This window comes from Streptomyces sp. NPDC028314 (assembly GCF_055565795.1).
In genome coordinates, this window is the sequence record NZ_JBVHTP010000003.1 from 1 (window position 1) to 54,449 (window position 54,449).

At 68.8% G+C, this 54,449-nt stretch carries 59 protein-coding genes and 3 pseudogenes (1 of these 62 running past the window's edge); 34 read left to right on the forward strand and 28 right to left on the reverse strand.

What is annotated here, in order from left to right; translation table 11 throughout:
- Positions 1-416: 416 nt before the first annotated feature.
- From ACZ4TG_RS07600 to ACZ4TG_RS07615, 4 genes are all read right to left on the reverse strand, one after another.
- Complete coding sequence (locus ACZ4TG_RS07600; protein WP_468160476.1) at positions 417-836, reverse strand: hypothetical protein; 420 nt, start codon at positions 834-836, stop codon at positions 417-419.
- A 269-nt stretch (positions 837-1,105) separates the two neighbouring features.
- Complete coding sequence (locus ACZ4TG_RS07605) at positions 1,106-2,293, reverse strand: hypothetical protein (protein WP_468160478.1); 1,188 nt, start codon at positions 2,291-2,293, stop codon at positions 1,106-1,108.
- 40 nt (positions 2,294-2,333) lie between these two features.
- The gene (locus tag ACZ4TG_RS07610; RefSeq protein ID WP_468160480.1) at positions 2,334-3,062 is read right to left on the reverse strand and encodes an AAA family ATPase; all 729 of its coding nucleotides are present in this window, start codon (positions 3,060-3,062) and stop codon (positions 2,334-2,336) included.
- A 57-nt stretch (positions 3,063-3,119) separates the two neighbouring features.
- The gene (locus tag ACZ4TG_RS07615) at positions 3,120-3,923 is read right to left on the reverse strand and encodes a glycosyltransferase family 2 protein (RefSeq protein WP_468161410.1); all 804 of its coding nucleotides are present in this window, start codon (positions 3,921-3,923) and stop codon (positions 3,120-3,122) included.
- A gap of 124 nt (positions 3,924-4,047) precedes the next feature.
- Between ACZ4TG_RS07615 and ACZ4TG_RS07620 the strand changes: the two genes are divergently transcribed.
- From ACZ4TG_RS07620 to ACZ4TG_RS07635, 4 genes are all read left to right on the forward strand, one after another.
- The gene (locus ACZ4TG_RS07620) at positions 4,048-4,746 is read left to right on the forward strand and encodes an LbetaH domain-containing protein (protein WP_468160482.1); all 699 of its coding nucleotides are present in this window, start codon (positions 4,048-4,050) and stop codon (positions 4,744-4,746) included.
- Between the two features lie 285 nt (positions 4,747-5,031).
- Positions 5,032-5,760, forward strand: a complete 729-nt coding sequence (locus tag ACZ4TG_RS07625; protein WP_468160484.1) for a dienelactone hydrolase family protein — start codon at positions 5,032-5,034, stop codon at positions 5,758-5,760.
- A 73-nt stretch (positions 5,761-5,833) separates the two neighbouring features.
- Positions 5,834-6,967, forward strand: coding sequence for an IS630 family transposase (locus tag ACZ4TG_RS07630; protein ID WP_468160486.1), 1,134 nt, complete (start codon positions 5,834-5,836; stop codon positions 6,965-6,967).
- A gap of 298 nt (positions 6,968-7,265) precedes the next feature.
- A complete protein-coding gene (locus ACZ4TG_RS07635; RefSeq protein WP_468160488.1) occupies positions 7,266-8,456 on the forward strand; it encodes a DUF4241 domain-containing protein in 1,191 nt (396 codons plus the stop codon).
- A gap of 882 nt (positions 8,457-9,338) precedes the next feature.
- Here the strand turns inward: ACZ4TG_RS07635 and ACZ4TG_RS07640 are convergent.
- Entirely contained in the window at positions 9,339-9,695 is a 357-nt protein-coding gene (locus ACZ4TG_RS07640) for a hypothetical protein (RefSeq protein ID WP_468160490.1), read from the reverse strand.
- Between the two features lie 161 nt (positions 9,696-9,856).
- Here ACZ4TG_RS07640 and ACZ4TG_RS07645 point away from each other — a divergent pair.
- Together ACZ4TG_RS07645 and istB are read left to right on the forward strand one after the other, a co-directional pair.
- Positions 9,857-10,015, forward strand: a pseudogene (locus tag ACZ4TG_RS07645) (CsbD family protein); the annotation flags it as partial.
- The gene (gene istB, locus ACZ4TG_RS07650) at positions 10,002-10,763 is read left to right on the forward strand and encodes an IS21-like element helper ATPase IstB (protein ID WP_468160492.1); all 762 of its coding nucleotides are present in this window, start codon (positions 10,002-10,004) and stop codon (positions 10,761-10,763) included. The pseudogene ACZ4TG_RS07645 and the gene istB, both read left to right, overlap by 14 nt.
- Before the next feature lie 3 nt (positions 10,764-10,766).
- Here istB and ACZ4TG_RS07655 read toward each other — a convergent pair whose 3' ends face one another.
- Positions 10,767-11,105, reverse strand: coding sequence for a hypothetical protein (locus ACZ4TG_RS07655; RefSeq protein ID WP_468160494.1), 339 nt, complete (start codon positions 11,103-11,105; stop codon positions 10,767-10,769).
- Between the two features lie 322 nt (positions 11,106-11,427).
- On the opposite strand from ACZ4TG_RS07655, the pseudogene ACZ4TG_RS07660 reads away from it, so the two are divergent.
- Positions 11,428-11,634 (forward strand): annotated as a pseudogene (locus ACZ4TG_RS07660) (ISL3 family transposase); the annotation flags it as partial.
- Positions 11,635-11,887: 253 nt separating this feature from the next.
- On the opposite strand, the gene ACZ4TG_RS07665 reads toward ACZ4TG_RS07660, so the two are convergent.
- The 3 genes from ACZ4TG_RS07665 to ACZ4TG_RS07675 all read right to left on the reverse strand — a co-directional run bounded on the left by ACZ4TG_RS07665 (position 11,888) and on the right by ACZ4TG_RS07675 (position 13,080).
- Positions 11,888-12,280, reverse strand: coding sequence for a hypothetical protein (locus ACZ4TG_RS07665; RefSeq protein WP_468160496.1), 393 nt, complete (start codon positions 12,278-12,280; stop codon positions 11,888-11,890).
- A gap of 48 nt (positions 12,281-12,328) precedes the next feature.
- Complete coding sequence (locus tag ACZ4TG_RS07670) at positions 12,329-12,604, reverse strand: hypothetical protein (RefSeq protein ID WP_468161412.1); 276 nt, start codon at positions 12,602-12,604, stop codon at positions 12,329-12,331.
- 131 nt (positions 12,605-12,735) lie between these two features.
- Positions 12,736-13,080, reverse strand: a complete 345-nt coding sequence (locus tag ACZ4TG_RS07675) for a hypothetical protein (protein WP_468160499.1) — start codon at positions 13,078-13,080, stop codon at positions 12,736-12,738.
- Positions 13,081-13,269: 189 nt separating this feature from the next.
- Between ACZ4TG_RS07675 and ACZ4TG_RS07680 the strand changes: the two genes are divergently transcribed.
- The 5 genes from ACZ4TG_RS07680 (at position 13,270) to ACZ4TG_RS07700 (ending at position 15,835) form a co-directional block, all read left to right on the forward strand.
- A complete protein-coding gene (locus ACZ4TG_RS07680; RefSeq protein WP_468160501.1) occupies positions 13,270-13,497 on the forward strand; it encodes a hypothetical protein in 228 nt (75 codons plus the stop codon).
- Positions 13,498-13,725: a hypothetical protein gene (locus tag ACZ4TG_RS07685; RefSeq protein WP_468160503.1), complete on the forward strand. Its 228-nt coding sequence runs from the start codon at positions 13,498-13,500 to the stop codon at positions 13,723-13,725.
- Between the two features lie 444 nt (positions 13,726-14,169).
- Positions 14,170-14,313 (forward strand): hypothetical protein, encoded by a 144-nt coding sequence (locus ACZ4TG_RS07690; protein WP_468160505.1) that lies wholly within the window; start codon positions 14,170-14,172, stop codon positions 14,311-14,313.
- Positions 14,314-14,809: 496 nt separating this feature from the next.
- Positions 14,810-15,169: a hypothetical protein gene (locus ACZ4TG_RS07695; protein WP_468160507.1), complete on the forward strand. Its 360-nt coding sequence runs from the start codon at positions 14,810-14,812 to the stop codon at positions 15,167-15,169.
- 489 nt (positions 15,170-15,658) lie between these two features.
- Positions 15,659-15,835 (forward strand): hypothetical protein, encoded by a 177-nt coding sequence (locus ACZ4TG_RS07700; RefSeq protein ID WP_468160509.1) that lies wholly within the window; start codon positions 15,659-15,661, stop codon positions 15,833-15,835.
- A 226-nt stretch (positions 15,836-16,061) separates the two neighbouring features.
- Here ACZ4TG_RS07700 and ACZ4TG_RS07705 read toward each other — a convergent pair whose 3' ends face one another.
- From ACZ4TG_RS07705 to ACZ4TG_RS07730, 6 genes and pseudogenes are all read right to left on the reverse strand, one after another.
- Positions 16,062-16,400, reverse strand: a complete 339-nt coding sequence (locus ACZ4TG_RS07705) for an STAS domain-containing protein (RefSeq protein WP_468160511.1) — start codon at positions 16,398-16,400, stop codon at positions 16,062-16,064.
- Entirely contained in the window at positions 16,397-17,671 is a 1,275-nt protein-coding gene (locus ACZ4TG_RS07710; protein ID WP_468160513.1) for a PP2C family protein-serine/threonine phosphatase, read from the reverse strand. Before ACZ4TG_RS07710 ends, ACZ4TG_RS07705 begins: the two co-directional genes overlap by 4 nt.
- Positions 17,671-18,474, reverse strand: a complete 804-nt coding sequence (locus ACZ4TG_RS07715; protein ID WP_468160515.1) for an alpha/beta fold hydrolase — start codon at positions 18,472-18,474, stop codon at positions 17,671-17,673. The genes ACZ4TG_RS07710 and ACZ4TG_RS07715 overlap by 1 nt, the downstream gene beginning before the upstream one ends.
- Positions 18,475-18,889: 415 nt before the next feature.
- The gene (locus ACZ4TG_RS07720) at positions 18,890-19,216 is read right to left on the reverse strand and encodes a PRC-barrel domain containing protein (protein ID WP_468161414.1); all 327 of its coding nucleotides are present in this window, start codon (positions 19,214-19,216) and stop codon (positions 18,890-18,892) included.
- Between the two features lie 475 nt (positions 19,217-19,691).
- Positions 19,692-19,814: pseudogene (locus ACZ4TG_RS07725) on the reverse strand (cold shock domain-containing protein); the annotation flags it as partial.
- A 133-nt stretch (positions 19,815-19,947) separates the two neighbouring features.
- Positions 19,948-20,283: a MerR family transcriptional regulator gene (locus ACZ4TG_RS07730; protein WP_468160517.1), complete on the reverse strand. Its 336-nt coding sequence runs from the start codon at positions 20,281-20,283 to the stop codon at positions 19,948-19,950.
- Positions 20,284-21,155: 872 nt separating this feature from the next.
- Here ACZ4TG_RS07730 and ACZ4TG_RS07735 point away from each other — a divergent pair.
- From ACZ4TG_RS07735 to ACZ4TG_RS07745, 3 genes are all read left to right on the forward strand, one after another.
- Positions 21,156-21,560, forward strand: a complete 405-nt coding sequence (locus ACZ4TG_RS07735; protein ID WP_468160519.1) for an ATP-binding protein — start codon at positions 21,156-21,158, stop codon at positions 21,558-21,560.
- Between the two features lie 208 nt (positions 21,561-21,768).
- A complete protein-coding gene (locus ACZ4TG_RS07740) occupies positions 21,769-22,164 on the forward strand; it encodes a hypothetical protein (protein WP_468160521.1) in 396 nt (131 codons plus the stop codon).
- Positions 22,165-22,667: 503 nt separating this feature from the next.
- The gene (locus ACZ4TG_RS07745; protein WP_468160523.1) at positions 22,668-22,823 is read left to right on the forward strand and encodes a hypothetical protein; all 156 of its coding nucleotides are present in this window, start codon (positions 22,668-22,670) and stop codon (positions 22,821-22,823) included.
- A 100-nt stretch (positions 22,824-22,923) separates the two neighbouring features.
- Here ACZ4TG_RS07745 and ACZ4TG_RS07750 read toward each other — a convergent pair whose 3' ends face one another.
- A complete protein-coding gene (locus ACZ4TG_RS07750; RefSeq protein WP_468160525.1) occupies positions 22,924-23,829 on the reverse strand; it encodes a phosphotriesterase family protein in 906 nt (301 codons plus the stop codon).
- A complete protein-coding gene (locus ACZ4TG_RS07755) occupies positions 23,826-24,254 on the reverse strand; it encodes a carboxymuconolactone decarboxylase family protein (RefSeq protein WP_468160527.1) in 429 nt (142 codons plus the stop codon). Before ACZ4TG_RS07755 ends, ACZ4TG_RS07750 begins: the two co-directional genes overlap by 4 nt.
- An 87-nt stretch (positions 24,255-24,341) precedes the next feature.
- On the opposite strand from ACZ4TG_RS07755, the gene ACZ4TG_RS07760 reads away from it, so the two are divergent.
- Together ACZ4TG_RS07760 and ACZ4TG_RS07765 are read left to right on the forward strand one after the other, a co-directional pair.
- The gene (locus ACZ4TG_RS07760; protein WP_468160529.1) at positions 24,342-24,944 is read left to right on the forward strand and encodes a CGNR zinc finger domain-containing protein; all 603 of its coding nucleotides are present in this window, start codon (positions 24,342-24,344) and stop codon (positions 24,942-24,944) included.
- Positions 24,945-25,150: 206 nt separating this feature from the next.
- Positions 25,151-26,632: a hypothetical protein gene (locus ACZ4TG_RS07765; protein WP_468160531.1), complete on the forward strand. Its 1,482-nt coding sequence runs from the start codon at positions 25,151-25,153 to the stop codon at positions 26,630-26,632.
- A gap of 319 nt (positions 26,633-26,951) precedes the next feature.
- On the opposite strand, the gene ACZ4TG_RS07770 is transcribed toward ACZ4TG_RS07765, so the two are convergent.
- Positions 26,952-27,449 carry a hypothetical protein gene (locus ACZ4TG_RS07770; protein WP_468160533.1) on the reverse strand — a complete coding sequence of 166 codons (498 nt, stop codon included), beginning with the start codon at positions 27,447-27,449 and terminating at the stop codon, positions 26,952-26,954.
- A 764-nt stretch (positions 27,450-28,213) separates the two neighbouring features.
- On the opposite strand from ACZ4TG_RS07770, the gene ACZ4TG_RS07775 reads away from it, so the two are divergent.
- Positions 28,214-28,741, forward strand: a complete 528-nt coding sequence (locus ACZ4TG_RS07775) for a protease inhibitor I42 family protein (protein ID WP_468160535.1) — start codon at positions 28,214-28,216, stop codon at positions 28,739-28,741.
- 312 nt (positions 28,742-29,053) lie between these two features.
- Here ACZ4TG_RS07775 and ACZ4TG_RS07780 read toward each other — a convergent pair whose 3' ends face one another.
- The 6 genes from ACZ4TG_RS07780 to ACZ4TG_RS07805 form a co-directional block, all read right to left on the reverse strand.
- Positions 29,054-30,256 carry an MFS transporter gene (locus ACZ4TG_RS07780; RefSeq protein ID WP_468160537.1) on the reverse strand — a complete coding sequence of 401 codons (1,203 nt, stop codon included), beginning with the start codon at positions 30,254-30,256 and terminating at the stop codon, positions 29,054-29,056.
- Between the two features lie 107 nt (positions 30,257-30,363).
- Positions 30,364-32,364, reverse strand: a complete 2,001-nt coding sequence (locus ACZ4TG_RS07785; RefSeq protein WP_468160539.1) for a PEP/pyruvate-binding domain-containing protein — start codon at positions 32,362-32,364, stop codon at positions 30,364-30,366.
- Positions 32,361-33,785 (reverse strand): ATP-grasp domain-containing protein, encoded by a 1,425-nt coding sequence (locus ACZ4TG_RS07790; protein WP_468160541.1) that lies wholly within the window; start codon positions 33,783-33,785, stop codon positions 32,361-32,363. Before ACZ4TG_RS07790 ends, ACZ4TG_RS07785 begins: the two co-directional genes overlap by 4 nt.
- Positions 33,786-34,269: 484 nt before the next feature.
- Complete coding sequence (locus tag ACZ4TG_RS07795; protein ID WP_468160543.1) at positions 34,270-34,911, reverse strand: hypothetical protein; 642 nt, start codon at positions 34,909-34,911, stop codon at positions 34,270-34,272.
- A 366-nt stretch (positions 34,912-35,277) separates the two neighbouring features.
- Positions 35,278-37,002: a carbohydrate binding domain-containing protein gene (locus tag ACZ4TG_RS07800; protein WP_468160545.1), complete on the reverse strand. Its 1,725-nt coding sequence runs from the start codon at positions 37,000-37,002 to the stop codon at positions 35,278-35,280.
- Positions 37,003-37,350: 348 nt separating this feature from the next.
- Entirely contained in the window at positions 37,351-39,420 is a 2,070-nt protein-coding gene (locus tag ACZ4TG_RS07805; protein WP_468160547.1) for a phosphocholine-specific phospholipase C, read from the reverse strand.
- 299 nt (positions 39,421-39,719) lie between these two features.
- Between ACZ4TG_RS07805 and ACZ4TG_RS07810 the strand changes: the two genes are divergently transcribed.
- Complete coding sequence (locus ACZ4TG_RS07810) at positions 39,720-40,982, forward strand: MFS transporter (protein WP_468160549.1); 1,263 nt, start codon at positions 39,720-39,722, stop codon at positions 40,980-40,982.
- A gap of 78 nt (positions 40,983-41,060) precedes the next feature.
- Here ACZ4TG_RS07810 and ACZ4TG_RS07815 read toward each other — a convergent pair whose 3' ends face one another.
- Entirely contained in the window at positions 41,061-41,711 is a 651-nt protein-coding gene (locus tag ACZ4TG_RS07815; RefSeq protein WP_468160551.1) for a TauD/TfdA family dioxygenase, read from the reverse strand.
- A gap of 217 nt (positions 41,712-41,928) precedes the next feature.
- Here ACZ4TG_RS07815 and ACZ4TG_RS07820 point away from each other — a divergent pair, with 217 nt between their 5' ends.
- The 11 genes from ACZ4TG_RS07820 (at position 41,929) to ACZ4TG_RS07870 (ending at position 50,562) form a co-directional block, all read left to right on the forward strand.
- Positions 41,929-42,447, forward strand: coding sequence for a hypothetical protein (locus ACZ4TG_RS07820; RefSeq protein ID WP_468160553.1), 519 nt, complete (start codon positions 41,929-41,931; stop codon positions 42,445-42,447).
- Positions 42,448-42,964: 517 nt separating this feature from the next.
- Complete coding sequence (locus ACZ4TG_RS07825; protein WP_468160554.1) at positions 42,965-44,107, forward strand: S41 family peptidase; 1,143 nt, start codon at positions 42,965-42,967, stop codon at positions 44,105-44,107.
- 120 nt (positions 44,108-44,227) lie between these two features.
- Complete coding sequence (gene rpmB, locus ACZ4TG_RS07830) at positions 44,228-44,464, forward strand: 50S ribosomal protein L28 (RefSeq protein ID WP_468160555.1); 237 nt, start codon at positions 44,228-44,230, stop codon at positions 44,462-44,464.
- Positions 44,464-44,769, forward strand: a complete 306-nt coding sequence (gene rpsN / locus ACZ4TG_RS07835) for a 30S ribosomal protein S14 (protein ID WP_468160556.1) — start codon at positions 44,464-44,466, stop codon at positions 44,767-44,769. Before rpmB ends, rpsN begins: the two co-directional genes overlap by 1 nt.
- Before the next feature lie 10 nt (positions 44,770-44,779).
- Entirely contained in the window at positions 44,780-45,724 is a 945-nt protein-coding gene (locus ACZ4TG_RS07840; RefSeq protein ID WP_468160557.1) for a GTP-binding protein, read from the forward strand.
- Positions 45,725-45,820: 96 nt separating this feature from the next.
- On the forward strand, positions 45,821-45,985 hold the full coding sequence (rpmG, locus tag ACZ4TG_RS07845; RefSeq protein ID WP_468160558.1) for a 50S ribosomal protein L33: 165 nt from the start codon (positions 45,821-45,823) through the stop codon (positions 45,983-45,985).
- Positions 45,986-46,013: 28 nt separating this feature from the next.
- Positions 46,014-46,262, forward strand: coding sequence for a type B 50S ribosomal protein L31 (locus ACZ4TG_RS07850; RefSeq protein WP_467734918.1), 249 nt, complete (start codon positions 46,014-46,016; stop codon positions 46,260-46,262).
- Positions 46,263-46,288: 26 nt separating this feature from the next.
- Positions 46,289-47,401: a CobW family GTP-binding protein gene (locus ACZ4TG_RS07855; protein ID WP_468161416.1), complete on the forward strand. Its 1,113-nt coding sequence runs from the start codon at positions 46,289-46,291 to the stop codon at positions 47,399-47,401.
- A 72-nt stretch (positions 47,402-47,473) separates the two neighbouring features.
- Complete coding sequence (gene rpsR / locus ACZ4TG_RS07860) at positions 47,474-47,710, forward strand: 30S ribosomal protein S18 (protein WP_468160559.1); 237 nt, start codon at positions 47,474-47,476, stop codon at positions 47,708-47,710.
- Between the two features lie 131 nt (positions 47,711-47,841).
- Positions 47,842-48,384 (forward strand): DUF6368 family protein, encoded by a 543-nt coding sequence (locus ACZ4TG_RS07865; RefSeq protein ID WP_468160560.1) that lies wholly within the window; start codon positions 47,842-47,844, stop codon positions 48,382-48,384.
- A gap of 1,578 nt (positions 48,385-49,962) precedes the next feature.
- A complete protein-coding gene (locus ACZ4TG_RS07870; protein WP_468160561.1) occupies positions 49,963-50,562 on the forward strand; it encodes an SMI1/KNR4 family protein in 600 nt (199 codons plus the stop codon).
- A 13-nt stretch (positions 50,563-50,575) separates the two neighbouring features.
- Here ACZ4TG_RS07870 and ACZ4TG_RS07875 read toward each other — a convergent pair whose 3' ends face one another.
- The gene (locus ACZ4TG_RS07875) at positions 50,576-51,553 is read right to left on the reverse strand and encodes a hypothetical protein (protein WP_468160562.1); all 978 of its coding nucleotides are present in this window, start codon (positions 51,551-51,553) and stop codon (positions 50,576-50,578) included.
- 207 nt (positions 51,554-51,760) lie between these two features.
- Here ACZ4TG_RS07875 and ACZ4TG_RS07880 point away from each other — a divergent pair, with 207 nt between their 5' ends.
- From ACZ4TG_RS07880 to ACZ4TG_RS07890, 3 genes are all read left to right on the forward strand, one after another.
- Entirely contained in the window at positions 51,761-51,916 is a 156-nt protein-coding gene (locus tag ACZ4TG_RS07880) for a hypothetical protein (protein ID WP_468160563.1), read from the forward strand.
- A gap of 10 nt (positions 51,917-51,926) precedes the next feature.
- On the forward strand, positions 51,927-52,049 hold the full coding sequence (locus ACZ4TG_RS07885; RefSeq protein ID WP_468160564.1) for a hypothetical protein: 123 nt from the start codon (positions 51,927-51,929) through the stop codon (positions 52,047-52,049).
- 98 nt (positions 52,050-52,147) lie between these two features.
- Entirely contained in the window at positions 52,148-52,516 is a 369-nt protein-coding gene (locus tag ACZ4TG_RS07890) for a hypothetical protein (RefSeq protein ID WP_468160565.1), read from the forward strand.
- Between the two features lie 48 nt (positions 52,517-52,564).
- Here the strand turns inward: ACZ4TG_RS07890 and ACZ4TG_RS07895 are convergent, their stop codons facing one another.
- On the reverse strand, positions 52,565-53,419 hold the full coding sequence (locus tag ACZ4TG_RS07895) for an alpha/beta fold hydrolase (RefSeq protein ID WP_468160566.1): 855 nt from the start codon (positions 53,417-53,419) through the stop codon (positions 52,565-52,567).
- 366 nt (positions 53,420-53,785) lie between these two features.
- Here ACZ4TG_RS07895 and ACZ4TG_RS07900 point away from each other — a divergent pair, with 366 nt between their 5' ends.
- Positions 53,786-53,959, forward strand: a complete 174-nt coding sequence (locus tag ACZ4TG_RS07900; RefSeq protein ID WP_468160567.1) for a CsbD family protein — start codon at positions 53,786-53,788, stop codon at positions 53,957-53,959.
- Positions 53,960-54,067: 108 nt separating this feature from the next.
- Here ACZ4TG_RS07900 and ACZ4TG_RS07905 read toward each other — a convergent pair whose 3' ends face one another.
- Positions 54,068-54,449, reverse strand: partial view of a hypothetical protein gene (locus ACZ4TG_RS07905; RefSeq protein WP_468160568.1) — the 3' portion only. 176 nt of this gene lie beyond the right edge of the window; the window shows 382 of its 558 coding nt (coding positions 177-558); its start codon lies beyond the right edge, outside the window — the gene reads right to left on this strand; its stop codon occupies positions 54,068-54,070.

The following is a 54,449-nucleotide window of genomic DNA, read 5'->3' on the forward strand; positions in this document are numbered from 1 at the left end:
CCCCGCGGAGCGGGTTCCTGAGCGCTGCGCGCTCAGGACTGAACGGGCTCGCTGCGCTCGCCCGAGGGAGCCACCTCGCTGCGCTCGGTGGGGGCTGCTTCGCAGCCCGGGGCCGGCCTTCGGCCGGTAGCTCTCCGCTTCGCTTCGAGCTGGAGTCCTGCGCTTCGCTCCGGACTACTCCGGTTCCGCTGCGCTTCACCGAAGAGGCCCGCTGCGCGGGCCGGAACTCCCTCGCTCTGCTCGGGAAGTGACCCCGTTTCACGGGGTGCGGGCCTGCGGCCCTTTGGGGTGTCCGCTTCGCTCCCACCCCGGCCCTTCCGGCTCCGCCTCCCGGGCCAAGGGCCCGCTCCGCGGGCCCAGCGCCAGCAGCAGAGGGGGCCTGCGTCGTGGATGGCCTCGACTGGGAACTGTCTGACTCAGGGAGCGAAGTACCAGCAGTACAGGGGCTGGCCCAGTGCTCCTGCTGTACGAGCCAGATCGGCTACCTCTGTGAGGATCTCAACCGCCATCTCTGCCGGGGCCCCGTCCTTCGCCTCAGTAAGCTCAACCCACTGGGCTGCAACCTCAACAAGCCGGCCTCTGCTTGCCGCCGCCAGCGCCGAACACAATCGCCCAGGGACCTCGAACACCATGAAGCCGTCATTCTTCATCGGCACCACAGCGCGCAGGTCCGATGCCATACCCCCGACGAGGAGAACCTCCCAGTCCTCCACCGCATCATCGGGAAAGAAATCCGCACACCCGAACGCCGGAAACCCATGACCACGACGCCTCGGCCCCACGACAGCGGCCGCCCCGTCGTCCGGAACCACAAAGAACTCAACAACACGCAGCATGACCCGATCATGCCAGCCTCCAGAGTCTGATTCATTCTGACGTCCGGATCGACTCTGGAGAACAAACCCTCACCCGGACCTCAGGCATACCGTCGCTGTCGCGGATAGGTGAAACTGTCCGGCTGGAACGTCATAGCTTGTCACCGTCAAAGCCGCAACGGCCTGTCACCAGCCCCGCCACGTCGAGCCCGTCACCAGCGCGAACAACACTCCATGGCCACGGGCAACAGGCGACTCCCCCAGTGACAACGAACTGCAGATTCGTGGCCTCAGCGCAGGTGGCGAAGCTCGCGCAAGCCGTAGTCCGGCGGCAGCCACCCCCTCTTCCGCCTCTCGATGGTCTTACGCGTGTACGGAGGCGGGTGCGGACAGCCCTGCATCAGATCGGGTTCGTCCCTGACCCATGCGAGCCCGTAATGAGCAGTACATACGGGCCAGATGATCTTCACCGGCTCCTTCGGGCTCGGTACTGCCGCTCGCCGGCTCCGGCGCAGCTTGGGGCGCGGCGGTTGGGGTGGGCGGAGCTTGCAGTCCTCGGCGAAGGTCGTCAGGGACGGCAGCTCCTCGCTTCCCAGCGGGTCGCTGAAGAGTGGGCCGCTGGTATTGGACCCGATCTTCCAGAGGAAAGCGGCCGCCCTCAGCAGCGGGCAGGCCCAGTCGGGAACGCGGTGCGTCATGCAGCCCCGGCGCAGCCCGTTGTCATGCAGGGTGACGGTCGTACCGTCCGGGGCCAGGTCTCGAACCTGCACGGTGGCGAGCTGGGTGGTGGAGGCCGCGGTGAACGCGGCCGTGGCGAGCTGAGCCGCCAGGTACGGGTGCGCCGTGGCGTGGTGAAGGCGCCACGCCACCTCCGCCTCGGTGACCGGCGGCATCACGGGTGGGAAGAAGTCCCGGTCCGCCGCCATGGGCGCGGCGCAGCGGCACGGGCCGGTTGAGTCGTCGAGGGCCCTGAGGGTGGTCAGGGCGGGCAGGCTGATCCAGCGGTTCGCCAACGGCCGCGCTGCTTGGGAGGCCTGGCGCTCAAGGGTGGCCGGTTCGGCCTCGGGCAGCAGGGCGGAGGCCTCGGCAACGCTGTGGTCCACCTGCCGCAGTTCACGTTCCAGGAATGCCCGCATGGACCGGTGGTGGCAGACCAGAACCAGGCGGACACCGGTACGCCGGCGCAGGGTGAGGAGAGCTCTGAACCGGTGCGGAGTAAGCAGGTGGGCGCGTAGCAGGGTCAGGTGCGTGATGGGGGTGGCCAGGATCCAGGCGGCCGCGATCGACCAGGCCGGGGCCGGGTCTAGGTGGCGGTAGCCAGCCACGGGGACCGGCTTGCCCAGGGCGGCGAGGACGTCGTAGGCCAGCGCGATCGCGGCATCGGTGCCCGGGGTCGGATGAACGGTGAGTCGACCGTGCTGCGGAGCGTGGGAGGCCAGCGCCGCTCGGGTGTGGACTACATCGTCGTACGGGTCCACAACCACTGTGACCGGCGGTGGACTCGGGCAGTCCAACACCTCAGGGCTCCAGTGGGCGCTGGCGCAGTTTGCTGTAGGACCAGCGCAGCAGGTCCTCATCCAGGATCCGTCCGGACTCCTTCATCCCGGCGGTCAGGTGATGGGTGATCTTCGCCCAGGCCCGGAAGTTGCCGTGCGCGGCCTCGTCATCGCACATCGCGATCAAGTCCGGATCCGCGTCCGCCCACACGGGATGGAACGCCGGGATGACGGTGAGGACCTCCTCCAGCGGCATCGGCTCGATCTCCTGCCACGCATACACCCGGGACTCCAGCATCGGCTCACTCTGCAGCATCTCGAAACAGCCGTCGCCGCCCGTGAACACGATCGTCAGGTCCGAGCCGATGTCATCCCACAAATAGCGCAGGTACTCGAAACACATCTTCGACAGCCACTGCGCCTCGTCACAGACCAGGACATGCGTCGCCTCCAGAGCGCCGCGCAGCATCCGGTCGAACTCGATCGGCTGCCCCGGCGGACGCCCCTGCAACCCGAGAGCGTGGAACAGCTCGTGGCGCAGGTCTCGGGTCGAGGGCCGCGAGCGGAACTGGATCCGGCGCGTCAGCCTCGGCGCCAGCTCACGCAGCGAGGTGTTCACCGCCAACGACTTCCCCCGGCCCGCCTGCCCGTAAATACAGATCATGGCCCTGGCCTCGATCGCGGCACGGATGTTCTCCCGCACCATCAGTAGCGCGCGCGTGGAGACCACCTGGGCGCCCGGCAGGCGCATGAAGTGGTCCTCCCGCTCACGCGGCAGCCGACCCTGCCGCTCAGCAGTCACCATCACTCAACGCTCCCCGCTGTCGCTGTCCTTGCGTACGTCAGCCGCTCCAGGCGGCCCGCCATCGGCTGCCTCCGCCTGCCCGGCATCTGTTTGCGAGTCGGCCCCGCGGCGGGGACGGACAACCGGCCGGGCCCAGGAAGCTGGAGGTTCGCGGGGCGGGATCAAGTCCGGGAGCGCCCGGGCCGCCAGATCCACGCTCCGAGCCCGGGCGATCTCCGCCTCGGCCTGCGAGGAAGTGACCGTGCGCCGCGGACGCGGCACAGCAGCCGTCGTCGTCGCCGTGTAGCGGGTCTTGCGCAGCTTCTCCGCCGCCTTCAGATCCGCTTTCAACTGACGAGCCTTCTTCTCCCTGACGGAACTCAGCGCACGGCGCTGCTCCACCGTCGCCGCCTCCGCGAGATAGGCGCTGCCCAGGTGCCGGCCCCACTCCTCGGTGGAGAACACCTCGATCCGCCCGTCGTAGTGCGGCAGATACCGCAGCCGCACCCGCCGGAACGACACGATGCCCAGCCGGGCATCTGCCTCGTACAGGTCGGCGATCCGGCGGATCACATCGGCCTCGGTCAACAGGCCGTCGTCGTCCAGGTCCACCAGGACATCGACGTCCCCGAAGTCCCGCAGGCGGCGCCAGGCGACATTCCGGCCGCCGGACACCCCCAGGTTCTCCTCCAGCTCCACCACGGTCACGCCTTCGGGCAGACCCGGCAGGGCCGTGCCGTTCCCGACGACCACGACCCGGACCGCGGGTTCGTCCTGCTTGGCCACCGAGGCCAGCAGGGCCAGCAGTTCGGGCATCCGGTCGCCCATGGTCAGCACGGCGACACCCACACGCGGCCGGATCACGACCACCACCACTTCCTTCCGGGGCCAGGTGAACGGCGAGCGTACCCCCGCCGAACCCGAGCCCCGGACCGTACGAGAGGCCATCGCAATGGATCGGATCAACCTCGGCGACTACGTCACTGCCCCCACCGAGGGAGCCATCGCCACGACCGTCTACGGCGGCCTGGAGAAGTTCGAGCTGGCCGAGTTCCTGGCCCAGTGGAAGGGCCTCCAGCGCGAAGCCCTGGTCACCCTGGGGGAGGACCAGCGCATCCACCCCTCCGCGTTCATCCACCCCACGGCGATCATCGGGGACGACGTGATCATCGGCCCGGACGTCAAGGTCCACGAATTCACCACCGTGAGAAAGGGCAGCGTCCTGTGTGCCGGCGCACAGGTCGGCTTCAACTGCGAAGTCACCGGCACATTCGTCGGGGAAGGTGCCGTCCTCGGACACCGGATCGGCGTCAACCGGACGATCCTCGGGGCCCGAGCCCACCTGTCCGCCAGCGTCACCGTCGCCGCGATCAACATGACCGCCGACATGCGCAAGCCCGACCGAGAAGTGATCATCCGCACCATAACCGGCCTCTACCGGTGCGGCACGACCCAGTTCGGGGCCGTCATAGGCGACGACACCCAGACCGGCAACAACATCAGCATCGGGCCCGGCGTCACCATCGGCCGCCGATGCCAGATCACCAGCGGTGTCACCATCGCCATCCGGACCGTGCCGAAGGACTGCACCGTCACCGCCCCACACACCTCGGAAACGAACGTTCGCCGACGTCGCGCCTTCCGCATGTGATCCCTCTGTTCGGTGTGTGGCAGCGGGTCGACCGCTGCCACGCGTAGCTTCATGGGAAGGCTCCGAACCGCCTGACGGCCCCGGATATTCATGCTAGTGCCGTATCAGGCAACGTTCGCCCCGGCGAGGCGCGAGTGATGATCTTTGTGATAGTTTCGGCGTCGCCGTGCACCACTGCACATTCGAGGAGGTGAGACCGATCAACACTGTGACAGGTCGGGGCTCCCTCCTTTGCATGGTCTAGGGAGCGCCCGCACAAGGCATCCCGAAAGGCTTGAAACGCTAATGCGCTTCACCTCCCAGACGTCGTCGGACGGCGTCACCGAACAGTTCTTCACCCTTGACGAGATCCCCGGCGTGCTGTGGACGCCGGAAGGCGCCTGCGGTACTCGTCCCCTGATTCTGCTGGGCCACGGCGGCGGGCTGCACAAGACGGCCCCCGGCGCCGTGTCCCGCGCGCGCCGCTACGCCGCCGAGGGTTTCGCGGTCGTCGCGATCGACGCGCCCAACCACGGTGGTCGGCCCAAGGACGAGGAGTTCGGTCGGATCGCGGCCGAGATGCGGGCCGGCATGGCCGCCGGTGAGAATCCGGGCGCGCTGGTCGCCAGCATGCACAGCTATCTGGCCCCTCAGGCTGTCGCGGACTGGCAGGCGGTCCTGACTGCGGTCCAGCGCCTCGACCGGGTCGGCGTCGGCCCGGTGGGTTATTGCGGGATGTCGATGGGGTGCGGGCTCGGCATTGCGCTCATCGCCGCAGAGCCCCGGATACGCGCTGCGGTGCTGGGCCTGCTCGGTGTGCACGGGCTGGCCGAGGACGCCGCGCGGATCACCGTGCCGGTGCAGTTCTTGGTCCAGTGGGACGACCAGATGGTTTCGCGGGTCCAGAGCCTGGCGTTGTTCGACGCCTTGGCCTCGGCTGAGAAGACGATGCATGCCAACCCCGGCAAGCACGGGGATGTGCCGTCGTTCGAAGTGGACAGCTCGCTGCGGTTCTTCGCCCGGCATCTGAACTGACACGAGATCGCAGTGCTCGGCGAGCTGGCCGGAACTCATTTCCGGCCAGCTCGTTCGGTCCAGACTGTTCGGCATGGCCGAGCGGGTGCAGGTGCGCGAGATCGATGACGAGGAAAGTGCCCGGCTGTTGCGGATCGTGCGGCGCGGCACCGGGTCGGTGGTGGCCTGGAGGCGTGCGCAGATGATACTGCTGTCCGCGCAGGGCATGCCCGTGGCGAAGATCGCCGAGGTGACGTTCACCAGGGCGGACCGGGTCCGGGACGTGATCCACAACTTCAACGCCGATGGCTTCGACTTGCTCTACCCGAAGTACAAGGGTGGCAGGCCGAAGACCTTCACCCTCCTGGAACGTCGGGAGATCAAGAAGATCGCCAAGTCGAAGCCAGCCGAACACGGCCTGCCGTTCTCGACCTGGAGCCTGACCAAGCTGGCCGACTTCCTGGTCGCCGAGGGGGTGGTCGACGACATCAGCCACGAGGGCCTGCGCATCCTCCTCCGCGAGGAAGGCGTCTCGTTTCAACGCATAAAGACCTGGAAGACCCCTCGCGACCCCGACTACGCGGCCAAGAAAGCCCGAGTCGAGCACCTCTACGCGATCGCCGACGGCGAGGTCATACCCGAGGATGGCGAGCCCGAAGTCGTCTTATGTCTCGACGAGTTCGGGCCGCTCAATCTCCAGCCCCACCCCGGCCGGCAGTGGGCCGAGCGCGGCGGACGGCACAAGGATCCGGACAGGGAACCCAGACCCCGCCGACGGGCGACCTACACCCGCACGCACGGGGTCCGGCACCTGTTTGCCGCCTACGACCTCGCCAAGGACCGGCTCTACGGGCACATCAAGAAGACCAAAAACCGCTCCAAGTTCCTTGAATTCTGCCGCTACTTGCGCTCGCTGCAGCCGATGGACGTGCGCATCGCGATCGTCTGCGACAACTACTCACCGCACCTGACGACGAAACGCTGCCAGCGGCTCGCAACCTGGGCGGCGGTGAACAACGTGGAGATCGCCTACACCCCGACCAACAGCTCCTGGCTCAACCGGATCGAGGCCCAGTTCACCGCCCTGCGGTACTTCGCTCTCGACGGCACCGACCACGCCAGCCACAAAGAGCAGGGAAGCATGATCCGCCGCTACATCATCTGGCGGAACAAGCACGCCCAGGACGAGCGCCTCCGTGCTGTCGTCGACAGGGCGAACGTTGGCTGACACGGCACTAGAGACTCAAACCCCTCGAAAACGGGGATATGGATCAGGCACTCACCGAACACGCCACCACCATCCACATCCGCCTACCCAACTGACACCCCTCACCGACCCGAGCATGCCGGTGAGGGGTGTTGTCACAGGTGGGGGCTATGTTGCAGCTCGTTACACACGCGAGTGGGGAGCAGCGATGGTGGTCGAGGTGGGGTACGCGCGGGCGTGGGATCCGGAGGCTCGCGTCCCCTGGAGGCCGATAACTGTGGACGAGGCCCGTGAGCGGGATGCCGCTGGGCTTCCGTACGTGGTCGTGTATTGGCCGGCGGGCCGGGGGGTTCCGCTGGAGGTTCGGCTCGTCTCCTGGCGGGATCACTACGTCGGCCTGTGGGCGTACGACGCTCAGGGCCGCGGTACCTGCGAGCTCGACATGCGGCTGCTGGACGACCCGACGCGGCTGTGGCCCCGGCGCACCGTCCGCTGGCAATACACCGGCCCAGAAATGACGGAATTCGACGAGGCGTGCCCGCGCATCACCGTGGAGCTCTTCCCGGGCGGGAAGGGCCGGCGAACAGAGCAGCCCCAGGGCGAGCGCGGGCGCATATACGTCGCCGTGCCCAGGAGCCGCGATGACGAGCGCTGGGTGGACCGGCCGGTCTTCGGGGAGTGGCCACTGCTCTCGGCCCAGGTTCACGGACTCACGGAGCCGCCGGTCTTCGAGATCACCGAGCCAGCCGCGGCGGCCGGCGAAGGCGGTGAGCTCGCGCCCACCACGTGCTGGCGCCCACCCCGCCCCGTCCAGCCCGGACCAATCGGTGAGCTGTTCCGGCCCGGGGTACGCGTGACCGACGGATACCACCCCGAGATGACGATCGTGGAGCCACGCCGCATCGGCACCCTGCGCGTACCCAGCGGGCTGCTCGCAATCTCCGGCCCGGACATCGACCACGAAGACGGCCCGCACATCACAGTCCCCGTCCCGCCCGGGGAGTACGCACTGGAGGAGGCTCAGGCCCGACACAGCTACCACTGCATGTGGGAAGGGAGCGAAGTCACCCGCACGGACACCATGGCTGTCCGCGTACTCGTCAGCGAAGCCCCCGCCACGAGCTGGGAGATGGCGCTCAGGCCCGACGACGACCTCCGGCTCTTCGTCGAGGATCAGATCTCCGGTTTCGACACCGACGGAGCCACCGGCTGCTTCGCCGATGCCGGAGCCTGGGGACCCCTCCTCGCGCTCTTCGAGAGAGGACTGATCCAGGGAGACCCGGACCTGGGCCCGGACGTCTACGAGGACATCAGCGACTCCATGTACCTCCTGCGTACCCGGGACCAGGCCACCGGCGGCGAGCTGGCGGCCTTCGCGACCACAGGCGACGGCACCTATCCCGTCTGGGTCGGCCGTTCCCAGGCCGGCGAAGTCGTCGCGGTCGTCGTGCTCGTGGAGGGGGTGCCCGAGCTGCTCCCAGAAGAAGACGGAACCACCACCGGGGCCTGACATGTCCGAGATAACCGCAGCTGGGCAGCCCGCCCACGAAAGTCGCTGGCCCTCAGTGCCTGGACTCGGCTGTGACGGTGAGAGCTGACAGGTCTCTACGGCACGCGCGGGAACGTTGACTGACGACACCGGCCCGCGCCAACCCGATCTGCACCAAAACGACCAGCACATACACCAGACATGACAGCACCACATCGGCACCCCACGTCAGTACTTAACACCCCGCCTACCAGCGGAAACGACACCCAGACCACTGACAAAAACCTGCCGAAACCCACTGCCAAAACCATGCAGATCATCACCATGTGACCTGCAAGTTCACCACTGACAGGCCATGACGCAGTGCGGTGACAACACATGACGAACCGCCAACCCGAACGTCAACACCACTGACACACCGCAGCCCTGTTTGTCATCAGCCGCGCACTGACCTCCCCCACAGCCAGAACCCTGCTGCCGAGGCAGGAAACTGGGGTGATGATCGAACGTCGCACACTGGGTACCGGCCCCCACCCCGCAACTCCCCTTGCACCGCCCACGGCTGCCCGCCGGGCCCGCCTCGCCGCCGAGCCGGCCGAGGACTCCGGCACAGCGCCCGAGGAGCCCGTAGTAGTACCTCGCTCCTCCGGCCGGCGTTCCCTGGGGCCCGGGGCGGGCGCGGCCGGTCTCTGACCGGGACCTGCTGCTTGGGCGGCCCGGTAGTACTGCCCCCGGGGGAAACCGGGCACCGGGCCTCACCCACGCACGCCATACCGGCACAGGCCCCACCCGACCCCAGCTCTCCCTGGCCTTGCCGAGGACGCGTCAAGGGCACAGCAACGGGTCTCACTGCCCCCGGCTGCGCCCGCACAGGCCCATCGGCATGCCCCGCGGCGTCCGGGCTCAGCTCGACAGCACGGCGACGGCGATGACTACCGCGAGCATCAGCACCACCCAGCCGCAGGTGGCCAGAGTGTCACGCCGGGCACCCCTTATCCCCTCCTTGGTGTCGACCCGCCAGGACGGGTCCAGGACCACCTCACCGGATTCGAGCTCCGCCACCACCCGCTGAACCTCGGCGTAGGAGTACACGGTGACGGTGCTCTCACCCAAGGTTCCGTAACTCTTCTGCTCCTTGGTCCCCACCCCGTGGGTGGAGGCCACCTCGGGCACGAACCTACGTCTGACCATCCAGAGAGCGGCCGCCCTGTCGGCCGTCACCCAGTTGAGGCCCGGGGGCAACGCTTCTGGTGTGGTCATGCCCGCCATGGTGCCGCTGAGGGCGACATGGGACATCCGCAGATTTACGTAAACGACTACGCACCTACCGCATAAAAGCCGCATGGCGCATGACGTTTGAGGGCGGTGATCGCGAGCACAGGAGTGTCACGACCAATCCGGTACTACACGAGGAGGTCCCCATGTCGGGCACCGAGAAGACCAAGGCCCACGCCGAGCAGGCCAAGGGCAAGGCCAAGGAAGCCATGGGCCGCATGACCGGCAACCAGCGGATGACCGCCGACGGCCACGCCGACCAGGTCAAGGGTGGCCTTCCCCAAGGACGGCATGCCGTCCATGATCGCCTACCTGGCCCGGCTGCTGAAGATGCCCACCGTCGGCGCGTTCTGGGAAGAGCTCGCCGACCAGGCGCGCGACCAGAACTGGTCCCACGAGGAGTACCTGGCCGCCCTGCTGCAGCGCCAGGTCGCCGATCGTGAGTCCAAGGGAACCACGATGCGGATCCGCACCGCGCACTTCCCGCAGGTCAAAACCCTGGAGGACTTCAACCTGGACCACCTGCCCTCGCTGCGGCGCGACGTCCTGGCACACTTGGCGACCGGCACCTTCGTCGCCAAGGCCGAGAACCTGATCCTCCTTGGGCCACCCGGGCTCGGCAAGACCCACCTGGCCATCGGCCTGGGCGTCAAGGCTACCCAGGCCGGCCACTCGGTCCTGTTCGACACCGCCAGCAACTGGATCTCCCGCCTGGCCGATGCCCATCACTCCGGGCGCCTGGAAGGCGAGCTGAAGAAGATCCGCCGCTACAAGTTGATCATTATCGACGAGGTGGGCTACATCCCGTTCGACCAGGACGCGGCGAACCTGTTCTTCCAGCTCATCGCCTCACGCTACGAACAGGGCTCGGTCATGGTGACCTCGAACCTGCCCTTCGGTCGGTGGGGAGAGACCTTCTCCGACGACGTCGTCGCCGCCGCGATGATCGACCGACTCGTTCACCACGCCGAAGTCCTCACCCTGACCGGCGACTCCTACCGCACCCGCCAGCGACGCGAGCTCCTGGCGAAGGACCGCGCCGGACGGGACTGAACGCTAGTCATCGCTGAACTCCTCAGCGAGGATCTCCACTTCGCTGGGACCGATGATGGTCAACCACTGCAGCGCACAGCGGTTGTTGTGGTGCTGCAGAAGATGGCGGGCCTCGCCTGGCCACGGGCCGGACTGAGGCAGTTCCCGCACGACGACCTCGTCCACGAAGTCCACATCAGGGCCGGATAGGTCGGCCCTCGCATGCACGATGCCCACCAGGCGAAGCCGCGCACTCGCGCTCTCCGAGCTCAGCTCGATGACAGCCTCGCTTGGTTCCAGATCGGTCCGAATGACGATCGACGTCAGCCAGTAGAAGTGGCCGCGCAGCTGTTCAAGACTCACGGCCGAACACTATCCCGAGCGGTTCCCATAGAGCCGTGCTTCAGGAGCGGGGTCAACTTTCCCGGACTCTGCGGGGGTCAGTTTTCACGGAGCGTTGACAGGAGATCAAGGAGCAGGGCCACTCGCTTGGTTACGCCAGCGTCCGCGACTGCATCCGCTCCGTGCTGCGGGGCAGGCCGCAGCCCATCGGTCCCCGGCCGCCGACGGTCCGCACCGTCACCCGATGGATTCTCACCCGCCCAACGCTCTGCAGGAACCAGATCGAATCCAGCTCAAGACTGTCCTGGCCGCGTGCCCCGAACTCGATGTCCTGGCCGCACACGTGCGCTCGTTCGCCCGCATACTCATCCAGCTGGACGGTCACCAGCTGTCAGCATGGATCGAAGCCGCCAGTTCCACCGGCCTCTCACTGCCTTGGAACTCCGGAGTCGTCGAAGGTCATGTCAACCGGATCAAGATGCTGAAACGTCAGATGTTCGGCCGTGCAGGATTCGAACTGCTACGAAAGCGCGTCCTGCTCTTCTCCTGAAAGCTCGCTCAGTGTCTGCGTGAGATGGATGGAAGTCCATGTCAGCCCAGGCTTGTGACGCATGGGACGGGTGCAGCCCGTTCGTGCAGGCAGGCGGCCTATCGAGACCAGCAGCGGCGCCGCCGCCGCGTTCCGGGCCAGGAGCGCCCTGTTCCAGATCGGAGGGTTGACACGCACGCAAGGTAAGGGAGCCTCCCCGGTGCTTCTCGCACCGGGGAGGCCCCCTCGTATGCGGCCCGATCAGACGGCCCGTTCAGGCGGTCCTGATCGCATGGTCGATCTCCGCGCCGGTGCGGGCGACGAGCACCGGGCAGTCGTCCACCATGGCCTCCGGCAGTTGGTGCCGGGCCTCGTCGCGCGTCAGCACGACCGGCCCGCCTGGAACGACGAGGACGGCGTCGAGGCGTCGCAGCAGGTCGGCGAGGAGGTCCATGATCGCGCCGCTGCCGAAGCGGTTGAAGGTGATGCCATCTGGGGGCTGGAGGTAGACGTCCGCCTCCTCGCCTTCTGCCGTCCTCACCCACAGGACGTCCGCCTCGGGGTCCCGCGCCACCGCGAAGGGGTCGAGGACCTCGTGGGCGGCGGCCATGTCCAGCGGAGCCGTCTCGCCCTTGTCGAACCGCATCACGAAGATGTCAAAACTCACGTCTCAACTCCGCTCTGACGTGAGCTTCTACCCATCTCAAACAGACACTCAAGACGCGTCCTCGACGAGCCCAAATCCTCCAGGGAACCCTTCCAGGAAGTCCCGTCGGGTCGGGTCGGGCTCGGCTTCGGCCATCGCCCTGACCAGATCGATCAGCTCCTGCCGCTGATCAGCCGACAGTTGGCTGAACAGGTGGGCGACGCCCTCCAGCACCTTCACGGCGTTGTCCGGATCCATCTCCTCGTCGTCACTGCCCTCGATGAACCACAGGACACCGACCAAAGCCTCGGCCAATGCGCGGGTCAGAGACGGATATACGGGCATCACGGTGGCCTCTCAACAGGTCAACAACAGAGCCAGGCCATACCACCACACCCCACTGACATCACTTTCCGTGAGCCTCCACAGGAAGTGGAGCAGAGCCCGTTTCCACCTACGCAGCCAGGCGGTCGGGGTCAGCGGGGGTACATCACGTACAGCTTGCCGTCGTGGGAGACCGCGGACGCCTCGTCCAGTGTCGTGATGGCTTTCTCTCCGCCGAACTGGTGGGTGTCACTCCAGGGGTAGTCCAGGCTGTGGCGGGTGGCGGCGCCCAGGCTGCCGTCCATGGCGCGCAGGAAGATCCACAGCTGGTCGTCGTGAACGGTGAGGGCCGGGGCGTGTGTGACGGGCCAGCGTGTGAGGGTGCCGCAGTCCTGCCGGCCGTTTCCGTCCCCGGTGCTGGTGTACACGTGGTTGTCCCGGCTGCGGGCGACCCGCCGCAGGTGGTCGCCGTGCCGCGGCGGCGCCATTATCCGCATCCCGGTGTTGTGTTGTGGCGCTAGCCCTGGGGATGCCGAAACTTTCTGTAAACGATCTGTCGCACAAGGTGCACAGTTGGACAGGGTTGGGGGCGCACTTCAGCCCTTTGTGTGGGTTGGGGGCGTGATCACACCGAAAGGGTGTTCTGTAGCTTCTGACTTCCTTCCCAGAGTGAGCGCATCGAGCGGTTGCGTGCGCAGTTGCAGGGCCGGCCCGCGACGGGACCGGCGCGGCGGCTGGCTGCGGCGCCGCGGGATACGAGCCTGCTGTTCGGGGTGCTGCTTCGCGGCGCGGCCCGCCTGGATGCGGGCACGGAGCTGACGGCCCTGGAGGCGGGGCTGCTGGCGCCGCTGGGGCACCTGTTCAGCGAGGAGGAGCTGCGCGAGATGGGGCGGGTCTTCACGGAGGAGAGGTAGGTGCCCCATGCGCCCGACCTGTTCCCCCGGACGGTGGCGGTGCGTCCGCTGGCCGAGGGGTACTCGACCGCAGACTTGCTCAAGGACCTCTCGCAGATGGAGTACGTCTCCGCGCAGCCGAACTTCAACGTGGTCGATCTCGGCACCGGCGAAAGTGCAGAGAGCCTGGCCGGTGAGGAGTTCGGCCGGGCGGGGTGGCAGAAGCCGGCTACGGGCTCACCCTGGTGACGTCCTCCGCGCCGACCGAGCAGCCCTCCGGGGCCCTGCACGCCCGGATCCTGCTGGAGAAGTTCCACTGCGTGGACGCCACCAACGGCGAGCCCGGCGATGACGAGATCTATTGGGCGATGAGCTCCGGTGCCAACGGCGGGGACAAGCGTGCCCACCGCACCGGGGAATACGGATCCCTCAACACCGGCGAGTGGCGCACCTTCCACGCCGGGGACCAGACCCTCTTCGGCGGAGCCGTCAGCAAGGCCGTGGCCCGTCACATCGCCTGCTGGGAAGCCGACGACAGCACCAGCGACTTCTACGACGAGATGCAGCGCAAGCTGCGCATGACCTCGGAGCAGCTGGCGAAGTTCGCCGACGTGATCGGGGATTTCCCGGCGGGCCAGTGGGAGAACATGGCCGACTGGACATGCTCGGCTCATCGAAGAACTCATCGCCTGGGTGCGCAACGACGACGACTTCCTCCAGGAGCACGCCCTCGTCTTCGACCGTGCGGCGCTCGCGTTCCTGGCCGCCCAGCCGAACCAGAGCCGTTCCCTGGACTTCGTCGGAGACGGCGGTGTCATGCGCCTGTACATGAAGTGAGCCGGCCCCACCGTCAAGCACGCCATCCCCGTCTTCTCGGGCGGCAAGAGCGCCTGGACGCCGCCGGTCCAGCCCTGGCCGACAAGCGTGACCCCGTCCGCGCCCGCCCTGGCCGTCCATGACGGCAAGCTGTACTGCGCGGTGCGCGGCCTGGGCAACCAGATCTGCGTCAGCCGCCGTGACGGCGAGAAGTGGACCTCGTTCGGCCAGGTCCCCCAGTTGGTCACCCACTACGCCCCGGCCCTGGCCTCCTTCAACGGCAGGCTGTACGTGGCAACACCGGGTCAGGAGCGACCTGCAGCTGCTGTCCTCCACCAACGGGGCCGACTGGTCCGCTCAGCGCCAACTCCCCGGCACCGCCACCACCGCCCCCGCGCTCGGGGTGCGCGACAACATCCTGCATTGCGCCTACGGCAACGTGTTCGCGATCAAGTATGCCTTTTCCTCCGACGCCGCTTCGTGGTCGAGCGGCCACGAGGTGCCTGCCTTGCCGGGCATGCCAGGCATGCACAGCCTGCACGCGCCGGCCCTGGCCGGCTACCAGGGCAAGCTCTACCTGGCCTACCGCGACCCGTTCTCGGGCCACGTCATCGTCAACACCGACACGGCCAACGGCTGGGGCACGCCGACCCCACTGGAGGGAACCACCCCGGACGCGCCCGCCGTGGCCGTCCGCGGCGCCAACCTGTACTGCGCCGTCCGCGGCCAGGACAGCAACATCTGGTACGCCGGATTCGACGGCACCCAGTGGGGCTCCTTCAAGCCGACCCCCGCCGTGTTGACCCTCACGACACCCGGCATCACGGCGCCCAACACCGACGACCTCTACTTCGCCTATCGAGCCGCCGACTTCTAAGCATCGCCGTCGCGTCGTCGTCGCCAACTGGCGACGACTACGCCGGTTCACCTCGGCCAGCCGGTCTCAGAGTGTCCCGGAAGGATGCGGCACGGTGCTGCAAGGCGCCCACGCAACAACGCGTCGCCAATGTGGTGCCCGGTCAGTACATGTACCCCTCGAGCCGCCGCGGCCCCCAGATGCGAAGGAGACCTCTTCCTCGGCTATCGCGAGGAAAGAGGTGTCCTCCTCGCCAGGGGGCTCGCCACCGGGTCTGGCCTGCAGAAACAAAGCATGTCCGATTTGACAGGTTCCCATCTCCGGTCACACCCTCGGTCCCCCCGCTGAAGGCAACCCTCCAGGCAACGGTCCAGCCTCCTCCCGGTGCAACCCCGGTCCCGGCCTCTACCCGTGCCTCAGCGCGCCGCACACCGGCCCTACCCCGTACCGGGCCAGGATGGGGCCGTAGGTCCGGAGCCTTCGGGTGACGGGAGGAGAACATTGATCAACGTGGACGTCCGGCATTGCGGCAGCTCGATTCTGATCAGCGCCACCGGGGACCTCGACGACGGTTCGGGAGAAGTGCTCCAGCGCGCACCGGACCACGTGACCCGGGACGAGCGCGATCTCCTGGTGGACCTGCACGCTGTTGCGGCCGTGGACGTCGACGGCCTGCTCCCTCGGTGAGGCCGACGTCCTCGGCGTTCTCCAGCCCGGCGTCGGCGGAAGACGCGGATGTCGGACGGGCGGTGCGCGACCCCGATGGCGACGCCGTCGTAGCGCACCCGGCGCCATCCCTGCTCGTCGGGCGGGTAGACGATCAGCTTGGCGGACATGCGCCCAGCCTCTTCCCGTCACTCCCCGGCGGCACCTGGCCGCGAGAGGCTGCGAGGCGAGAGCGCCTGCCTTACGGTCAGGACCCGATTACGGACTCGGTGTCGGAATGGAGCGGGAAGACCTGGTCCAGTCCGACGACGCGCAGGACGCGCAGCGTGTTGGCCGGGACCGCGGCGAGTGCGATGTCGGCTCCGGCCGACTGGGCGCGGTTGCGGGCGGCAATCAGGGCGCTGATGCCACTGGAGTCGCAGAACTCCATGCGGGCCAGCTCCAGGACGAGGCTCTGGCCCTGCTTCAGGGGGAGGGTTTGGAGGAGGTCGCGCAGGGCTGCGGAGGTGTCGTAGTCGAGTTCCCCGATGACTTCTACGACCGGGCCTTTCGGTGTGTCTCGGACGGTGAGATCCAGTGGGCTCATACCGGATCCCCGGGGGCGGGGACGCCGAGCGCGAGGAGGGCGGTGTCGTCGTCGAGGCCGTCGCCGAAGCCGTCCAGCAGGCCGGTCAGTGCCTCCATGACCGCATGCGGGGACCGGCTGGCGTGAGTGGTGGCGAAGGCGCGCAGGGCTTCGTCTCCGTACAGGTCGGTCCGGTTTTCGCCGGTACGTGCTTCGGTGAGGCCGTCGGTGTACAGCAGGAGGGTGTCACCGGGTCCCAGCGTGGTGGTGGCGGGGGCGAAGGGCGCGTTGGGCAGGATGCCCACGAGGAGGCCGCCGGGGGTGGGCAGGAAGTCGGCCGTGCTGTCGGCCCGCAGGACCAGGGCCGACGGGTGGCCGCCCGAGGCGAGGCGGACGGTGACCTGCCCGGTTCCCGGATCGGGTTCGAGGGTGCCGAAGATGGCGGTGCAGTAGCGGGGGTCGCCGCCGCTGTAGCGCTCGTGAAGAACTCTGTTCAAGGTGGCGAGGGCGGAGACGGGGTCGGGGTCGTGCAAGGCGGCGGCCCGCAGGGTGTAGCGGGTGAGCGAGGTTACCGCTGCGGCCTGGGGGCCTTTGCCGCACACGTCGCCCAGGAAGAAGCCGAAGCGCTTTTCGTCGACGGGGAATACGTCGTAGAAGTCGCCGCCGAGCCGGTCGGGCGAGGCAGTGCGGTAGTGCGCGGCGCTCTCCATGCCGGGTATGGCCGGCAGGGTGTCGGGCAGCAGCGATGCCTGGAGTGCGGCGAGGGCGTCTTGGAGGCGGGCCCGGTCGGCTTCGGCCTGCCGGTGTGCTTCCTCGGCGGCTTTGCGGGCCCGTAGGAGTTCTTCTTCGTAGGCGCGGCGGTCGCGGGCGTCGAAGAGGGTGGTGCGGATCAGCAGCGGCTCGCCCATGGCCCCGTGCTTGACCGTGGAGGAAACCAGCACGGGCATCCGGACGCCATCTGCCTTTTTGATCTCCAGAGCGACGCCGCCGATCTCGCCCTGCATCCGCAGCAGCGGCGCGAAGTGCGTCTCGTGGTACAGCTTGCCGCCCACGGTCAGCAGGTCGGTGAACCGCAGCCGGCCCACCACCGTCTCACGTTCCAGGCCAAGCCAGTCCAGCAGCGTCGCGTTGATCTTCGCGATGGTGCCGTCCATCAACGTGGACAGATACCCGCACGGCGCCCACTCGTACAGCTCCTCCGCGCTGTCCTCCAGCAGCGCGGCGAAGGCCGCATCCGAGGTCTTCTCGTCGCCGGCGTCGTGCGGGTCGGACTGCTGACCGGTACGGCACATCACCGCAGGCCAGCCAGGAAACCAGTGATCGCTTCGTTGGTGGCTTCGGGGGCGGACATGTGCGGGCAGTGCCCGGTCGCATCCAGAGTGACCAGTGTCGAGCCGGGGATCGCCTGATGCACGAAGGCGCCGACCTCCCGGGGGGCGATCGCGTCCTGGGTGCAGTCCAGCACCAGCGTCGGCACGCTCACCCTCTTGAGGTCGTCCCTCGAGTCGGACAGGAAGGTGGTGCGGGCGAAGACGCGCGCCATCGCCGGGTCGGTGGCACAGAAGCTGTTCGTCAGCTCCTCACCGAGCTCGGGCCGATCGGCATTCCCCATGATCACCGGCGCCATCGCCGCCGACCACCCCAGATAGTTCGACTCCAGCGAATCGAGCAGCTCGTCGATGTCTTGCGCGCTGAACCCGCCCCGGTAGCCCTCGTCGTCGATGTACCGAGGAGAGGGCGCCACCATCACCAGCGCCCCGATCCGCTCCGGAGCCATCTGGCTTGCCAGCACACCGATCATCGCGGAGACCGAATGCCCCACGAACACCGCACCTCGAAGGTCGAGCACATCGCACACGTCCACCACGTCCTGGGCGTAACCGGCGAGGGATGCGTAGCGGACCTCGGAGAACGCGGAAAGATCCGAGCGGCCCGCGCCCACGTAGTCGAACAGCACCACCCGGTAGTCCTTGAGCAGAGCGGGGACGGTGAGGCGCCACATGTTCTGGTCACAGCCGAACCCGTGCGCAAGGACCACCGTCGGGCCATGGGGATTGCCGGTCACGGTGACATTGTTCCTGCGCTGGATATCCATACCGAGCAGTCTCTCAGGCCCCGCCCCCCACTTCCGCAAGCCCCTGGATCACCCCACACACCCCACACACCCCACCCCGCGCCTTCACACGTCCCTGAGGCCTCCTTGAGAGCGCGGCCCGACCGTTGTCGGCGCCGTCGGCCGCTGGAGTGGGCTCGATCCGCCCGCAGCGGCCGCGCGGAGGTTACGCGGATACCGGCCGGCCCCTGGAGGGGGCGGAGCTCAGACGCCAGGGCCGTGGAGTATCGCCGGCGGGGGCGCTCGGGGTACCCCCGGCGGTGGGTGTGCCTCTCACCCGGTCCAACGACCGCGCAGCGATCCGGTTTCAGCCCAGGCATGTTCCGTGAAGACCAGGATTCCCTCCCCTGCCGCCCATGCGCGGGGAGACTCGTTACGGCAGCCGACTCCGCTCGCGTCACAAGGAGAGGTAGTAGTTGCCGACAGCGGACAGATATCGGTGGTCGGCTGTCTCGCTGTCGGTGGTGAACCGGGGCGCGCCTTTGATCTGCTCCCGGCTCGGCGCGACCTTCACCGTCTGCGCTTCGCTGTCGATGACGGTTACGGCACCCGCCGGCACGAGCACGCTCTGGCCGAACACCCATACGCCGGTGTCGACCACCAGATGCCGGCTGCCGGGCTGGTCCTGCTGGCGGTCCACGTGCCCGATGACGCCATCAGCGGCCTCCACGGTGAAGCCCACCAGCGACTGCCGGGGCGTGTATCCGCTGTTCCGCGCATACATCCACACACTGCTCACAGAATCGTCTCCTCCCCCTGGAGAACCAGCCCTGGGGCATCGGGCCTCCCGGGTCGTTTCACCCCTCCCCTTCCCCTGTATGCGCTGGACAATCGAGGGCTGCCGGTGAGGGCATCAGCGGGGCTTGAGGCCGTGCGACATAGCCCGGCCGGGACGGCGGCCGCAGAAGTCCTCCACGCGGCGTCGCTCGTCGCGTGTGGCGGCCACTGCCAGGACGCCACCGTCTGGCCCTTGCGGCGGGCCGGCTGCCGACCTGTCAGATTCCCCGGCAGATGGCCGGCGCGCACGGTGCCCCGCTGAAACTCTGCGGCGCGGCAGACAGACTCGACATGGATCAGGGCCGCGCAGCGTCTGCTACACGGCCCTGATCCCGTATATCTCAAGTCCGCCGACGTGGCAGGTGTCCGCTGTCCGGCCGGACTGTGCGCGCCCGTACGGTCGGGGGGCGGGGTGGGGAGAGTTAGGCCGGGTTGATGTTCTCGGCCTGCAGGCCCTTCTGGCCCTGGGTGACGTCGAACGTCACGACCTGGCCCTCCTGGAGCTCGCGGAAGCCCGAAGAGTTGATCGCGGAGTAGTGGGCAAAGGCGAACTTCCGAACCACGACAGCTGACGCAAACGCTACACGCCCACCACGCCCCGTCACCGGAGGAACCGTGTGCACGTCACGCCTTTGAGCAGGCGCGTTAGCCAGCCGAGACCGGCACACGCGCCCGAGTTCAAGCCGCGGCCGCGGAATGCGGCCATTGTGCGGCGCGGTATTCGGCGTTGATGCGCTGGGCTTCTTCGAGCTGGTCTTCGAGGATGACGATCCGGCAGGCGGCCTCGATGGGGGTGCCCTGGTCGACGAGTTCGCGGGCTCGGGCGGCGATGCGCAGCTGGTAGCGGGAGTAGCGGCGGTGTCCGCCGGCGGAGCGGAGCGGGGTGATCAGGCGGGCTTCGCCGATGGCGCGGAGGAAGCCCTGGGTGGTGCCGAGCATCTCGGCGGCCCGGCCCATCGTGTAGGCGGGGTAGTCGTCGTCATCGAGACGGCCAAGCATGCCGTCTGCGGTCATCGCACCTCTCTGTGGAACGCGTGGAGGGGCCCGGATGCCTGTTGGCATCCGGGCCCCGAAGGAACTGCTACACCATCTGCCGGCCCTAATGCCGCGCCGGCCTTCTGTTTCCGCTTACCCGTCCGAACGGGGACGAGTGGTGCGGGGATCGCGGTGCTTGACCGGAGACCACCTCACTATCGATGTCCTGCGGTACCCGGACTCGCGTGGCGTCCGGGCGATCCTGATGGCGCCTCAACTCCTCCGTTCTTCCCTCGGTGATCAATTAGCTACCAAACGGGAACTACTGCGTATTGCTGGTACTGCTGTACTGCAAACCGCTTGTACTGCTCGTGACCTCACCCAAGCGCCACGCTTCGGCAGCCAGCCCCGTCGCCCATCCTGCATCTGCCCTGGCTTAGAACCCCACTGCCGAACTTCCCGGTGCGCGCGCCCGCAGCCGACGCCTTCACCGAGGTACCGCTCCACTTACTTCACTGCTGGGTACTGCCAACTTCACCACTGCGTTAACTGCGGTACTGCTCACGGCGGCCCCTGATCACTGCGGGCCACCCGGTCCGGTCGTCAGTCCCGTCGCCGTCCTGAAACAACCATGGCTTCGAAGCTCCACCACCGCACCGTCCAACAACTGCAACTACCTGCACTGCGAGTACTGCTGCCCGGCAGTTCGTCTCTGCCGGGCCCTTCGGTCTCTCTGGGCTACGAGAGAAACCATAACCACACCACCACCCAATGTCTACTCCAGCCGACATAGATTTTCAGGTGTCCTCCTTTGAGGTAATCGGGTGCTGTCGGGTTGAACGGCTGTCGGCGGGGGCACCACGACCGGGCAGGCAGAACCGGACTTCACAACACGGGACCCGGAGGGCCAGATGACCACGATGAGCGCCGAGCGCACAGCCCCTCGTTCTTCGTCTGCCGTCGCCGAGGCGCGCCAGGCCGCCCGGGCCTTCATCGAAACCCTGGGGCAGCCGGCCATCGAACCGGAGCACGCCGACACCGTCGTCCTGGTCGTCTCCGAACTCGTGACCAAGGCCCTGCGCCACGGCGGCGGCACCTACACGCTCCGCCTGGCCGCCCACCCCCACACCATCGAGGTCGCCGTCGACGATCTCAGCCCCCACCCGCCGCGCATGCGCACCCCCGACCTCGATGGCGCCACTGGCGGATTCGGCTGGCACATGGTCAACGACCTCGCCCGCGCCACCGTCGTCACCCCCAGGCCCGCAGGCGGAAAAACCGTACGCGCCCTCCTCCCCCGCTGGACCCGCGGATAGTCGCGGCCTGCGGGCGGGTAGTCGCCGGTCGGGACGTTCGGTCGACCCGTAGAAGACGATCTCCTCGAAACTCCGGTCGTCTTTGAGGGCGGCCGCACCGGCATCCGCGCCGAACGAAGCGTCGGCCGCAGGCCCACAGCCGCATCGACGGACCTGGATCGCTTAATGTGTCGGCTGTCCATGAGCGTGGCTCCCGGCCGGCAGATGTGTGTGGTCCGCGTGCGGGTGGTCCTGGGACGCCGTCGTCATCGCGCCCCTGCAGCGGGGTCTCGAAGCCCTCGACGTGCTCCCGCTGGATCTCGATGGCGGGCACATCGTGATCGCCGACCATGTCCGTCACGAGCTCGTCGTCTGCATCCCCTGCGGCAGCGGCGCCGTCCTCGACGGCATCCAGGGCGTACGCGTCCTGGGACAGGGCACCGACCTGCTGGCCCCGGTCGGCGGCTACGGCACCTACGTCGCGGCCTGGCTCAGCGGCCCCCACGACGACGAAGCCGAAGAAGCAAAGCTCATCGACCCCGCCCGGCTGAAGGTCGCGGTCCTGGCCGTCGACACCCGGCACCTCGCCGAAGCAGAGAAGATCGAGCAGGCCTTCGCCGAGTGACCCGCCGCCGCGCCCCTAAGTGCCCCAGCCACGCCGTCCATACCCGCCCCTCACGGCCCACGCCAAACCCACTACACAGAAGGCAAATCCCCCGCCCCCGCCCCCACCTCCCGCCAACCACCCCAACCCCCACTCCCATCCACCACCCACACCCCCTACAGAAGGTCCGGCTAGTCACCGGCCTAAAACCGGTGTGTGACCAGCGTAGACACACGCCGGTCCGCCATCCCGCTTCCCCCTATGTCTCCCTCCTTGATTCCCCCCATGTCTCCCCCCCCATGTGTACCGGCCAAGTTCCCGCAGACAGACAACGTGGCAGCCCCTCGACAACACACGGTTGAGGAAGGGTTCACCCAAACAGCTCCACTATCCCCTTCCCAACTTGGCCCTGCCCCGGGGCTGGCCGTCGCCCTCAACATGCCGGGCAAGGCCGCCGACTTCCTGCGTATCGCCGAGCTGGAGGCCGCCGAGCACGCCGCGCTCGCCCAGGGCTACACCCTCGCGTGACCGCCGCCCCCGCGATCCACCGGCGACTCCTCGACCTCTGCCAGGTCCCCGACGGCACCGCGGCGGTCCCGGCCCAGCGCAGGGCCCGCCGCGAGTGCGCGAACCGCGTCAACGCCCACGAAGCCCCGGCCTGGCCAAGACCAGCTGCTTAGCCGGCCGTGCACTGGTGAGCCCGCGTATTCAGCTGTCGCCGGTTCCTGGACGAGGCGGGGGTGACAGCGGCCGTGTGTAGCAGGCGGCGCCGCTTGCGGGTCATGGCTGCCGCCACTGCGCCGCGAATGCGCGAGCCGGGTTCTCGGTGAAGATCACAGATGCGATGTCGGGGCCCAGTTCGTTCTCGATCCGCGGACGCAGGCCGCTCAGCAGGAACGGCATGCCTGGGCCGTCAGCAGTGGATCTGGCCGTCGATGTGACCGTGTCACCCCCGAGCAGGACCTGGTGGACGTGACCGGCGTCGGCGAGGGCGGCAAGGGAGTCCAGCAAACGCCAGTCCGTGCCATGGTGCACGCGGGATGGGCCGTCGAATGCCAGGAAGGCGCCGGCCTCGGCGACCTGCCGGTGGATTCTGGTGTCCGGGAATCGATGCAGGTGCCCGAGGATCACACGGCGTGGTTCGACCCCGTGCGATCCGCACAGCAGCTCGATCACGTCCAGGGCGGCGGTTCCAGCCTCCAGGTGGACGCCGATGGGCGCGTCGGTGGCGTGGTGTGCCTCGGCGGCGGCAGCCATGACGTGCCGGGCGTGGTCGTCCAGGCGGTGATAGGCCCCGGCGACCTTGATCAGCCCGGCCTTCACGGGGCCGCTGGTCAACTCCTCGACGAACAGCTCGGCCAGCCCGTCACGAACACCCTCCAGCTCGGCTTGGCCATAGTGCTTTGCCTGGTGCAATCCGGTGGCGGAGATGACGTGGACGCCGGACCGCCGTGACAGGGCGGGGAGTTCCTCGACTCGTGGCCCCATACCCCAGGGTGTCCACTGCACGACCGCGCCACCACCATGCGCGGCGAAGGCGTTCAGTTCGGCAAGTGCGGCTTCGGCGTCGTCCAGTTCCTGGCCCGGCAGCAGGGGCGAGCCGATGAACAGGTGGTCGTGGGCGTCGCACGTGCCCAACTCTTCGGGCGGGATGTCCCCGAGCACGGTCCGGATCGCCGGGTTCATCCCGCACTCTCCTGCTCGGCGTCGGCCAGTGCGGCTGCCGCAACACGTAGTCCGGCCAGCGTCTTGGGCACGCCGATGTAGGGCGCTAGGTGGACGAAGACCTCGACGATCTGCTGGCGGGTCATTCCGATCCGTAGCGCGGTCTTGATGTGGCCGGTCAGCTGCGGGTCCACGCCGCCGAGTGCGGTGAGGGCGGCCAGGTTGACTAACTGCCGGTCGCGCAACGACAACCCTTCGCGCAGGTAGGTGCCTCCGAACAGGGTGGTGATGATCCAGTCGGCGTATCCGGGGGCGATCTGCTCCAGTGCCGGCAAGGTCGCCTGCTGGGTGGCCTCGTCTTGAAGAAGGTTCAGCATCCGGTATCCCTCATCGCGATCCAGGCGGGTCTGTGTCAGTTGCTCCGAGAGTGCGGGGTTCGTCGCCATGGTCGTGCTCCTCCATCGAATTTGGTAACGGTTCAAGCGTTACGATGACGTTAGCAGGAGTAACGGCTGGAGCGTTACACTGTCGGTGTGGCCAAAGAAGACAAGTTCGCCTTCCGCTTCGATTGCGGTGCCATCTGGTTGAACCTGCTCGCCACCAAAGGCCGCTCGTTCAGCGCGGAGCCGGTGGAGCGGCTCTCCACGCCTGCCCGGCTCGCGGAATGGCTGGAGCATTGTGAGCTGTCCCCGGCTCGGCCACCGGACCATGGCGACCTGGAACAGGCGCGGCAGCTGCGGGAGACCCTGCGCGTCCTGGCGTTGGCAACCGTTCATGAGCAGCCGCCGCCCGCAGGCGCCGTGGCGGACCTGGCCGGGTTCCTGTCCCAACATGACGACCCGATCCGGCTGACAGCGGACGACCGACTGCGACGCGAACCTCCAACGACGACCATGGATGCCCTGGCCCGCATCTCCCGTCAGGCGGTGGACCAGCTGAGCAGCTCGGACCGACGCGCCTTGAAGAGCTGCCCGGAACACGACTGCCGGGGCGTCTTCATCGATCCGCCTGGGCGTCGACGTTGGTGCCCGTCCCCGTCGTGTGCGAGCCGGGGCAGGGTCCGCGCGCTGCGTGCCCGCCGCAGCGCCGCCGCTCCTGATGCGAACGGCGACAACGCAATCGCCCCAAGCACTTGAACTGCCTGCTGAGGGGTCCCCGGACTGGTGGTACAGCCGCCGGCGCTGAGCCTTGATCGCGGCTGCCGGCTGCCGACCTCCTCGCCGCCGCCTACCCGGGCGCCGGCGGACTGATCCGCGGCGTGTTCGGTCCGAGTCGTCTCGCCCTGAAGAGGCCCCCAGCCCTGAACGGCACCGCTCCCGACGAGACTTGAGATGATCACTCCATGGCACAGAAGGATGATCAGCTGACAAAGGTCGCGTTCGGTATCTCCGAGGCGACGGCATCGATGCGCGCCGATGCCCTGCGGCTGCTCGAAGCCGACCCCATCCTCCATGCGGACTGGGTGGCGGGGCTCGCAACGAACCACGCGGCCCCGGACTCGGTGCTGCATCGCGTGTTCACACTGGATCCTCGGTCCGAGGCCTGGAGTTTGCTCGGGAAGCGCGAGCTGTCGCCGACCGCGGCGATGGCCGCCGTCGCACACCCCGACCCGGAGGTCCGCAGCATCCTGGTGGGGAATTCCCGCTTGCCGACGGAGGCCTACGGAGCGCTGGCCGAGGATGCGGACCCGACCGTACAACGCCGCATGGTCGGGATCGCTCAAGCGTTCGGCGTCGAACTGCCGACGGAGGTAGTCGTCCGACTGGCGACCAGCCCGTACGGCGGGCTGAGGAGCATCGCGGCTGAACTCGTGGGTCTGCCGGGGAAGAACCTGCTCCTGCTGGCCGAGGATCGCGACCCTCGCGTTCGGGCCGCCGCCATCAACTCCCGAACCTGGCACAGGCTTCCTCCGGCGGTCCGAGCCGCGGCCGAGGCCGACCCCGACCCGCGGGTACGCGAGGCGTTCGAACGCGTCATGCGCCTCGTGATGCCCCCGCCGACGACGGTCGGCGCCTTCCTCGCCGAAACGGACGAGGATCGCCGTCTCGCCGCCGCCCGCGCCGCACCCGTCGACGCGGACCTGGCAGCCTTCCTCGGAGCCCACGAAGACCCTTCCCTACGTGGACGGGCCGCCGGGAACCCGCACGTGCCCACGCCCCTCGCCCTCGGACTGGCCACTGACCCCGATCCCGGCGTGCGACTGGCCTTGTCCACGCGCGCGGACTTGACCGAGGAACAGCGGGCCGCGATCGACTACACGGCCCCGCAGGACCGCTACCCCGTCCCGGCCTGGGTCGAGGAACACTTCGACGACCCCGATGCGCTGCGAGAGCTCGCGGTCTCCGGCCACGTCATGCTGCGCCGGGGCGTCACGCGCGCGCCGGAACTGCCCGCCGATGTGATCGAGCGGCTGGCAACCGACGAGGACTACTTCGTCAGGGCGATGCTGTGCGAGAACGACCACGCCCCGCACGAACTCCTCGTTGAGATGCTCGCCGGCTCCGAGAGGTGGGTCCTGCTGACCCCCCGCCGCAATTTCGCCCGGCCCGGCCTCGCCCGGTTCGCCGACAACCCGAGCCACCGGCTGCGGTACGCCGCCATGCGCGACCCACATGCCGAACCAGAACTCGTCGAGCGCCTCTCCCACGACCCGAACGACATGGTCCGACATCACGCAGCCTCCCACCCGCTCCTGCCACTTCCACGCCTCGTCGCGCTCCTTGGCGTAACCGCGCAGGGCATGGCGCGAACAGCAGCCCGCAACCACGCGCTGCCCTACAACCTCATGCACCAGCTCCTTGACGTCGCCGGCGTCGAACGCTGAGCCGGACAACAGACGACATAAGCCCTGGAGGTCGAAACCTCGCGGGTGAGTCACCACGGAATGTGTTTTCTGCCCGTAACGCCGGGAGGCTTGTCGTGGTGAGTGAACCCAGTGAGGACGTCGCCGTTGCCTGAAGCAGAGCGGAACCCACTCCCCCGGAGGCAGCACGATGACGACCCCTCTCGTAGGGCGACTCTCAGCATGAGCAGGAAGCAGTGGCTTGGCGACGCTCACGATGGAGATGTGCCGGGCAGTGCCTGGGTGCTTGAGAAGTGCTTGGCGTGGGACGGCAGAGTGAACACGACGAGCAACTCGTGATCTATGCGTCCGGCGGTGTCCAGCGCTTGATGATGTCGGGCTGAGAGCGCGGTGCCGGCCAGGCTTGTATCCGGATCTCCTCTCTGTCTTCGGGCTCGTCCTCGCAGTCGGGGTCGGGGAAGGCCGCGGCTTCGAGGTTCCGCCGAGACGTCCGGATGCGGGTCCATCCGGCGGGCATGTCGAAGCGTGCTGCGTCGGGGAGGTAGTCGGTGCAGCCGAGTACGACGAGCCGTCCCGAGGCCAGGTTGAGGCTTGCCTCGACGACGTGGTCGAAGTCGTCGCTGTCATCGCCCGGCTGGCCCGTGAGGAGGTCGATGGTGACGCCGACGGTTACGTTGACAGCCGTGCCGATGGCCAGGGCGTGTTCGTCGATGCCGAGCCCGTCCAGGAAAGCCTGTTCGGTCCACACGTCGCCGATGCCGTTCTCGGTTGCCTCGGAGTCGTCGTCCATGACGTAGATCTGGAAGTAGTCCGCGAAGAGCTCAAGGTTTGTCGCCACGGCGGCATCATCGCTGCTGCCTGGTGAGGGCAGGGTGGCGGGGTGGGGGCGCCCTCAGGTGAGGCCGCTGACCGGGTGATCCGAACATGAATGCCGGCACGTCTGGAGAGGTTCCGGCTGATTGCTGCAGGTCAGACCGAGGTGGCGGTGCTGATCGTGGCTCGGACGGCCTGTTGGTGGAACGTCGGCTGCGAACCGGCGAACTGCTGTGTCCGTCGTGCGGGCGGTGCTCGCACCGTGGGGGCACGGTCGGCCGCGGGAGATCCGTGGCGATCTCGGGCCCCGGCTGTCCGTAAGGGCAGCGGAGCGTTCCAGAAGGACCTGGAAGCCCTCGCGCACCGGTTCGCTTCGCTCAGCGAGAGGGCGCTTCGCGCCCTCAGGGCTGGCCTTCGGCCGGTGTCCTGCGCTGCGCTGCGGACGGACCGACCATCTGGAACCCCGGCAGATCACTGCGCACGGCTCCCCCAGCTCGATGTTGAACTCCACGCACAGCTTCGTACCGTGAGCGGACTTCTTCCCGCCCTCCAACTTCCACCCCACCGTGGAGAACTTGGTCAGGGCCGCGCTCACCGGGGCCCGCGTCCTTCCACCCGATGAGCGCCGACCGGTACCGGTCCAGGTCGTACGTGATCAGGCGGCGCCCACGCGATGACCATCATCGCCCAGGAGGGTGACATGCTTCAGGAGTACAACCCCTGGGGCTCGACCACCGGGGTTCAGCGAGGACGACTTCATCAACGGCTACATGGGCAAGGCTTCCAACAGTGATATCCCCAACGCGTACAGCGCATGTCTTCCGCGGTTGCAGGGGCGATGCGGCGATCGCGGCGGCCGCGCTCCTCGCTCTCGCCACGGGCTGCAGCTCCGGCACCGTCGAAGCGGCCGGCGGCTCCACGAGCACCGCGAGCCGCCCGGTGAAGGACACCAGCATCACTGCCGCGCCGGGCGAGCGCTTCACCCTCAGCGTCGGCCAGAACGCCTCCACCCGCGAGTACTGGTACCTGGTCGACCCCGAGCCCGACAGCTCCGTGCTGGTCAGCCGCGGCCAGGTCTACGCGTCGGACTCCGGCGACGAAGCGGTGGCCGGTGCCGGCGGCCGGCTCACCTTCACCTTCGAGGCCAAGGGCAAGGGGACCACTCGGTTCACGCTGCTGCACTGCACTTTCACCACCTGCCAGGGCAACACCTCCACCCTGCCCCCCGAGACGACCGGGCCCTCCGCCACCCCGACCACGGGAGCCACCCCCTCCCAGGCCCCCGAACGCATCACCTACACCGTCACCGTCTACTGAGCCGCGGGTACGGGGCGTCTTCGTTCATGGCGGGGTCGCGGGTGTCTCGTCTCATCTGACTCGAACTCCGGCCGCCCGAGGACCCGGCAGCGCTGAGCACCGGCCTGCACCGGGCTCTCGCCGCGCACAGCCTCGCCGGGCACCGGGTCCACCAAATCGGCCCCGCTCTGCCGGCCGTCACGCTGACCTGCCGACGAAGGTGTAGGTGCGGGCGGCGGCGGCCGCGCTCGCCGAGCCCGGCCGCAAACCCGGTTCGGCAATCGGAGATGCACGCACCAGGGTCTGGCCGGCGCGCGCGGCCGGCCCGCCGTATCAGGGCCGACGGGCGGCCGGCCGTACCCCGTCCCGACGCAGTCGCCTCAGGACGACGCCCACGACGAGCATCAGCAGACAGGTGCCCGCCGCCGCGTGCACGAGGAGCGCGTCGAGGCGGTCCGCCGCCAGGTAGGCACCGACGGCCAGCGCCACCAGCGCGCACACGCCGCGGTCGATGATGGACTCCACCGACAGCAGGGTCGCCCGGTAGGGGGTCGGCGGGATGGCCGCGTTGATCAGGTTGCGTTGCACTGGGTACGCAAGGCCCGCCGCGGCAGCGAACGCGCACAGCCACAGGATCGTGCCCAGGCCCCCCGACAGCGTGGTGGCCGCGAGCGTGAGTGCCATGACCACGCTGAGGACGGTCACCACGGTGGTGTCGGCCAGTCTGCTGCGCAACCAGCCGGTTCTGGCTGATCCGACGGCCTCGGCGACCGTCATCGCCGACAACACCGCACCGTGGTCGGCGACGGGGAGGTTCTTTTCGAGGAGCAGCGGTTGGAAGAGGTTGACCTGGCAGATGCGCGCGAGCGTGAAGACGGCCACGCCCTGCATCATCAAAGGCCCGAGGGACCGCGACGTTCCGAGCACCTTCGCGGCCTGGCGGGCCGAGTCGAGGAGCCCGACGCGCTCCGCGGGCGGGTGACCGCCCCGGCGGGGCGCCGCGATCGCCGGGAGGGCCGCGGCGCAGGCCAGCGAACCGAGCGTGGAGAGTGCGGTCAGCACGTAGGGGGCCTCGTGCCGGATGTGCATGAGGACGCCGACCAGAGGCCAGCAGGCGATCTTCGCCCAGAGGCCGAGCGCTCGGGCGGTGCCCTCGGCCTGTACGTAGTGCTCGTCCGCGCCGTGCTCGCGCAGGTACTCGTACAGGTAGGCGCTGGAGGCCCCGGAAACGAGCGAGCGGGCAGCGGCGATGGCCAGGAAGTGCGCCATGAAGCCCGCGAAGGACGGCGAGGCGACGGGGAGGAGGTTCGCCGCGGTCATCGCGGCCGCCCCGAGCTGCATGCAGCGGCGCTGTCCGATGCGGTCGGCGATGAAGCCGGTGGGTATCTCCAGCAGGCAGAACGCCACGTAGTAGACGCTCTGGATGCCGAAGATCTGGCTGTCCGACAGGCCCGCCTGCTTCTGGTACTGGTAGAAGACCGGCATCCACCACAGCAGGTTGAACAACAGCTGGAACCCGTTGTTCAGTCGGATCACGCGGAGCACCGCGGCGGGCGGACGGACGCGGCGTTTGTCGCGCGTACGCAGGGATATGGGCATGGTCGACCTTCGGGTGGGACGGGACGCGGGGAAGTGCGGACGGGTCAGGCGCTGTACGGGCGCAGCTGGAGGATGTGGAGTGCGCCTCCCGGCCCGAGCAGCCATTCGATGTCGAGCGGCCCCGCGAAGGTGTAGTCCGTGGCGAAATGGGACTGGAGCAGGCGGCCCGCCAGTGCCAGCCGCCCCAGGTGGGCCCGCGTGTCCTGCGCCAGGTCCTCGGTGGCCGAGCCCAGCGAGATCGTGCGGCCGCCGCCCTCGACCGTGTTGTACAGGTACTGCAGGGGCATCGTCCGGCCGTCGACGACATCGGCCGTGGACCCGTGTGCGCAGTTGAGGTACACGTTGCGGAAGTCGGCCCGGTTGGTCGGATTGCAGGTGACCATGACGCCTCCGAGCGGGGACGGCTCGTAGCGCTGGACGATCACCCCCATGTAGGTGTCGTCCAGGGAGATGCCGGCCTGATGGCGCAGCCGGACGCTGCGCGGGGAGAGCAGCGAGGCCCATACCTGGCGGATGGCGTCCAGCAGCCCCGGCAGATCGGTGACCTTGGTGTGGGACTCGTAGATCCCGGCCGCGGAGAAGCCCGGCAGGTCCTCGGCGTTCGAGGAGGACCGCACGGCGAAGCGGCCCGTGCCCGCCAGGTGCTCGACCAGCTGCGTGTCCAGGGCGCGCACCAGGTCCTCGGGCACCGGGAGGGTGCGCACCAAGTGCTGCAATTGGAGGCAGACCGTGTCCACGGCGTCCATGGACTTCAGCTCCAGGGCCATCTTCAGCTTGCCGATGCTCTGTTGCACGGCCGGAGAGGAGTCCAGGAAGCGCTGTTGGACGGAGAAGGGGACGGCGATGCCCGCCGGCGCCTGGACGTGCCGGGTCAGGAACTCGCTCGCCTGCTGGGCGAGATCGCCGTCCTCGGGCATACCCAGCCGTGCGGCCAGGTGACCGAGCAGGTCGGCCCGGGGCGGGCGGGGCACGCAGTAGTAGCCGGTCAGCCGGCCCGATCCGTGGCGCAGTACATGGTGCAGTTCCCCGAGGTTGGCCGCTTTGGTGCCGTAGCGGTTCCGGTCGCGGGCGCGTAAGGCGGACAGCGGCACGAGCGGTACGTCCGTCACGTGCGGCGCGTCGAGGCGGACCCGCTGCGTGTGCCACGTCGGTTCGGCGAGGTCCGACGGCTCCTCTGCGGGCTCGATGACGAACCCGTCGGCGGTGACCTCGTAACGGACCCAGGCACCGTCCAGCTTCTCGTCGGCGATCATGTCGAGGGCTCCGCGGACGATGGCGTTGGGGATGCCCCAACCGGCCGCCAGCATGTTGGTGTGCGACAGCGGAGTGGTGGGCTGGGCATTGATCAGACCAGCGAGCCGCGGGATGTCGTCGGGGACCACCGGCATGGCGACGATGTCGTACCAGGTCAGGTCCGCGCGGGCGGCACGGTATTCCTCGCCCGAGGCGAAGGCGCGGAGCCGGCCGGTGGCCGAGGCGAGCGTCAACGGCACGAAGGGCGCGGTCGCCAGGAGTGCGTGACCCCGTGCACGGGGCACCACGGTCTCCGGCACCGCCGCGAGGGCGTTCTCCTGCCCGTGGTTGGCCGGCTTCACCAGCAGCTCCAGCGCGGGATCGAGGTGAGCCCGTACGAAGGCGTGGAACTCGATCAACAGGTCCGCGCCCATGGTGTCGGCCTCGGTGGTCTCCAGGACCATGAACGGCTCGTCCCGCTCCGGGCCGCCCCGGGAGTGCAGCGAGAGGACGCCGAGCAGGAAGCGCCGCGCGGGGTCCTGGTAGACGTCATGGTTGAAGCGGTCGAGTTCGGCGTCGAGCTGTTCGAGGGTCAGCCCATGGATCTCGGTGGCTATGTAGTTGACGTGGAAGGAGTGCACAGCGCTGTCGAGGACGTGCCAGAGGCCCTGGTCGCGGTCCACGACGACCTTCACGTACGGGTGCCCGCCCAGCACCCCGGCCAGCTGCTCGAACAGGGGGAGCGTGAGCAGGGTGTCCACGGCGGCGCCCCGGGGGGACGGGGCGGCGGTGAGGGTTCCAGTGTTCGTCATGCGTTGCTCCCGGGCGTCGAGCGGTCGGCGGACTGGGCGGAGGGCTCGGTGGGGGCGGCCGTGAGGGCGACGGACGGGGCGGTGAGGGCGTTGGGCATGGCCGCGAGGATGCGGCCGCAGTCGGCCAGCAGCCCCGGCCCGGACTCAGCGGTGAGGAAGCACAGCGCGGCCATGGAATTGGCCCCTCCCGCTTCCTCGTACGGCGGGACCGGGCTGCCCGGCGCGAGACTGCATTCGCGCACCAGCTCCACGCGGGTTCCTGGCGCGACCAGGGCGGGCCAGTCGACCGCCTCGAAGTCCCAGGCCGGGAGTTCGGCCCAGGGCCGGCCCTCGGGGTCGACGGCGAGGACGACGAGGGATCCGGCGGCGCCCTCGCCCTCGGTCAGCATCCGCTCCGGGTAGGCGACCTCCCTGCCGAGCAACTGGCGCACCAGCATGCCGATCATGTCGAGCCCGAAGACGGTCTCCACCTGCCGGGTGGTCATCACGCCACCTAAGCGGGCGGCGGTCTCGATCAGCCACATGGCCCCGTCCGCGCCGAGTTTGATCTCGGTGTGGGTGGCGCAGGTGTCGAGTCCGAGCGCGTCGACGGCGGCGCGCGACACCTCCTCGATCCGGTGTTGCAACGCGTTCGGGAGGGCGGCCGGGGCCAGGCTCGCCCGCTCGGTGAAAGGGGCGATGGTCGGCATCCGCCCGGTGATGCACAGCGGGTGGTAGTGGCCGTCGGCGACGATCCCCTCCACGCTGACGTAGTCGCCCCACCCGTCCCCGTCGAACCAGTCGGAGGCCTGTCCGGTCACGATCTCCTCCAGCAGGAAATCGCTGACGCCCTCGTCCGCGGCGTGCAGTTCCGCGTAACCCTGCGCGGAGGAAGCTTCCATGACGGAACGTCCGGTCTTCCAGGCCGCCTCGGCCTGCTGCTCGTTCCACACGGTGAGGTGGGCCGTGGAACCCGCGCTCCAGGCGGCCTTCAGGAGGAGCGGCGGCGTCAGGGTTTCGAAGGCGTCCGTGATGTCCTGCGGAGCGTGGACCTCAGCGAACCCCGGTACGGGCACCCCGGCGTCACGCCAGATCCGGCGCATCAGACGCTTGTCCCGCGCCCCCGCGACCCGCTCGCCGGCACCACGCAGTCCCAGCCGCAGGCTCGCGTGGGCGACGGCCATCACCGCGTACTCCGACAGGGTCAGCACCGCCTCGGCGCCGACGCGGCGGGCGTGGGAACAGATCAGATCGACCAGTTCCACCCCCTCGCCCGGCGGGGCCGTGGTGACCGACGCGCACCCGGGCAGCCACACCGACTCGGTGGTTCGGGGCAACGGCGCGAGCGCCAGGACGTGCACCTCGGCGTGGGCGGCGATGCGCGGGACCGCGTACTCCAGAGGAGGGCCGCCCTTGGCATAGACGAAGAGGATCGGGGTCATGGTGCTCCTGGGGTCGATCGGGACGCCGCGTGGCGCGACGGCGTCGTCGGCGGACGATCCGTACGCGGTGTAATCACGGACGGACCAGGGGTAACTAAACCACGACGGAAAACGGCGGACGCACAGATGTACGCCTACTCAGTTGGGTATTCGCCAAACAACCGCGCTCGCCAAGTGGGGCCGGTATGGGGGTATTTCAGCCATCCGTTCGGGGCCCACGGGGCCTGCGGGGCCCAGGCCGCGGGGCGGCGGCGAGCAACCCGGCGGAGGTTCGCGGTCACGGCACTGGACGATTGGTTCCGAAGTCAGGTCGGCTGCTGGTTCCGGCTCGTGACGGCCAGGGTGCCCATGCCCCCTCCGGTCGATCACTGCTCAACGGCCGGATGAGCCCTGCGACGCGCCTTGCCGGACGCGGCGGCCTTGCCGCCGGTGGAACCTCAGCCGCATGAGGCAGAGCGGCAGGCGGGCCGCTGAGGAGGCCGGTTCAACCCACACAGGCTTCAAGGGTCCGGTGCCTGCATTGCAACTTCGGGTAGATCAGGCCGACTTCGATCGGCATGGGCTTGCCGGCCTTCCCGTCCACCACCGTCTGGCAGCTGTGGCCGGAGATTCCGAGTATCGGGACGAGGACGGCCTTCGGAATGTTGCTGCAGCGCACGAGGCCGGGTCCGCTGTAGTCGTTGTAGACCTGGTTGGCCGCGCCGTCGCGAGTGAGGATGCCCTTGCGAGGTTCAGCGCTCCACTGGACCGACCTCCCGTGAGCATCCGACGCCGGGCCCACGATGACGTCCCACTCGACCTCCAAGCCCTCGAACACACTCACGCACACGGCCTCGGCGCCGTCCTTCAGCACGAGGTCGGCAGGGCACCGGGCAGTGGTCTCACCGTCGGTGTTGGCCATGTCGATCGTCTTCCCGCGCAAGCCGGAGGCAACGACCTCGGGGAAGACGTCCCCGGGCTGCGCCCACGGCATCGGCAGGTCGGACGGCTGCCGGACCGGATTGGCGACGGCCTGGGGCAGTTCCGGGAAGGAGTAGTCCTGCGCGCTGTCGTCCGAACCGGCCCCGCAGGCCGTGAGGAACACGCCCAGGCCGCCTATCACCGCAATGATCCTCTTCGCACGCATGCCTGAACCCTAGTCGGCCGCTACACCGCTCGTTCGTGGGAGGTGTACATGGGCAACGGCGTGGTCAGCAGCCGACAGGATGTCGCTCGCCAAGATGCCGCACGAGAACGCCGGGTCGGGCCTCGGGGCTGTTCTATACCGCGACCCATCTGGGCATGGCCCTCAGCACCGCGCTGACCGCCTGGTGTTCTTCTCCGCCACCGGGGGCTCGACGGACGGCGCGGTCAACCGTGCCGCGTTCACCGGCGTGCTCTGGTGGGTCGCCGGCACGTCGACCTTCGGTCTGACGGGCGTGCCCCGGGAACGTGCGGCGCTCCCGGGGCACTGGGGATCAGGGGATCAGGGGATCAGGGGATCACCTGGGCGTCAACGGCCCTGGAGCGTCTTGACGTTGTCCCCGAAGGTCCAGCCCTTGGAGCCGTCCCAGTTGATCGACCAGGTCATGAGCCCCTTCAGCGAGCCGCCGAAGGAGTTCCAGGACTGGCTGACCAGGCTCGGCGCCATGTGGCCGCCACCCGCACCGGGCTGGGCCGGCAGGCCGGGCACCTGCTTGTCGTAGGGCACCTTGACCGTGGTGCCCTGGATGGTCAGGCCGTTGTTGAGGCAGGTGGTCTGGGCGGTGAAGCCCTGCACGGTGCCGGCCTGGTAGGAGTCGCCGGAGCAGCCGTACATGCTGCCGTTGTAGTACTGCATGTTCAGCCACCACAGACGGCCGTTGTCGGCGTACTTCTTGATGATCGGGAGGTAGGACCCCCAGATCGATCCGTAGGTGACGCTGCCGCCGGTGACGTAGGCGGTCTCGGGGGCCATCGTGAGGCCGAAGCCCGCGGGCATCTGGGCCAGGACGCCGTCGATGATGCGGATCAGGTTGGACTGGGAGGCGGACAGCGTGTTGATGTCGCCGCTGCCGGTGAGGCCGGTCTCGATGTCGATGTCGATGCCGTCGAAGTTGTACTTCTTCAGGATCGGGACGACGGTCGCCACGAACTTGTCCGCGACGCTGCTGGAGCTCAGGTCGATGCCCGCGGCGGCGCCGCCGATCGACATGAGGATCGTCGCGCCGGCCGCCTTGGCCTGGCACATCTCGGCGGGGGTCGAGACCTTCACACCGGCGTCCATGCCGTCCTGCCACTGGACCGTGCCGTCGGAGAGGATCACCGGGAACGCGGCGTTGATGACGTTGTAGCCGTGCACGGCGATCCGGCTGTCCGTGATGGGGACCCAGCCCATGCCCGGGTGGACACCGTTGGAGGCGCCGTCCCAGTTCTCCCAGTACCCCTGGAGGACCTTGCCCGAGGGCCGGGGCTTCGTGGCGCAGGTGTCACCCGGCGGCGTGGTGGGCGGGGGTGTGGTGGGGGGTGGTGTGGTGGGGGGTGGTGTGGTGGGGGGTGGTGTGGTGGGGGGTGGTGTGGTGGGGGGTGGTGTGGTGGGGGGTGGTGTGGTGGGGGGCGGGGGCGTGGAGGGCGGCGGGGTGGACGGCGGCGGCGTGGACGGCGGGGGCCTGCTGCCGCCGGGGCCGGTGAGCGACACGTCGTCGGCGTGGTAGGCGGGCTGCCCGTACCAGCCGTGCACGTAGACGGTCACCGAGGTGGTGTTCGCCCCGGTGGTGAAGTTGACGCTGAGCTGGCCGTACGCCGCGTTGTTCGCGGTCCAGGTGGACGGGGTGCCGGTGAGGCCGGTGCCGGTGGCGCCCAGGTAGACGTAGCTGCCCTGGACGTAGGCGCTCAGCGTGTACTGGGAGTTGGGCTGCACGCTGACGGTCTGGGTGCACTGCCCGTTGTCCTGGCCGCTCGGCGTGGCCTTGAGCGCGAAGGCCCCGGAGTGGACCGGGCCGGAGACGGCGGTGCCGGACCCGCCGGTACAGGTCCAGCCGGAGAGCCCGCTCTCGAAGCCGGAGTTGGCCACCAGGTTGGCGGGGGCGGCGGCGCCGGCCGAGACGGAGCCCGCCGCGGCGATGCCGGCGGCGATGACGGCGGTGGCGCTCGCCCCCGCGAGGGAGCGCCTGAGGACGGCCGCCCTCTGCGGTCGGTGGTCGGGCGCGGGCCGGAGGCCGCCCGTGGGACGTGGCGTACGGGACCTGCGACGGAACACGCTGCGCTCCCTTCCCGCCGGACGTCATGGACATGACTAGCGCGTGGGGATATGACGCCCGGATCTGGGTGAGGTGGGGGGACATGTGGGGCTGTACCGGTCCGGATCGTAGGAGGCTCGACAGGGCCCGTCAATAGGTCTGGACCAATGGGCGGCAGATGTCCGTTGGGCTTCCCGGCGCAGCGCCCCGGGAATCCGTTACGAGGTACTCCTCGTCGGCCACGATCTTCCGCGAGCCGCCCCCGTACGTGGGATGCCCTTACCGCCGCCGCACGTGGGACGGCGCCCGCGGCCGTGCCCGGGCCCGGTGGGCCACGGCACGGCCGCGGGTGGGCCGGGACGGACGGGTCAGGAGGAGTTCACCGTCAGGATGGCCGGGTCCGACAGGCCCGCGGCACCCGTCTCCACCTTGCCCGCGAAGCGGCGCATGAAGTCCGGGGTCGCCGAGGCCACGACCGTGACGTCGTACCAGCGCTTCGTGTTCTTCAGCGAGACGCTGTGCGTGACCGTGGCGCCCGCCGCAACCTTGATGCGCTTGGGCCCGCCCGCGTAGGCGTTGGTGACCGTGAGCGTCTCGGTGGACGCGCCCGCGTTGGTGAGCGTGAGGTCCAGGTTCCCGGTGGCCGCGTTGTGGCGGGCGGTGACCTCGGGACCGGCGGTGGTGCCCGGGTTGCGGAAGCCGCGCAGGAAGCCGTTCGGGCCGTGCACGGTCAGGTCGGTGACCCCCGCCGAGTAGCGGGTGTTCCAGGTGTCCGCGATCGACTTGCCCGCCTCGGTGGTGTAGGTCCAGGGGGCGTCGGTGCGGTTGCCGGAGGTGACGTGGAACTGCGCGCCGAGGTCCGGGCCACCGCTGAAGGCCAGCCGGAACTTGCCCTCGGAGAGGAGCGCGGCGCCGTCCACGTACGGGGCGTACTTCAGCGCGCGCGTGGGCCGGTTCCCCTTCTCCTGGCGCGGCATCGCACCCTCGGCCGGGGCGACCGCCCGGAAGTCGGGGTGGCGGTCGTGGTCCTGCGGCTGGAAACCGCCGGTGTCGGGCAGCCGGACCGTCTGAGTGTCCTTGCGCGTGAAGTCGAAGGCCGAGGTCAGGTCGCCGCAGACGGCACGGCGCCACGGCGATATGTTCGGCTCCTGCACGCCGAAGCGCCTCTCCATGAAGCGGATCACCGAGGTGTGGTCGAAGGTCTCGGAGCAGGAGTAGCCGCCCTTGCTCCACGGGGAGACGACCAGCATCGGCACGCGCGGACCCAGGCCGTAGGGGCCGGCGACGTACCCGGCCTTGCCCGGGAAGACGTCCAGCGCGGTCGGCACGGTGGACAGGCCCTGGTTGGCGTCGGCCGGGGCGTAGGGCGGGACGACGTGGTCGAAGAAGCCGTCGTTCTCGTCGTACGTGATGAACAGCGCGGTACGGGCCCACACGTCCGGGTTGGAGGTCAGCGCGTCCAGGACCTGCGCGATGTACCAGGCGCCGAAGTTGGACGGCCAGTTGGCGTGCTCGCTGAACGCCTCCGGAGCGGCGATCCAGGAGATCTGCGGGAGCTTGCCGGCCTTGACGTCGGCGCGCAGCCGGTCGAAGTAGCCCTCGCCGGCCTTGGCGTCGGTGCCGGTGCGGGCCTTCTCGTACAGCGGCTCGCCGGGCTGGGCGCCCCGGTAGTTGTTGAAGTAGAGGAGCGAGTTGTCGCCGTAGTTGCCGCGGAAGGCGTCGTTGATCCAGCCCCAGGAGCCGCCTGCGTTCAGGCCGTCGCCCACGTCCTGGTAGACCTTCCAGGACACGCCCGCCGCCTCCAGGCGCTCGGGGTAGGTGGTCCAGCCGTAGCCGGCCTCGGCGTTGTTGAGGACCGGGCCCCCGCCGGTGCCGTCGTTGCCGGTGTGCCCCGACCACAGGTAGTAGCGGTTGGGGTCGGTGGAGCCGATGAAGGAGCAGTGGTAGGCGTCGCAGATGGTGAACGTATCGGCCAGTGCGTAGTGGAACGGGAGGTCCTCGCGCGTCAGGTACGCCATGGTGGCGGGCGTCTTGGCGGGGATCCAGTTGTCGTACTTGCCCTTGTTGAAGGCGCTCTGGCCGCCTGCCCAGTCGTGGTTGAGGCCCTGGAGGTACTCCCCGCCGAGGTCGTCGGACGGCGGCCGGAACGGCAGCGTCTCCTTGCCGGCGTTGTCGGCCTGGTGCCAGACGGACTTGCCGCTCGGCAAGGTCACCGGGCGCGGGTCACCGAAGCCGCGGACACCGCGCAGGGCGCCGAAGTAGTGGTCGAAGGACCGGTTCTCCTGCATGAGCACGACGATGTGCTCGACGTCGGCGATGGTGCCGGTGGTCCCCTGGGCGGGGATGGCGGCGGCGCGCGCGATGCTCTCGTTGAGCATCGTCAGGGCGGCGGCGCCGCCCGCGACCTGCAGGAAGCGGCGGCGGTTGAGTTCTGCCATGGCTTGAACGACCTCTGCGGTTGAGGGTGGTTGAGCGACCCCAGGACAACGTGCCTTGGGTACTGGAGAGGGAGTCTCGCGTGGCGTTCGCCCGTACGCCAGGCGAACGTCAGGCGGATTGCGGGGCGGTTCGGCCAGAATTGTGGGAAGGGGCAGGCGGTTGGGCGTTCGGGGCGTCCCGCTTGCAGCGGCGGTACACCCTGCACGGTTCGCTTGTTGCAACCCTATTGCGATTACGGGTAATAAGCGAAAAGCTGGCTCAGTCCTTACTCTCGACCCCCTGGACTCGGAGCCGCCTCATGCCCCTGGTACCGGAATCCGGACCGCAGCGCGTCATCGCCGCCTCGAACTTCGTCTACACCGTCGGCAGCGGCCTCTATCTGACCGCCGGAGTCCTGTACTTCACCGAGGCCGTCCGCCTTCCGGCAGCCCAGGTCGGCCTCGGACTCGCCATCGCCGGTGTCCTCTCGCTGGCCGTGGGCATCGCTGTCGGTCATCTCGCCGACCGGCACGGCGCACGCGGCATCTATGCGGTCACCCTCGTCGTCCAGGCACTGGCCACCGCAGGCTTCGTGCTGGCGGACAGCTTCTGGCTGTTCGCCCTCGCGGTGGGTACGGCCATGGGGGCCAAAGCGGCCGGACTGGCCGCACGCAGTCCGCTCATCAGGCACTACGGAGGGGACCGACCCCAGGCATTTCGCGCCCGTCTCCGCGCGGTGACCAACGTGGGCATCTCCCTCGGCGCTCTGCTGGCGGGCTGGGCTGTCCAGGTGGGCACCCTCCCCGCCTACCGGCTGCTGGTCATCGGCAACGCGGCCGCCTTCGCGGCTTCCGCAGCGATCCTGAGCTACCTTCCGCCGGTCGAACCCGTACCCGCCACCGGCGGCCCCCGCTGGAGCGCCCTGCGAGACCGCCCCTACCTCTTGCTCACCGCTCTCGACGGCATCATGGCCGTCCAGTTCAAGGTGCTCACGGTGGCCGTTCCGCTCTGGCTGGTGACGGCCACCACCGCCCCGCGCTGGCTCATCTCGGGCACCATGCTCATCAACACCGTCCTCGTCATCGCGTTCCAGATACGAGCCAGCCGCGGCATCGATTCCCCAGCGGCCGGCGGAACCGCGTACCGCCGGGCAGGCGTGGCCTTTCTCGTCTCCTGCTCCCTGGTCTCCCTGTCTGCGGGGATCCCGGCGTGGGCTGCCGCCACACTGATCATGACCGCCATGGTGATCCACACCATCGGCGAGCTGTGGCACTCCGCGGCAGGGTTCGAGGTGTCCTTCGCCCTCGCCCCGCCGCACGCCACCGGCCAGTACCTCGGCGTGTTCGGCCTCGGCGCCGGACTGGCCGAAGCCGTCGGTCCCGCCCTGCTCATCTCCCTCTGCATCGTCTGGGGCCGGCCCGGATGGTACGTCGCAGGAGCACTGTTCACCTTGACGGGCCTGGCAGCACCACTTGCCGTCCGCTGGGCAGAACGCCACCAGGGTGCTCGGCAGGCGCACCCACAGGTCGCGTGGAAGGAGCCAGTCGCCCGGAAGGCTCCGGAGAGCGTTCGACATCCCTGACTCGGTAAGGCTTCCGACGTCCTCGCCGTCGACGGCGCCGGCGACCAGTACGGAGTTTGCTGTTGAGCCGGCCCGCAGTCAGCGGGCGAGTACGTGGCCGTCCTGTGGGCGGTGGTCTCGGGAGCGGCGCAGGTCGGTGGTGACGTAGGTTCGTTGCAGCCAGCGGTCTGCTCCGTCGTAACGGGGATGGAAGGCGGTGCGGCCATGGACGGTGACGCGGTTGTCGATGATGACCAGGTCACCCGGGTTCAGGCGCAGGGTGCGGGCGGTCGCCTCGCAGGCGCGGCCGAATTCGGTCAGCGCCGCGGCGGCCCGAAGGGTGAGCGGGGTGGTGACGAGTTGGGCCATCCGTATGTCGGGATCCTCGACCGCTCCCGACAGTACCGGCCGGGGCTCGGCGTCGGGCTCACCCGCGGCAGCGTCGGGGCCGAAGGAAGGTGGCGGTGTGGTGATGAACTCCGGTGCGAACAGGGCCTGGCGACTGGCCGGGGTGGGGAGTGGCAGCGCTTGGCGGATGCCGGCGACGCGCATGCGACTGATCGACTCCGCCGACAATCCCTCCCCGGCAACCGCCGGAGCCAGAGCCGACAGCGCGGCCATCAACTCACCGGCAGCCGCGGCGGCTTGCCGCAGCGCGAGGGTCCGCTCGACAGGTCTGGCATGGGTCACCACCCCGGCCAGCACGCGCGCGGTGCGCTTCGCCTCGGCATCGACCCGCGTGCCCAGCACCGAGACGGACCGCCCGCCTCGGGGCTCACGGAAAACAGCGACAGCAGGATGACCGGCAACCGGCGATAAGCCCATGGTTAAGGTACTTCGCCAACAACACTCCACACGAAACCTGATCTGCTAGATCATTCGTGTGCGGTGCGCTGGAGTTGGCCGGTGAGGTCCGCGGTGGCGGGCCCGGTATGCCCGGCGGACTCGGGTCCGAGTTCCGTACGTGGTGAGCTCGCGCATCCAACTGTCGTCGGATACTGCTGTGGTGCTGTTGACATGGATCGCTGAGGTGGCGGACGAGCCCCTGGTACTGGAGCCGGCTGACCGTCGGGTGGAGTGGGAGACCAACACCTGGTGGCTGAGCGCGGAGGACGAGGACCGGAGGTCGTTGTCCGTCTCCGCGGTGGTGGCCGCCTTCGAGCGGACCGCCTCGGCCATCCGGGTCCGTATCCGCGAGTCGGGCTTTCCCGGGGATGCGACGTTCTACGTGTGGCATGACGAGCAGGCCGGTCAGCTCCGGTGCTCAACGGGATCGGTGACCGCGCATGCGTTGCCGTTCGGTGGTGCCTACGTACTTTCCGACGGCCTTGGGCCGGTCATCGAGGGGTTCTTGGCCGGCAGTGAGCCGGGCGCCATGGGCTGGTCGGGCCTGGACGGCGTGCAGAGCCACTCGGAGCAGGCCACGGGTGAGTCTGAGGTGGTGCCCATCCAGGTTTGGGCGAGCAGCGTTGGCGCCTCACGCTGACCGGTTCCGCGCGTCCGCACGCTCGCGCGCGTCCCCACGGCCAGGAGCCCTGCCGAGTCAGCCTCCGGGTTGGGCCGGCTTCTGCTGTGACTCCAGAAGCCGGGCACGGCACTCCTGCCAGAGCGGGTTCTCTCGGTCAGGACGTGTGGCGAGGGCGCGGTGCAGCCCGTGCCTGCCCCCGGCGGCCGTCGGCCTCCCGGTCCACGTCGGTCCTCTGGTCCGCCGGGCGGGCGCGGCCGAGTCCCCCGACCGTCCACCTGGACCGGGTAGAGGCCCTCGCTCGCCGCCGTGGTTTGGCCGAGCTGCTGGATCGGCACGCCCCCTCGGCCCTGACCAGACAGCGGTGGGCGAACATCCGGCCCTGGCCGCGCTCCGGCGCGCAGCAGGGTGAGGCTTTATCCTGCGCTGCCCGCCGGTGTCCCGCCCTCCAGCCGCTCCACACGCATCCCGGTTGCCGGGCGTCCCCACGAGCGTGACGATGAAAACGGTGACCTCCGCCGTCAGCGAGGAGGACCTCATGACCACGGGTCGAAACCGTTGGGTACTGCTCTCCCTCTCCGTGGCGCTGGCAGCCGGCCTCGTGACGGCCACGGGCGACACCACGACCGCCGCGCCTGTCGGCCACCAGCCGGCCGAAGTGGCGGCCGACGCCCCGTCACCGCAGCCCACGGACATGTCAGCAGAGGCGGAGCAATACCTGACGCAAGTTCTGGACCTGCTCCAGAACAACTCGCTGGACCGGAACAGGGTCGACTGGCCTCAGGTCAGGCGTCAGGCGTTCACCGAAGCCGCCGGGGCCAGGACCACCGCCGACACCTACGACGCCATCGACCTCGCCGTCAAATCCCTCGACAACCCCCACACCCTCTTCCTCAGGCCGCAGCAGGCCGCCGCGATGAACCCGTCCATCGAGGTACCCGGCACCTCGGGGCCGCCGCCGGTACCCCGCGGCCGCCTCGTCGGACAGAAGATCGGCTACGTGTCGCTCCCGACCACGGAGAAGATCCCGGGCTACGCCCGGGCAGGCGCACAGGTGGTCCGTACGCTCGACGCCTCCAAGCCCTGCGGGTGGATCGTCGACCTGCGCGAGGACAGCGGAGGAGCGATCTGGCCCAAGCTCGACGTCCTGGCACCGTTGCTGGGTGACGGTCGCCTCGGCGCCTTCGTAGGCGCCGACGGCAAGCAGAGCGCATGGGAGCTGAACAAGGGCCAGCTGTCCGTCGGCGGTGAAGTCATCCCCAAGGACTTCCCCCCGAACATCGAAACAGGCGAGTCGGGCGTCAGGGACTACGTGACCCACAACGCGTACGTATTGCATCGGCCCCGGCCACCGGTCGCGGTCCTCACGGGACCCGAGACAGCGAGTGCCGGCGAAGCCACCCTGATCGCCTTCCGCGGCCGACCGGAGAGCCGAAGCTTCGGACTGCCCACGGCCGGGCTGGCAACAGGCAACGCGACCTACCCGCTCAGTGACGGCGCGCTCCTCGTACTCACGGAAAATGCCGATCTGGACCGCACCGGGCGCCGCTACACGAACACCCCCATCGCCCCCGACGTCCGCGTGGACTTCACCGACCGCGACGTGGCCCGCGGCACCGGGGATCCGGTGATCGAGGCCGCCCGGAAGTGGCTGGAGTCACGGCCCGCCTGCCGGCCGTGACCATCGGTGGCGGTGGAGCAAGTCCGGCGGTCGGGGCGAGGTCCGTGCGGGCCATGAGTAGTATATGGATATGGTTTCCATTACCAATAAGCAGTCGCCAGAGAGAGGCCGGTAACACCCATGTCCGCCCACTGCCAACTGACCGGCTCCAAGCCCGGGTTCGGCAACAACATCTCCCACTCCCACCGGCGTACGTCACGCCGCTTCGACCCGAACATCCAGAGCAAGCGCTACTGGCTGCCCAGCGAGGGCCGCAATGTCCGCCTGACTCTGAGCGCCAAGGCGATCAAGACTGTGGACGTGATCGGCATCGAAGCAGCCGTGGCCCGGATCCGGGCGCGGGGAGGAAAGGTCTGATGGCCAAGAAGAGCAAGATCGCACGGAACGAGAAGCGCAAGACAACCGTCGAGCGATATGCCGCCCGGCGAGCCGCACTGAAGTCGATCATCAGCCGCCCGTCGACCACCGACTCAGAACGGCGCGCCGCCCTGACCGAGTTGCACAAGCAGCCCCGCAACGCGAGTGCCACCCGGGTACGCAACCGCGACAGCGTGGACGGCCGCCCACGCGGCTACCTGCGCAAGTTCGGACTCTCCCGGGTCCGCACCCGCCAGCAGGCACACGCCGGATTCCTTCCGGGAGTGACCAAGTCCTCCTGGTAATCCACGCCGAATGACGTCGCAGCCGCGACTCGCACCCCACCGCACGGGCTCGGTGGGGTGCTTCGGCTGCGGCACCCACCCCCAGAAGACTCGACTGCAGCGCGGGACGGTCGCGGCGAACCGCTCACCCCGGCCGAGGCCGCCGCGCGCCGACGGAAGCCGCGCCCGCCTCGACACCATGGTCACCGTCGTGAACGCCGCGAACTTCCTGCCCGAACTCGCCGGCGGCGACGAACTCTCCGCCCGCGGCCTCGACCAGTACGAGGACGATGAGCGCACCGTCAGCGACCTCCTCATGGACCAGATCGAGTTCGCGGACGTCATCGTCCTCAACAAGCTCGACCTGGTCGGGCCGACCGAGATCGCCAGGCTCCGCGCGACACTCTCGCGACTGAACCCCGAGGCGAGGATCGTTCCCGCCATCCGCGGCCAGGTGATCCTCGAACAGGTTCTGGACACCGGCCTGTTCGACGTCGAGCGCGCCCAGCAGGCGCCGGGCTGGGTCAAGGAGCTCAACGGCGGCCACGTCCCGGAGACCGAGGAGTACGGAATCTCCTCGCTCGTCTTCCGCTCCGACCTCCCCTTCCACCCCGACCGGCTGTGGACTTTCGTCACCAAGGGCCTCGACAGCGGCACCTTCGGGCAGATCCTGCGCTCCAAGGGCTTCTTCTGGCTGGCCAGCCGCCCCCGTGTGACCGGCCTCTGGTCCCAGGCCGGTGCGGTCGCCCGCTTCGAACCTTCGGGCGCCCGCGGACCGGATACCGCGCAGGGCCAGGAGCTCGTCTTCATCGGCACGGGCCAGCGCGCCGACGCGTTGCGGGCGGCCCTCGAAGCCTGCCTGCTCGGGCCGGGCGAAGCCGTGCCCGCCGGGGACGCCTTCCCGGACTCGGAGACGTACGGGATCGACGACGCCTGCGAGCACGAACGCGCGCAGGCCGTGGGCTCCGCCGCCTGAGACTCCGGGCCGGACGGTGGGCGCAGCCACGGCATCGTCCGGGCCGGCCTTGCAGCCGCTTATTGAATATGATTTCCATTCCCGTATACTGAGGCCATGGCACGCAACGAAGTACGTCCGATCATCAAGCTCCGCTCCACCGCCGGCACCGGCTACACCTACGTCACCCGCAAGAGCCGGCGCAACGACCCGGACCGGATGACCCTGCGCAAGTACGACCCGGTCGCCCGCCGGCACGTCGACTTCCGCGAAGAGCGCTGACCCCTCCTCCCCCGAAGAGAGCCACCCCATGAAGCCTGGAATCCACCCCGCCTACGGCCCCGTCGTCTTCCGCGACAAAGCCGCCGACTTCGCCTTCCTCACCCGCTCCACCGCCACCAGCGACAAGACGGTGGACTGGGAGGACGGCAACACCTACCCCGTCATCGACGTCGAGATCTCCTCGCAGAGCCACCCCTTCTACACCGGCACCGCCCGCGTCCTGGACACCGCCGGCCGCGTCGAACGCTTCGAGCGCCGCTACGGAGGGCGTAAGTGACCCTCCCCGTAGTGATCGTCGGCGGCATGCACACCGACGCACGCAAGGAGACCGTCGAACACCTGCTGCGCTCCGTGCCGGGAAGTGTCGCCCTGCACCACGATCTGTCCTCGGCTGCCGGCGGCAACGTGCTTCGCACGCTGCGCGATTCTGGGGGTGAGCTGTCCGCCGCCGAGACTCCGCTGGTCAACGACTGCGCCTGCTGCGCACTGCGCGAGGACCTCGTCCCTGAGCTGGAGCGGCTGGCCGCCGACGGTCTGACCCGGCTGGCGGTGGTGGAGCTCTGGGATTCTGTCGAGCCCAGGGCGATGGCCGAGGTCGTGGCCGCCCATGCCGGTGATTCACTGGAACTCACCAATGTGATCACCGCCGTTGACCCGGCGCTCGTCCTGCCCTGCCTCGGCAACGGGGACGACCTCACCGAGGCCGGTCTCGCCGCCGCGGCGACCGACCAGCGGACCGTCGGGGACACCTGGGCCCGCCAGCTCGAATACGCGCCGGTCCTCGCGATCGCCGACAGCGAGGAGGCCGACGACGAGGACCGCGCGCTGCTCGCCCAGCTGCACCCGACGGCCCTCCAGGTGCCCACCGGCTCCAGCGAACTCACCCGCTTGGCGTTCGCCGGCTTCGATGTGGAGGCGGCCGCCGCTGCCCAGCACCCTGCCTGTGCGCTCCTCCCCCAGGAGGCCGACGAGACCGGAGTCGCCACACTCGTATGGCAGCGCCGTCGGCCGTTCCACCCCGAGCGGCTCTACGAGGCCCTGGAGGACCTGACGTGTGCTGCGGCCCGGAGCCGCGGCCGGTTCTGGCTCGCCGACCGTCCCGACACCCTCCTCGCCTGGGACGCGGCCGGCGGCGCGCTGTGTGTGGAGAGCGTCGGCCCCTGGCTGGCCTCGCTCCCCGATGCCGCCTGGGATCTGGTCCCCGCCATGCGTCAGGCCGCGGCCGCCCTCGACTGGGACCCCGAGCACGGCGACTGCTGCCAGCACCTGGTCTTCACCTCGCCGGGCCTCGACCGCGAGGGGATCGAACAGCTCCTGGATTCCTGCCTCCTGACCGAAGCCGAGTACACGGCCGGGCGCGCAGCGTGGAAGCAGCTCCCCGCCGCCTTCGGTCCGTTGCTCGACTCCGTTTCCTGACCCCTCCCCGCCCCCACTCACCGACACTCCGTAACCCCGTAGCCCCGTAACCACGTAACCCGAGGAACGCCCATGGACCGCCGCCCCTCCCCCAGCAAGCGCCTGAACTCCCGCCCCAACCCGCTGGACACGGCAGGAATCACTTACATCGACTACAAGGACACCGATCTGCTCCGTAAGTTCATCTCCGACCGGGGCAAGATCCGCAGCCGCCGGGTCACCCGTGTCACGGCGCAGCAGCAGCGCGAGCTCGCACTGGCCATCAAGAACGCCCGCGAGATGGCCCTGCTCCCGTACGCCGGCCGATAGCAGACGACCTGTGCGCCCCTCAGCCGCCGCCCGGTCGTCCGGCGGGCTGATCACGGGCGGTGCGGTGATCGCGGCCGATTTCGCTAGGCCGCCGGTCAGCGCACGCAAGGGCGGCTGGCTAGGCTCCGGGCATGAGCGGACCGGTGCTGGTGATCGAGTTGGCGGAGGCCGTCCCCCTTGAGGCGATCCAGCGGCTCCGCGAGTTCCTTGTGCGCTCCTCAGCACGTTTCGAGGAGAAGCGGGTCGGCGAGTATGACGTGAACATTCACGCGGAGAGCCTCGGCATTGCGGACACCGGGGGCGTCGACGCACGTCGACCCGTCATGGTCTCGCTCATGGGGCCCGGCATCGGCGACGAGGCCATATTCGAAGCCGAGCACGCCGAAGAAGTCGACCAGGAGGCTCTTATCGGCTTCACCCCGAGCCACGCCGTCGATGTCATCGCGTTCTGCAACAGACCAGTTGATCACGTGGTCACGGCCCTGCTGACAGCCTGCGTCCTGGACGTGATCGGTGGCGTCGCCAATGTCGAACTGCGCGAAGACCAGGTGCCCATCGTGGCTGGCCTTCCGGGCATCGTCGCAACGATGACCGACCCATGGCCCGCCGTGTACGGCTCGGCGGAGTTCCTCAGAGCGTGGACCCAACAGCCCGGCTTCCGGCTCTTGAAGTAGCCGGAACTCCAACCGACTCGCGCGAGTAGTACCCGCTTGCGCAGCAGGTCGAAGCCAGTGCGGCCGCCATTTGCCGCTTCATCGTCTTGCTCCTGCTGACGGCGCCGTCCACCGGTCCGGAGTTCCAGTGGGTGGTCTGTCGGCGATCGCGGCGTCGAGGTCGGTCTCCAGGCCGACGCCGAGGGTGTCGATACCCGGCAGGCCGGCTCGCGTGCCGGGAAGCGGTTCCGTCCCCCCATGCGTCCTCATCCGAATGGGCGGTCGCCGCGGAGCCTGTAATGCCACCAACCGCCTCTCCTCCAAGGATCGCGAAACGCGAAGGGATCAGGAAGGGTCCTGCGCCAGAGCTCTGCGTCGAGCCGAGCGAGAAGCACCCCCAACTCCCGGCGCGCCGGCGCAGGCAGCAACACCACCACAAGCTCCAACGTGTCCCTCGCCACTGCCACATCCTCGAGCCTGTCCGAAGGACACGGACACACAGCAAAAGCCACCTCGAGATACCGGCCCGGCTGGGCCAGGAACCGCCGCAGCCAACGCACAGCGGTTTCAGTGGCACCAGGCCACACGTCCTCAGAGTCCGATTTCCGCTCGGCCCGCAACACAGCTGCGGATATGCGCAGCGACAGCCGGTCGATCCGGTGAGGTCGACCCACGACCGAGAGCCTGGGGTGAAGGGCACGCAACGCGCCCGGCCGCTTACGCGGCATAACCCTTTCGGGTAGCGATCTTCATACCAGCATCTTCACACACGCCAAACCCAGCGTCGACCCTCACATCGACAGCCACGTGCGGCGCCACCGTGCGGCCAACCGCGCGCGGCGGTCCGATGAGTTCACCGGGAGGGGGCGGTCAAGGTGCTGACCGCTCTGTCAGTATCGTTGCTCTCTTCGGGTGCCGTCGGGGCCCGGAGTCCCTGAGGTGACTGCCGATGACTGGTGGCGAACTGCCCGTCGTGTGGAGCCTGCCCGCCGAGGACGCCCGAGCTGGATGGCGAGCCCTGTCGTGGGCCGTCGGACCGGACGGCGCACTCGCGGTGATCCTGGTCCACCAGGAGAACTTGCGCCGTTCCCCCGCGACGACGGCATCTGGACCGCGTACGGCGACGAGGGCATCTACGGCGATCATCCAGAGCCCCGCGACGGCCTGGCCCGGTGGAACACCGACGGCATCACCGTCCGCAGCGCCCGCATGCTCCTCACCCGCCCGCCCCACAACCGTCCCGCAGTCGAACTGACCCACGCGGAACTCATCGAAGGAACCTGGCACATCACCACCCACGAAGAGCTGAGCCTGCCAGGACTCATGACCAGGCACTGCTCCCAGGGGCCGCGACGGCACACTCTGGCTCCGCGCGGACGACACCTGGGTACAGATCAAAGCCTGACGAGCGAACCCCGCCTCCCCCGCACAGACCGTTCACACGCAGCCGCAATCAGTTTCCCGATATCGAGGCCGCCGGGGCGATCCGCCGAGCTCGACCGATGCCGCCGGCCGCCGGCCTGGCTGGAGACCACCGGGAGCTGGGATGATGTGACCAGATGCCCGCTGGGTGGGCGCGCGTACCACGAGGGGAACGCCGTGACTGACTATCTGGCCGCTGCCGTAGCGATGCTCGGCCCGGCGCAGAACCGCTACGCCGACCCGGCCGCCTGGGAGCGGCTCCATGCCGAACTCGGATTCCGGCTGCCGACGGACTTTCAAGCCCTGGTGGACGCATACGCTCCCATCCAGCTCAACGACCACCTGTACCTGCACCACCCCGCAACCGAACCCTGGAACCTGGGCCAGCAGATCCGGCGCACGGCGCAAGCCTGGTCCGACGTGCCGTGGGACGACCTCCACCCGGATGAAGACCCGCGCCTGCTCTTCGGACTCGTGGAGTTGAGTTTCGGCACCCGCGACGGGCTGTGGCCGATCGCGAGCACCGACCGCGGAGAAACGATCTTCCTGGCCGATGCGGGCAGCACAACCCCGTGGCTCCTGATCGCAGACGGGGACGGGGGCTGGGCACGATACGACATGGGCTTCGCCGAATGGCTCTACCGCTACCTCATCGGCGAAGACATGGCCGGCCCCAACAGCTCCGCCTTCTACCCCGGTCCGGTGCAGCTGTGTCGACTCCCCATGACGGCCGACGAACGCCCAGAGCCGTGGAACGGACCGGACCGCGGCATGTGACCCTGCAAGCCCGTCAACCAGCCGGGTGCGGCGGTGCGGACGGCTGCGGAGCGTGGGGCCGGCGGACGGGGTGGCCGTCAGGGCCGTCGGTGAGCCAGGAACCGTCGCCCAGGGGCACCAGTTCGTACGGGCTGCTCACCTCGGCGTTGATTGCTCCACTGACCCTGCCCGTGCACAACTCGACCAGGTGGTAGCGGAACCAGTCCTCCCCGTCCTGACTCTCACCGCTCAGGCTGACGACGGCCGTGTCCTCGGTCAAATAGCCGCCGCTCCATTCCACGAACGACTCCTCCGGGTCGCACCCGAAGGCCTCCAGGGAGAGAGTCAGGATCACGTCCCCGCTGGGGTGGTGGTGGAAGGCGACGTCCGCCTGCTCGTGGTCGACAGTCATGAACTGCTGCCCGGACGGCGCCAGGTCGATGAGGCAGCGGTCCCACCCCGGGTACGTCACGAACTCCGGCTCACCGTCCGCACCTGCCGTCCCTCGGAGGATGACGGAGCCATCCTGACCCTCACCGATGGTGAGGTAGACGCTGCCGTCCACGGGATGCAGGTGGTGGCCGGCGCCGTGCCCGGCCGTCCCCAGCTCCCGGCGGGCGAGAACCGCACCGCTATCAGCGTCGAGCACCACCCACTGGTCTTTGCCCCCGCGTCGCGCCATCACGTCCGGCCGGTAGACCCACACCGTCCGGCCGTCCAGAGACAGCGCACAGCCGGGCCGGTGGCCATGGCGTGCGTCAGAGTGCGGCTCGAAGTCCGAAGCCCAGACCAAGTCGCCGGTGCGCGAGAGGCAGATGACACTGTTCAGCGTCGTGTACACGACCCGCTCCAGATCGTGCGGGACCACCGCCTCTTCGACCTCGTCGCCAGCCCGCGGCTGGAACACCGCGGCGGGCTCCAGCGTCCCGTAGGCACCGGGGGCCACGACGTAGGCATGGATCCGCCCGTCGCGGTGGCGCGTGATGACCTTGGGTGGCGGCGCAGGAATCATCCGCTGAGGCTAACGCCCAGGTCAGGCCGACTGATATCCGGGGTGGTGTGCACGCCGAGCGAGGTATGCGCAGGCCAACCACAACGCCCTGACTGGCCAACTGTCGGGCGCTGACCGCTCCCCCGTGATGCCTGCGTCGTCCTGGGGGCCGTATGAATGCGTTGTTTAGCATCCGGCGTGTTCGCACCAGGCCGGCGCAGGGCTCGAATGCTCGTTCCCAAGGAAATGCGCGCGCAAGTGGAGGATGTCGCGGACGCGGCAGCCGTGATCCTGTGTCAGGGTCAGGGGCAGGTGCAGGTGCAGGTGCAGGTGCAGGTGCAGGTGCAGGTGCAGCGTCCGCACAACTCCACTCACGTGGCATAACAACGCGGCGGTGCGGTGCAGCCCCGGCAACTACCGCGGCTGGATGTTCTTCAAGGTCGTCTTCCATCCCGGCTACAACCCTCCCACGGCCTCCGCCAACGGCCTCGGCCAGGAAGTGGCCCTCTCCTGCTGATCCGCTGCCACCGGAAGGTGTCCCCCCCCACGCGTGCACCACGCCCCGGGGGCCCCATTCCCGCCAGTACGAAGCCGTTCCACCTGGGTCGGCCGGGTATGTGGCGGATGCACCTGGGCCAGGGCTCGAATCTCCATCCACGGCCCTGGCACACGTGGGAACTCCAGGTCACTGACCCCGCAGCCGCGGTCCTGGAGATCACAGGGGCCGGCGACTGGGCGGCCTTCGTCGGGCGATACCTGCTCGTGCACGGCCGCGCCGTGTACCCCGACTGGGGCAAGGTCGCCCAGGACCACGCCGGGGTGCACGTCACCCTCCGCGCGATCCTTGCGGCCCAGGGCTTCAGCTTCGCCGTCGAGGACGGGCTGACCGCCCCTCCCTTCTGGGATATCGAATCCGTCCTGTGGCTCCGGTGGTGCTTCTCCTCCGTCCGCCTCGCGGAAGTAGCACCGCCCAACGCCTCCTGACGGTTCGCCACCAGGCTTCGCGGTCGGATGGCCGCACCCCACACCTGGCTAGCCGGTCAGTGCTGCAAGTTCGCCCAGGATTCGAGCCGCTGGTGCCGGATCGATCAGCCACTTCAGGTGGCTGCCCTCAAGGGTGCGGACGTCGTACGGGTTGTCCGGCGTGAGTGCGTTGCCTTCGCGGATCAGCCGGTCCTGTATCGCGAGCGGCAGGCTGGTGTCGTCGGCCAGGCGGACGTAGGTCTTCGGGATGCGGCCCCAGGTCTCGGCCTGCGCCCGGTCGGCGGAGGTGCCGACATCCAGGTTCTCGTCCGGCTGGAAGGTGTTCAGGAAGGTCAGGAACTGCTCGTCGGTGCCGTCGGCGAGGAAGGCCGCCTTGAAGGCTGCGAGGGCGTCCGGATTCGCGGTGCGGAAGTTGACGCGGAGCAGACCGAGTTCGGCAGGGTTCCCGGCCAGCGCCAAGGCCAGGGAAGCGGCGTCGACCGTGGCCATCTCAGGCTCGGTGTAGTAGTCACTGACATCCAGGTCGACGGGGCACCAGGCCGAGACGTAGACGATGCGGTCGATCAGATCTGGCCGCGCGTTGGCCGCAGCGGTGGCCGTCATGCCGCCGCGGCTGTGGGAGACGAGGATCACCGGCCCGTTCTGCTTGGCCCGTTCGAGGATCCTGATCAGGTGCGCGGCGTTGTCGGCCAGCGTGACGCCCTTGATCGAGCCGGGTGCCGTGGCCAGGCCTTCGGCGTCTTGTGGCGTCTGGTAGGCGCGCGTGTAGGTCGCCTCGAAACCATGGCCGGGTAGGTCGACGGCGACCGAACGGTGTCCTAGAAGGCCGAGTTCGGCCTGGAGCGGCGCGAAGGAGAAGGAGTTGGAGAAGGCTCCGTGAACCAGTACGAGTGTCGGTTGCATCTGTCTGCTCACTTTCTGGCGTCCTGCGGCATCGGTGGCACGTGCATCGCTGGTCCCGGCTCGCGGTCGCCTGCTCGGACCGGACGTCCCAGCAGGACCGGAGGGGGCCGTCCTCAACACACGCAGCTCGTGCCGCTCACACTTCGATGGCACAAACATATTGATCATCAAAGCTCGATGGCAATGAACAAGGTTCGAGGCACAGGAGGGGTCGGTCACAGCGCCTGCGGCCGCCGCCGTGTAACCAGCCGGCGCCACGCCGGCCACACCACCCGGAGGCCCGACCGCGGGGCGGGGGTTTGCGGGCGGCGATCGGGAGCAGACGAGCGGTCACGACCAATCCGGTACTACACGAGGAGGTCCCCGATGTCGGGTACGGAGAAGAGCAAGGCGCACGGCGAGCAGGCCAAGGGCAAGGTCGAGGAGACCGTCGGCCGGGCCGTCGGCAACGAACGCATGACCGCCGAGGGCCGGGCCGACCAGGCCAAGGGCAAGGCGCGCCACGCCAAGGAAGACGTCAAGGACGCCTTCCGCCACTAGCCCGGAGGCCGACGCCCCCTCATACCGGCTGGGCCCCGACCCCCTCCCCCCGGGTCGGGGCCCAGCCGCGTCCCGAACCACGTTCAGCCTGAGAAGGCTGCGGAGGTATCAGCGGTGGTCGCGTGGTCCGCGCGCGACGAGCGGGCGGCCGCCGTCCTCCGGCAGGACAACGAGGAACCGCCAGTGGTCGTCCTCGACATTCGCCAATCCGATGGTCGCTGCGGCTGCGAAGGCCTCGGCAGCGGGCCCTGCACCATCGGTCAGCCCATCGAGCCTCGCGTGGAACTTCACCAGATCTGCGGAGGAGCCGTTGATCCACAAGCGGACCTTCGCACCCTGGTGAAGAGCAGCGAGCAAATCGTCGCGAGCCCGGTCCTGCGCTGCTGCCCGGACTCGGCCATGAAGGCGCTCCTGGGCGCTTGGCTGCGTCGGAGCGGTCTCCGCCTCCCGGCGACACCGCCGGCACGACTGCAGGGCCTCGGGCACGAAC

Coding starts and splice junctions, on each gene's coding strand:
- ACZ4TG_RS07735 (WP_468160519.1), top strand. CDS start 21,156: ATGACCACGATGAGCGCCGAGCGCACAGCCCCTCGTTCTTCGTCTGCC.
- ACZ4TG_RS07755 (WP_468160527.1), bottom strand. CDS start 24,254: ATGGCGACGAACCCCGCACTCTCGGAGCAACTGACACAGACCCGCCTG.
- ACZ4TG_RS07765 (WP_468160531.1), top strand. CDS start 25,151: ATGGCACAGAAGGATGATCAGCTGACAAAGGTCGCGTTCGGTATCTCC.
- istB (WP_468160492.1), top strand. CDS start 10,002: ATGCCGTCCATGATCGCCTACCTGGCCCGGCTGCTGAAGATGCCCACC.
- ACZ4TG_RS07895 (WP_468160566.1), bottom strand. CDS start 53,419: ATGCAACCGACACTCGTACTGGTTCACGGAGCCTTCTCCAACTCCTTC.
- ACZ4TG_RS07795 (WP_468160543.1), bottom strand. CDS start 34,911: ATGCGTGCGAAGAGGATCATTGCGGTGATAGGCGGCCTGGGCGTGTTC.
- ACZ4TG_RS07810 (WP_468160549.1), top strand. CDS start 39,720: ATGCCCCTGGTACCGGAATCCGGACCGCAGCGCGTCATCGCCGCCTCG.
- ACZ4TG_RS07750 (WP_468160525.1), bottom strand. CDS start 23,829: ATGAACCCGGCGATCCGGACCGTGCTCGGGGACATCCCGCCCGAAGAG.
- ACZ4TG_RS07855 (WP_468161416.1), top strand. CDS start 46,289: ATGCACACCGACGCACGCAAGGAGACCGTCGAACACCTGCTGCGCTCC.
- ACZ4TG_RS07710 (WP_468160513.1), bottom strand. CDS start 17,671: ATGTGCCGTACCGGTCAGCAGTCCGACCCGCACGACGCCGGCGACGAG.
- ACZ4TG_RS07715 (WP_468160515.1), bottom strand. CDS start 18,474: ATGGATATCCAGCGCAGGAACAATGTCACCGTGACCGGCAATCCCCAT.
- ACZ4TG_RS07630 (WP_468160486.1), top strand. CDS start 5,834: ATGGCCGAGCGGGTGCAGGTGCGCGAGATCGATGACGAGGAAAGTGCC.
- ACZ4TG_RS07610 (WP_468160480.1), bottom strand. CDS start 3,062: ATGCGCCTGCCGGGCGCCCAGGTGGTCTCCACGCGCGCGCTACTGATG.
- ACZ4TG_RS07890 (WP_468160565.1), top strand. CDS start 52,148: ATGTGGCGGATGCACCTGGGCCAGGGCTCGAATCTCCATCCACGGCCC.
- ACZ4TG_RS07600 (WP_468160476.1), bottom strand. CDS start 836: ATGCTGCGTGTTGTTGAGTTCTTTGTGGTTCCGGACGACGGGGCGGCC.
- ACZ4TG_RS07790 (WP_468160541.1), bottom strand. CDS start 33,785: ATGACCCCGATCCTCTTCGTCTATGCCAAGGGCGGCCCTCCTCTGGAG.
- ACZ4TG_RS07695 (WP_468160507.1), top strand. CDS start 14,810: ATGCCAGGCATGCACAGCCTGCACGCGCCGGCCCTGGCCGGCTACCAG.
- rpmB (WP_468160555.1), top strand. CDS start 44,228: ATGTCCGCCCACTGCCAACTGACCGGCTCCAAGCCCGGGTTCGGCAAC.
- ACZ4TG_RS07615 (WP_468161410.1), bottom strand. CDS start 3,923: ATGGGCGACCGGATGCCCGAACTGCTGGCCCTGCTGGCCTCGGTGGCC.
- rpsN (WP_468160556.1), top strand. CDS start 44,464: ATGGCCAAGAAGAGCAAGATCGCACGGAACGAGAAGCGCAAGACAACC.
- ACZ4TG_RS07850 (WP_467734918.1), top strand. CDS start 46,014: ATGAAGCCTGGAATCCACCCCGCCTACGGCCCCGTCGTCTTCCGCGAC.
- rpsR (WP_468160559.1), top strand. CDS start 47,474: ATGGACCGCCGCCCCTCCCCCAGCAAGCGCCTGAACTCCCGCCCCAAC.
- ACZ4TG_RS07825 (WP_468160554.1), top strand. CDS start 42,965: ATGACCACGGGTCGAAACCGTTGGGTACTGCTCTCCCTCTCCGTGGCG.
- ACZ4TG_RS07720 (WP_468161414.1), bottom strand. CDS start 19,216: ATGTATGCGCGGAACAGCGGATACACGCCCCGGCAGTCGCTGGTGGGC.
- ACZ4TG_RS07675 (WP_468160499.1), bottom strand. CDS start 13,080: ATGCGGATAATGGCGCCGCCGCGGCACGGCGACCACCTGCGGCGGGTC.
- ACZ4TG_RS07620 (WP_468160482.1), top strand. CDS start 4,048: ATGGATCGGATCAACCTCGGCGACTACGTCACTGCCCCCACCGAGGGA.
- ACZ4TG_RS07865 (WP_468160560.1), top strand. CDS start 47,842: ATGAGCGGACCGGTGCTGGTGATCGAGTTGGCGGAGGCCGTCCCCCTT.
- rpmG (WP_468160558.1), top strand. CDS start 45,821: ATGGCACGCAACGAAGTACGTCCGATCATCAAGCTCCGCTCCACCGCC.
- ACZ4TG_RS07730 (WP_468160517.1), bottom strand. CDS start 20,283: ATGACCGCAGACGGCATGCTTGGCCGTCTCGATGACGACGACTACCCC.
- ACZ4TG_RS07880 (WP_468160563.1), top strand. CDS start 51,761: ATGCTCGTTCCCAAGGAAATGCGCGCGCAAGTGGAGGATGTCGCGGAC.
- ACZ4TG_RS07900 (WP_468160567.1), top strand. CDS start 53,786: ATGTCGGGTACGGAGAAGAGCAAGGCGCACGGCGAGCAGGCCAAGGGC.
- ACZ4TG_RS07640 (WP_468160490.1), bottom strand. CDS start 9,695: ATGACCACACCAGAAGCGTTGCCCCCGGGCCTCAACTGGGTGACGGCC.
- ACZ4TG_RS07625 (WP_468160484.1), top strand. CDS start 5,032: ATGCGCTTCACCTCCCAGACGTCGTCGGACGGCGTCACCGAACAGTTC.
- ACZ4TG_RS07805 (WP_468160547.1), bottom strand. CDS start 39,420: ATGGCAGAACTCAACCGCCGCCGCTTCCTGCAGGTCGCGGGCGGCGCC.
- ACZ4TG_RS07670 (WP_468161412.1), bottom strand. CDS start 12,604: ATGCCCGTATATCCGTCTCTGACCCGCGCATTGGCCGAGGCTTTGGTC.
- ACZ4TG_RS07785 (WP_468160539.1), bottom strand. CDS start 32,364: ATGACGAACACTGGAACCCTCACCGCCGCCCCGTCCCCCCGGGGCGCC.
- ACZ4TG_RS07705 (WP_468160511.1), bottom strand. CDS start 16,400: ATGAGCCCACTGGATCTCACCGTCCGAGACACACCGAAAGGCCCGGTC.
- ACZ4TG_RS07840 (WP_468160557.1), top strand. CDS start 44,780: ATGACGTCGCAGCCGCGACTCGCACCCCACCGCACGGGCTCGGTGGGG.
- ACZ4TG_RS07875 (WP_468160562.1), bottom strand. CDS start 51,553: ATGATTCCTGCGCCGCCACCCAAGGTCATCACGCGCCACCGCGACGGG.